A 57671-nucleotide genomic window follows, 5' to 3' on the forward strand; every position below is an offset into this window, starting at 1 on the left:
TTAATCTTAAATTTTATCCACAACTAATAATAGAAAAACCCTCTGTTTTTAAACAGGGGGTTTTTCAACAAACTGAATAAAAAGGCACATATGTGCCTTTTTATTTTAATAATTTTTAAAAAGATTTACCTTTAATTTTATCTTTTATTAAGTTTGGATTTTTTCAATGTAAAATATAATAAAGCTATTGATATTAATGTAAAAGTTAATCTTATATAGTTTTGCTCTATATTTATTAAATCATAGCTAACTAAAGCTTCTAAAGCTATAGATGGGATTTTCCCAAGAAATGTTGCAATATTAAAAGTAATTCCATTTACATTACTAACTGAGGCAGCTAATGTTACAAATCCTGATGGTATAAAAGGAATTAATCTACCTTCAAAAATTAAAAGACCAACTTTCTTTCCTTCTCCTTCTACTATTGCATTCAGTAGTCTATGTTTATTTTTAAGATTTTCTACACCTTTCTTAAATCCCAACCTATATACAATAAAAGTTATATATCCCCCAATAGTTTCACCTAATAAAGATATTGTAAACCCCAAAAACGGTCCAAAAAATGCTATGTTTGCACCTGTTACAAATATAGATGGTATTACTCCTAATAATGCAATTATAGTACTTATAAATAAAGATATTGGTATTGAATACATACTATATTCTTGAAATAAGTTAACTATATTATCTAAATTAAACATAATTTTTTTTATTTTTTCTCCTTTGTTTATTCATCTAAAAGGATTTTAAATCTACTTAATACCTTACTTACTAATTTTTCATCTAACTGTCTATAGTACTTTAATAATTCTGCTTCTTGCAATGCTGAGAACATTTTCTTGCTCATTTCCATCCAAAGTTCAGGCACATACACCCAAACAATTTCTTCATATTTGCAACTTAAAAGAAAATGCTCTATTCCCCAGAATAGATATTCATTAATTTTATGAATATTATTAAACTTTTCGTAATCTTCAATAACTCTATAATCAAATTTATATTCGTAAATATCTACATAAAAATAATCAAACTCTTCACCTTCTGCCTCAAAAGCATCTTTATTAATTATCTTTATCTTTTTATTTTCTTCAAAATTTGAATTATATAAATCTATAATATCCTTTTCTATTTCATAGACTATCACTTCATCTATATCTTTCTTTTTAGCTAGCTCTTGAACTACATATCCAAGTCCTAACCCTACTACACCAACTTTTCCTTTTGCATACTTAATAAACATGTATGAACTTTCTATTTCTATAGGAGAAATCCTCATCCAAATATTATTAGGGCCATGTAATTCCAAAACATTTAAGTTTATTCTATCTTTTTTTCTATACATATACCCATCTATATACTCACTATTATTATTCAATTTTTTTATTTCAAAATTTCCAACTCTACCTAAAGATATTAAATTATTATATTCATTTATTTTTTCATTTAAGTAATTCTTATCATACGGCTTCAAAATAAAAACATCCCTTCTAAATAAGTCTTTATCTGCTTATAATAACTATTATATTTATGATATAATCTAAAGACAATAACTATTTATTAAAATTTACTATATTTTGTACTAAAAAACTCTTGCTATTTAATCTTACTATGTTATACTAGTGATATAAATTATCATTTAGAAATAGAAGGTGTAAATATGGATAAAATTTTAATAAGCGAAGAAGCATATAAAGAATTTAAAGAATTCTTAGACGAGAATGAAGTTGATAACTATAGCATTAGAATCAATTTAGCTGGATTTGGTTGTAGCGGTCCTGCTTTTAATATATCTGTTGATGAAGCAAGAGATGGAGACGTTACTCAAAAGGTAAATGATTTAGTTTTCGTTGTAGAAGAAAAATTAATAGATGAATTCGGCGGATTTAAGTTACTTTCAACTGATGAAAATGAAGGAAGAGGATTATCTCTAAAACCTGTTATTGAAGTTGAAGGTGGATGTGGCTCTTGCGGTGGCGGATGTCACTAATTTCATAACATAAGATAAAAAACTCAAGCTTTTAGGCTTGAGTTTTTTTAATTAATTTAATATTACCAAGAAATAATTTCTGCTCCATCTTCTGTAACTAAAACTGTGTACTCCCATTGAGCAGAATATCCACCATCTTCAGTAAATACTGTCCAATCATCATCTTCATCTATAAATACTTCATAATCCCCTTGATTTAACATAGGTTCAATAGTAAATACCATTCCAGGCACTAAAATCATACCTTCTCCTCTTTCACCAACGTGAGCTACAAAGGGATCTTCATGAAATTTTATTCCAACACCATGGCCACCAAAAGCTCTAACTACTGAAAATCCATTTGCTTCTGCATGCTCTTGTATAGCAGCCCCAATATCACCTAAGAATCCCCATGGCTTTACTGCAGCAAATCCCTTATCTAAACATTCTTTTGCAACTCTAACTAGCTTTTCATCCTCTTCGCTTACATTGCCTATCATAAACATCCTAGAAGCATCTGAATAATATCCATTATAGATAGTGGATACATCAACATTAACTATATCACCATCCATTAAAATAGTCTCCTCACTTGGTATACCATGACAAACAACATCATTAATAGATACACAAACGCTTTTAGGAAATCCACCATAATTTAATGGTGCAGGTATAGCCCCACTATTAACAGTAAAATCATGAACTAATTTATTAATTTCCTCAGTATTCATTCCTAATTTAATTTTTTCTTGTACTAAATCTAATACTGCATTATTAATTTTAGCACTTGCCTTTATCCCTTCAATTTGTTCTTGATTTTTTATCATATCTCTAGTTGGTACTTCATATCCATTTGCTTTTAAATGCTCAATCTTTTCATCAAAATCTAAGTGGCATTTCTTATACTTTTTTCCACTATTACACCAACATAAATCATTTCTATTTAAATTCATTTCCTACCTCCTTAATACTATATTTAATCAATAATATTTTTTATATAGTATTATTTGTTATATTTATATAATTAATATATCACAAAATAAAGAAAAAAGGAGATTAAAAAACTATTTATTCTATAGTTTTTTAATCTCTCCTATTATTGTTTAACTGTAAATTCATAATTTACATATGAGTCCATTATAGAATTTATACCTTTTAGAATATCTACCCAATAGTGATTTTTAATATATGTAGTTTCCTTTTTGTCAATATCCACGCCCTTAAGATTTGTTTCATTGAATTCTTTATAATAATCATTTAACTCATTTGCCATATTATACATAGTCGTAAAGTTAGCTAAAACTTCTCCATCTAGAATGATCTTTTCATTATGATTTTTCATCTCTAAACTTAAGTATTCAAATAACAAACTCTCAATTCTTGTATATACCTCATTAGGTACTTCGTTAGATTTTTTAGATTTATTATTTAAAGATATAATTTCTTCTTTACCATAATTCATATAGTTTGACCACAAATTGATAAATTCTTCTGACATAGAACTATAATTCTTATACAATGATAATAATTCCTCATTACTAACACTTTTAGCTTTTATACATTGATCTAAGGTAGTCAAGGCACTCTCATTTCTATTTCTAATTTCTTCCACGCTCTTATAGGTTTCTTTTCCTATCAATACCTTATACCTTGAATTCATAATTGAAGTGTAAACGTTTATAAGTAAACTAACCAACAATACAAAAATTATTAAAATAACACTATTATTTTTACTTATTTTGTAAGATTTCATAAAACACCCCCACATAAATATCATTATATCATAATTTATTAATATATTCTAGTATTTATAGTATTAGGGCTTTTAGTAACTATTTCCTAATAAAAAAGATTAATTTTTATTTTGGGCTGTCGCACAAACAGCCCAAAACTAATAAATTAATAATTCATTATTCATTCTTAAATTTTCATTGCGCGACAGCTCCTAAAAGTATCTTCCATGTTCCTGCTGATATTCTTTTATCATATCTAACCCAGCAGTACCGCCTTCGCCTTTTTCAGCTTTAGTAGTAATTCTCTTAATCTCTCCATATGGATTTTCTAATGATAATTCCTCTTCTCCAGTTAATACCCAAATAGTATTCGGTTTAAAAGGCCTAACCTCTAATTCTCTTTCCCCTACTCCATCTGTAAAATATATAAGTATTGAATTTCTTAAATTATTTTCTTTTATATATCTAAACACTGGAGAAAACTTTGTAGCTCCATTTTTTGCTGATCTTCTTTTAATATCATTTTTAGATTTTATCTCATATATCCTTCTTATTTCATTATCACATTCAATTACAGTAATCTTGTTAGTTCTAGTCCTAGTTATTTCTAGAACTTCTATTAATATTTTATTAAATTCCTCTTCACTCATAGAAGCACTTATATCTAACGTAACTATTACTTCTGGTACATTATTAGGTAGTGTTCCTCTTAAATCTAATCTATCTGGCTGTCTTCTATTCCTTCTCATAATAGTTTTTCTTTCACCTGCTCTTAAAGAAGGAATAACTTTTTTTAAAGCATCTTGCCATGATATCTCTGCTTTTTCTGAATAAGCATTTATTATTCCAACTATATCTTTTGGTGCCTTACCATTATAGGAACTTATTGCAGTTTTCTTAGTCATATCTCTTATGGAATCCTGATTTAGATTACTTTCTTCCCATACATCATGAGCCTTTGATAGATCTATTATATCACCAATAGAATCATTTTTTTCATCCTTTATACTTTTGCTTAACTTTGATTTAATAGCCTTTTCTATTTGTTCAGCATATACTTCTATAGGTTTATCTTCTTGAAGGTTTGACCCATATTCTAAGTTAACCCTTTCAAGCTTATAACTATCCATAGGAAGATTTTTTATAAATTGATTTATAGATATATCTAAAGCTAAATTAACTGCTAATGTTGTATATTTATTTTTAAGTACTCTTTCTCTTTCATGATGCCCGTACATTATATGATAAATTTCATGTTTAAATAAGGCTTGCATTTCCCTTTTATCATAATAAAGGAAAAGTACTGGATTAAAATACATCTTAAATCCTTGCATTTTAGGAACAGTAGCTAATGGCCAAGTAATATTAAACCTAATGCTTCTTTCTATCCTTACTAAAAATTGTCCAAAAAAACTATCTTCTCCTTCAAGCATATCTATAATTATATCTTCAACTAAAGAAAAAAACTCTCTTTCAAAGTTACTATATACTTTTCCATTTTCTTTTATTTCTAAGGCTTGCTTTAATAAATTTTCTCTTTTTTCTTCAAATACCATAAGCATTCTTCCTATTCATAAATACTAAAGAAGGCGTCTAAGAACATATCCTCATTTAATAAATTCATGTAAACTTCTTCTTCTACATCGCCTTTTATTTCTTTCATAATTCCAAGTCTTAAATCTTTTGGATAGCAAGTTAGTAAGTCTGAAAATAGTTTTCTATTTACTTCACTATTATTTTCACTTAAATATCTTAGAGAGTTCTTAGCCAATATATAAAGTCTTGAATGACTTTCTCCTCTTACTTCTTCCTTTACTTCTATTGGTAATATCATATAAGAGAAAAGATCTTCAGGCTTAATTAACGGATTTTTTATATTCTTAATATAATTAATAAAATCAGTAGCTATGCTTATTCCGAGATTCCCCTTAACTACGTTATAAAATATATCCATTGAATATGCACCTGTATTTTTTAAATATACATTATAAGCCTTTGCCACTCTCTCCCAACTTCTTGGAGTGGCATTTATAGATTCATTTGAATTTGGTACATTTAAATACTCTGGAAAATTTGATAAAAATTCAATTATATGATCATGTACATCTACTTCTCCACTCATGGCCCACTTTATCCATTCTTTTATATCTGAAGTTAATTGAATCCAAACGAATCTATCTTCTTGGGCCTTATCCATATCTACAACTTGATAATCACTATCTTCAAAGCCATCATATTTATTTGATGGGTTCATTGCAGCTACTATTTTTACATTTTCATGCAATCTATATCCATTAATTTCTCTATTTAATATTAGGTTCATAAGTTCTTGTTGAACAGCATGCTCACACCTATTAAGTTCATCTATAAATAATAAAACACCATTATACTTATTATCTGATACTGCCTTTTCAATTTCTATAAGCTTGTAATGAGTTGCGTACTTAGTTCTTCCTCCTTCAACTATTGGAAGTCCTCCAATTTCACCTTCTTTTAAAAGATTAGCATCTATATTAACTAAATAATAGTTATCCTTATTACATATTCTTTTAACTAAGGAAGTCTTACCTATACCAGCTTCTCCTATTATTAATGGAACACATCTTGATTCTATAACTAATTCCACCGTATTTATTGCTTCTGAAAACTTCATATTGTCACCTCTTTTTATCTTGAAAGTTTATAATCAACTAATAAAACTTTAGACTTTTTACTTCCATATTCTTTAATAAAATTTATCTTATCCATTTCTAATATTTCAAGCTCTAAAAAATCCTTTATATATTTTTCATCAACTGACTCTTCTTTAACCTTTTCTATAACTACATTAACTACAAAATCAATATCAATAGAATCATATACATATTTAACAACCTTTATATTATCTCCAACTAAAACTCTTAATTCATCTAAATTAAAGTTAATGTAATTAATTGCTTCTTCATTTCCCTTTATTGCTTCTCTTCTTGCTTCTAAAGTTGGATTGTCTATAAACTTTATAGCAGCCCAATACTTCTTTATAGCAGCTAACTGAACTTCTTCTGATGGTTCTTTTATATATTTAATTGAATCATAATCCTTTGAAACTGCCTTTAATTGCATTTCCTCTGTAGGATTTTCTATAAATTGAATTGCCCATCCTTTTGCATTTACAGCTTCTAGCTTAACTTTATCTGTTGGATTTTTAATATACTTTAATGAATTCCAAAGTAATTTAACAGCTAATACTGCATTATCCTCTTCTAAATCATTGATATATTCAACTGATAAAGGATTATTTTTAATTGCAACTTCCTTCACTTCTTTTGTTTGGTTATTTATATATCTTATTGCTAAACCATTTTTCTTAACGGCTTCTAATATCAATTCATTACTTGGATTATCTATATATCTTATATACATAGGATTATCATATATCTTTTTTAAATCGTTACTTTCCATTTTTATTCCCTTCTTATCAATAAAACTTATCTATATTTTAATCATCATTCATTTTATTTAATTTTATTATACTATATTTAATCAATAATTACTATTACTATCATTTAATAATTATTCTTGATTATTTTCTATTAAAACAATTACATCTCTTATTATTTTAAACAAATCCTTAATTTGTATTTTTTTATAAATTAAAAAGGCAAAAGTATATCTAAATACTTTTGCCTTAAACACTATTGATATAACATACTATTTTTATTTATGCTCATGATTTCTTATATGGTTAATGCAATAACACTTTTTTCCTGAACATTTAGAGCAATATCTAAATTCCATTTTAGGATCATCTTTTTCAGTTATTCCACAAATTTCACATTTATGAAGTATTTCTCTTTGTCTTACTTGTGATTTAAACTTTTGTTGCCTTCTATAATTAACTGCTCCACTCTTTGTTCCAGTAAATATATCCTTTCCAAAGAATATGAAAAAATTAATTATTGGAATTAAAATCAATATTCTTTCAGCAAAAGAACCAGCAAATAAGAAGTTAAAGCTTATAATAACCCAGTTAAAAATAGCTAAATATTTAACTTTGATAGGTATTATATAGAACAATAAAATTTCGAAGTTAGGATAAATCCTAGCAAAAGCTAAAAATAGCGAAAGATTAATATATGTTCCTGTTGCTGTTCCACCTGTTATCATTGAAAGAATTATAGTTGCAAGCATTCCAATTAAGTAATATAAATTAAACTTAAACTCGCCCCATTCATGCTCTAATCCGGTTCCTGCTAAATAATAAAAATACATAGAAAACATAAATGATATTATACTACTACTTGTTGGAACAAATATAAAAGTTACAAGTCTCCACACTTCTCCTTCCATTACTCTTGATGGATCTAAGGTTATATTATTAATTAATGTGTCATCTCCACTTAAAAGGGTAAAACCATAAACAAGTGCAGTACCAAATATTATAATTAGCATTAAATTTCTTATATAAAATTTTCCTATTTTTCTCTCTAGCTTATTCAACCAATTCATAATACTAAAATTTCTCCTTTATAATTTATTTCCAACTATATATAATAAATCTTCTATAGAAAATTCAGTGTTTTTCATAGATATAGATATCATATTATTTATTAAAAATGAAGTTAACTTCCTAGTTTCTATATTCATAGTTATATCTTTAGTATCTTTATGTAAATCTATTATTTCATCAACTATTAAATATAACTCATCTAATACCTCATATTTAGTGCACGAATAAGATTTTTTATTTTCTATAGTTTTTTCTTCTTTTGTTAACTCAAAAAATACTTCTTTATGATATACTAAAAATTTCTCTAAACCTAAATAAATTAATTTTATTTTTTCTTCAAAGGATATGTCCTTATCTTTAACAGTTTTTAAATCGTCTATTATTTCATTCCACGTAGAGCTAAATATTTCTCCTACAATAGCCATTTTATTTTCGAAATAATTATAAACTGTTCCAAGGCCTATTTCGCATCTATTAGCTAATTCTCTCATACTAAAGTTTTTATATCCTTTTTCTTCTAATAATGCATATGCTTCCTTTAATATTGTTTCTCTTGGATTTTGTAAAATCTTAGGCATAGACCTTCCCCCTTTATTATAGTTTATATCAATATTTCTATATTATCAACTAATGATATTCCATTTATTATTATCCATTTATTTACAATCATTATTTCTCTTAGTATAATTATATTATGTAGAATATATATATAATAAGAGGAGTATGTTATGGAAAAGTCAAAATTTGATATTACACACAAAAGAAAACTCCTATATAAACGTAAAAGAAAAAGGCAATTAATATTTCGCTTATGTGTTATATTAAGTGGAATTTGCATATTATCACTCATTTTATTGATTAATAATAAAAATTACGTTAATAAAAAAATTGCATTTTCTTCTAATAATGAAGATAAGATTATAGTTTGTATAGACCCTGGCCATGGAGATTGGGATACAGGTGCTAAAGGATTATCAGGATCTCTTGAAAAAGACATAGTTTTAGATATTTCATTAAAGCTTGGAAAGATACTAGAAGAAAATGAAATTAAGGTAATTTATACAAGGACAAATGATTTACTTCCTTGGGTTGAAACTGCTAATGATAGCTTAAAGGAAAGAATAAGAATATCCGAAATATTTAAAGCAGACTTATTTATTTCTATTCACTGTAACAGTAATCTTGATGATAAGGATTCGAAGGGCGCTGAAACTTGGTATAAGAATAATGATGAAAATAGCAAAAAGCTAGCACAAACTATTCAAAATTCTTTAAAAGAATTAAATTATACTGAAGATAGAGGTTTAAAAACTTATGAAAGTAAAGATGATGCTTTAGCAGTTTTAGAATTAAATAAAAATATCCCCGTATTACTTGAATTAGGATTTTTAAGTAATTCATATGATGAAAAATATTTAAAATCTGATAGCGGCCAAGAATCTGTAGCAAAGGCTTTAAGTAAATCCATATTACAATACGTTGAAGAAAATAAAGATATTATATCAGAGCTAAGAAAAAAATAGGCTGTCTTAGTGAGGAGCACTGAAAAGCTTAAAATTTTCAGTGCTCTCATCAGTTGCATCCTATTTTTTTACTTTTACACTAAGGTAAGCTTATTTATTTCTTCTATCATAAAAGAGCTTTTATCTATATTTACTAGGGCTACTATATAATCACCACTTACTAATTTTACTGAGCCTCTTGGAATTATTTCTTTTTCTCCTCTTTTTATAGATACAAGCAAACAATCTTTTGGCCAATTAATTTCATTTATATACTTTCCCTCTACTAGACTTCCCATTTCAACAACAAATTCTAATATAGTTTTCTTATTTTTATTCTCTTCATTTTGTATTCCTACTTTTTTAAGTAATCTTTCTAATAATACTTCATAAATAGGCTCGTTTCTTAAAAGTTCTGATGTCATATATGAAATTATAACTACTACTGATAAAGATAATAAGTGACTAAAGGATCCAGTCATCTCCATAATTAAAACTATTCCTGTTATTGGCGCCTTAACTACAGCAGCAAAATATCCAGCCATTCCGAGAGCTATAAAATTAATAATAAATGTACTGCTAACACCTAATACTTCTGTAGAAAACACCCCAACAATATTTCCTAGTATAGAACCAAGTAATAACATAGGTAAAAAGATTCCACCTGGAACCCCTGATCCAAAACATATAAGCAATAAAACAAATTTTACTAAGTATAAAATAATTAAAAATAATATTGAATTATTACTTGTTGTTAATTCTAAAATTAACTCATGACCACCACCTAATAAAACTGGAAAACTTAGTCCTATTATTGCTGTAATGATAAATGGCAGGATAGTTTTAACTTCTTGAGGAACTTTTTTAAATCTTGAATATATATCTTGAAATAAGTATATCCCCCTAGAAAATATAACTCCCATAACTCCAGTTAAAATTCCTAACATTATTAATATCCAATAATATTTTAAAGGAATAGCAGTTATTTCACTAAAATTTAGTGACGGCTCCATACCCAAAAAATTCTTAGAGATAAAATCAGCTGTTATCGCAGCTGCCATAGCTGGCAATAAAACTAATGGAGAAAAATTTCTATGTATCTCTTCTAAGGCAAATATAATTCCAGATAATGGTGAGTTAAAAGCAGCAGATAATCCAGCTGATGCACCAGCTGTAATTAGAAATTCTTTTTTTACTGGATATTTTTTATAGTTTTTATCTGCAACTCCTTCACCAATAGAGGCTCCAATTTGCACAGATGGACCTTCTCTTCCCAAAGTAAGCCCAGCTCCTAAGGCTATAACTCCTCCTATGAATTTGTAAATTAATATTCTAAACCAATTCAATTTAAGCTTATTAATTACTCTTCCTTTAACTTGAGGAATACCACTCCCTGATATCATTCCTTCTCTTTTAACCATAAGTCCAACTAAAAATCCAAGTAAAGCTACTACTATAATTACTAATAGACTATTAATTATCTTTTTATTTCCCCAGGAGTAAAAAGATATAAATAATATATTTAACTTACTAATAATTATTCTATTTAATACTATTACAGCCCCTGTAATTAATCCTATAATTATACCTTGGATTATTAATCTAAACTTCATATAATTTCTCTGTATTAATATTTCTTTAATATTCTCTTCTTCCACCCCTAAATCACCTAATCTTCAAATATATTTTTTACCTCATCTATAATCTTAAAATTCGTAAAATCGAAATGTAATGGTGTTAATGTAACATAACCTTTTGATAAAAAATAAAGATCTGAATCCTCTTCGCATATATCATTTCTAGTTCCTTTAATTTCATAAACTCTATCATCTGAATCCTCTAATAATACATAACTATTTTTGTATGTAGACTTTCCAAGCTTACAAACTTTAATTCCTTTTATTTCGTCTTCATTTACATTAGGAACATTAACATTTAAAACAACATCATTTCTTAAATAGTTCTTTTCTGCTATATCTACTACTTTGCTTATCCATTTAGCAGCTTTTGTATAATCCTCATCATATCTATCCCAATCTACTTCCATAGAAATGGCAATAGATGGTACATTATAAATTGCTCCTTCTACTGCTGCTGATACAGTTCCTGAATATAATATATCTGTACCACAATTTAATCCCCTATTTATCCCTGATATAACTAAATCTATATCTTTGCACAATAATGATAATCCAGCTTGAGTACAATCAGCAGGAGTTCCAACTAAACTATATGACTTAAATCCTCCATCTAAACTCTCTTCCCTTATCCTTATTGGATTATGAATCGAGATAGAATGACTAGACGCACTTTTTTGCTCCCTAGGTGCTACAACTGTTACTTCATGTTTCTTTGAAATTTCTTTTGCTAAAGCTAATATTCCTCTTGCATTTATACCATCATCATTCGTAATTAAAACTTTCATATGAATCCTCCTTAAATAAAATACATTTATTACATATATAATACTACCATAAAAATTAATATTTATAAAAAAAGAAATAAATATGTTATATTAGTTGCTCCATCCAAAGATCCAAGTCACCTAACACAACATATTTACTTCTACAGACTAAAGGTAATAATTCGTTATTCTCTAAAGGCTTCAGCTATTAATTTATAAGACTTTATTTTATTTTCTAAATCTGTATTTAAATTTATTATCATAAATTCATTCGTATTATAAATTTCACTCATATTAGTAATTTGCTCCTTAACCTTATCTGGAGTTCCTATTATCATCCTTTTTCTATTTCTATTAACTATTTGCATTTCCGCATCTGAATATTTATATGCTAATGCTTTTTCTAAAGTTGGTACTCCTAATGATTTCCCCATCTCTACTAAAAGTAATGTTAAGTCCATAATTGCTGTCTGATTATTAATCTCTTCTTCTGTTTCCCCACAAATAACAAAACTACAAATTATAGTATTAGGACTTTCAGATACAATAGATTTTTTAAAATTATCCCTGTACCAATTAACAGAGCTAACTCCCATACCTCCAGTTATAAATTGAGCATAGGCATAGGACGCACCAATACCTGCTGCAAGTCCTGCACTTCCCCCACTAGAACCTAGTATATGAATTTCCGGATAAGTATTTACTAATGGAGTTGCTTTAAGTCCACTAAACTCATGTTCCTCTGGAACTATATCATAAATATACCTTACCAAATCTAATACCTTTTCCTCATAATTATCACTAAAAATGCTTCTTCCTTGCATTAATGCCTTAGTTGCTAATGGCATTCCACCAGGTGCTCTCCCTAATCCCAAATCAATTCTATTAGGATATAATGCTTCTAAAACTTTAAAATTTTCAGCAACCTTATAGGGACTATAATTAGGTAACATAACACCACCTGAACCAACTCTTATCTTGTTAGTTTTTGCTGCTATACTTGAGATAAGTACCTCTGGACTTGATCCTGCTAAACTCTTTGTATCATGATGTTCTGATACCCAAAATCTATAATATCCCAACTTTTCTAACTCTTGTGCAAGAATTATAGTGTTACTTAATGCTTCTGTAGCTGTTGAACCTTCTCTTATAGGCGATTGATCTAATGCACTTAATTTTATATTCATTTCAGTGCCTCCTCTAAAATGTTTATTTTATACTCTTATTATATAACTATAAACCTTTGAAAAATATTTTCAAGTCCATATTTAAAATGAAAAAAGGAGAACTTATAATGTTCTCCTATAATTTTAAATCATTAAATTATATTATTAATATTCTTCTTAGCTCCTAAATAAGTAGCGATAAAATATCCTCCATAAATTATTACTAGTACTAATAAAGCAATTAAGATATTTTTCATAATACTTATACTACCAAATAAAGTTATAATTCTTTTTGAAAATTCTAACCCTGCTATTGAATGTATTAACGCTAATGATAAAGGCATTAAGAAATATATTGCTATTTGAGTTAATAAAGACTTATTAATAATCTTTTCATCTACACCTATCTTCTTTAACAAGTTATACCTTGAAATGTTATCTGTAGATTCCGATAGCTGCTGCAGAGCTAATACTGCTGCTGAAACAATTAAAAATATTCCTCCTATATATATACCTAAGTAAGATATTATAGCCCCAGTACTAGTAGAACTTGCAATTAATTCTTCTTTTGTAATAGAGTATAATATATTATCCTTTCCCTTTATAGCCTCTTCTCTAATAATATTTAGTTTTTCATTAATAACAACTCCATTATCTTCATTGTAATTAAAGTTTAAAAATGATGTCCATGGCGTAAGTCCACTAACAATATCATCTTGTACTACTACAGTACAAAGATTACTTTTCATCATTTGGTTATAAGCTACTACTTCTATCGTCTTATTAATACCTGGTTTTAAAATATTGCCATTAATATTAATTTCTCTATTATCCTCTAACACATTATTTAGAGAATTTATTAAACTATCTATATCTGAGAATAAAGCATATTCTCCATCATTTAATGTTATGGGACTCTTATTAAGCATTTTCAATATTTCATTAAACTTTGTTAACGGAATAATTTGAACTTCAGCATCTGTTACAATAGGATATAAATCTTTTGAATTATTCATATCTTTTTCAGATAATAAATCACTATATTTAAGATTTCCCTTATAATTTATATAGCTAACATAGTTCTTTGAATAATCTCTAATATTAATATTTCTATTACTTAAATATTCTTCTATATTCTCTCCCTCAAAGTTCCAAATTGTCTCATCATATTGAGTTAGATCTTTTAAGTCAGCATTCATGGCACTATTAATTCCAAGCCCTCCTGCAAGCATGCATATTCCTATAAATAGTGATAAGCATATAAATGACATTGAAATAAATACAGTATTTATTTTGCTATTAATTTGTCTTAAAACAAACATATTTAATTCTTTTAAATAAAACTTCTTATTTGATTGAACTAACTTCAACAAAAATCCTGACAATGAAAAGAAAAATAAAAATGTACCAATAATTCCAAGCAAAATACTTTTTCCATTTACATTAATCCCAATGCTTGAAGTTCCTTTAGCTAGTACAATATGATAAGCTGATCCAATCATTATTAAACTTACTATAAATACAACTACAGAAATCCAAACATTTCTTACTTTTATATTTTCATTTTTCTTTGAAGAATTTAATAAATCTATTAATTGAATTTTTCTAATAGATATTGAATTAAACATAAGAACTAATATATATATAATTCCAAAAGATTTAAAAGTTTTTATCATTGCATTATATGAAAAAACAAACTTAAACTTAAGGAAGTTAACTTGAAACATCTTTGCAGTTAATACTGATAATCCTTGAGATAAAATAACACCTATTGCTAAACCAACTGCTAAAGACATTATCCCTACTAATAAGGTTTCAAAAAATATAATTGTAGATAAATTACCTTTATCCATACCTAATGTCATATATATCCCAAATTCTTTTTTTCTTCTCTTTATTAAATAATTATTTGCATAAATAATTAAAAAGGCTAATACAAAGGATACAAATATTGATGCATACCCCATTATTAAATCTACTTGTTCAAAAGCAGCAGCTTGAACTTCATTTAATTCAAGCATAATACTTTGAGATTGTATTGAGTTAAAGGTATAGAAAATACAAACACCAAAAACTAATGTTAAGAAATAAATTGCATAATCTTTAAAACTTCTTTTTAAATTTCTAAAAGCAAGCTTAGAATACATTATTTTGCTCACCTCCAAGAAGTGTAATAACTTCAATTATCTTATCGAAGAATTCCTTTCTTGAATCATTTCCTCTTACTAATTCATTAAATATCCTACCATCTTTTATAAATAAAATTCTTCTTGCATAACTAGCTGAAAATGCATCATGAGTAACCATCATAATAGTTGCATTTAAGTTTTCATTTAAGTCTTCCATACTTTCAAGTAACATTTTTGCTGCTTTAGAATCTAATGCCCCTGTTGGTTCATCTGCTAAAATTAATGAAGGTTTAGTTATAATTGCTCTTGCTGATGCAACTCTTTGTTTTTGTCCACCTGACATTTCATAAGGATATTTATTTAAAACCTCTTCTATATTTAGTTTTTTAGCTATATCCCTAACTCTTTTATCTATTTCCTTATGATTAACTCTCATTATAGTTAAAGCAAGGGCTATATTTTCGTAAGCTGTTAAGGTATCTAGTAAATTAAAATCTTGAAATATAAACCCTAACTCTTCCCTTCTAAATTTTGATATTTTTTTAGAATTTAATTTTGTAATATCCTTTCCAGAAATATAAATATGTCCACTACTTACTTTATCAATAGTTGATATACAGTTTAAAAGCGTTGTTTTACCACTTCCTGAAGCCCCCATTACTCCAACGAACTCTCCTTCTTCTACAGTGAAGCTTATATTGTCTATAGCCTTAGTTATATTTCCTTTTCTACCATAGTACTTTTCTATATTATCTACTCTTAATATTTCTTTTCCCATAATTAATCCTCCTATTTCTTACTATAGAACTATTGTATTATTATTCTTATCTTACATCCATTGAAGTATATAACATAAACCTTACAGTTTTGTAATATAAACAATATTATATAACATAAAATCACCTAATTTAATTAAAATATTAGACTAAAATATAATATTATTATAAAATTTAATTTAACAATTAATTCAATTTATAATAAGGGAGTGATTAGTTTATGAAAGTTGAAAATATATTATTAAAGACGTTAGTAGATTTATGCTGGTTTATTGGTGTTATAGTTATTATTGGGCTAGTCCTTGGTCTTTTAAGAAATACTTCTATGAATAACTACCAAAGAAAGTTTGGTAGAAAAGCTATTTATGTTACTGGTATCGTAGGTGTTCCTGTCCATGAGCTTAGCCACCTTATTGTTGCTAAGTTATTTGGACATAAAATTAAAGAAGTTAAATTCTTTCAAGCTAATAATGGAGATGGAACTTTAGGATATGTTAATCATTCATATAATCCTAAGAATATATATCATCAAATAGGTAACTTTTTTATAGGAATAGCACCTATTCTATGTGGAAGTTTACTTATTATTTTACTACTTAAAATATTTGTACCAGCTTCTTTAGAAGCTACAAATGATTTATTGAGTGCTAATGGTTTATTCATATTTTTAAAAAATATATTTTCATTAGAAAATTTTAAAAGACCTGAGTTCTATTTATTTTTATACTTAGTGTTTAGCATCTGTTCTCATATTTCTTTAAGTAAAGCAGATATTAAAGGAGCATTTATAGGTGTTATATTTATCTTCTTAATATTATTGATATTTAATATAATTAATTTTAACTTATTGTCTTATTTAAATATGGTTAAATATAATTTACTTTTAACTAATGTATTAATAATTTCAGTAATATTTTCCTCGATAAATCTATTAATTAGTTTTCTATTAAAGAAAATTTAACTTCCATTGACTAAATCTTTGATTTAGTCAATGGAAGTTACTTCTACGAAAAGATGTGAATAATTAGTTTTCTTTATAAATTAGTATTTATAAGACATTTTTATCTCTGACATCTTAGTATTAAATTCTTCAATATTTAAAAATCCTTTTACTTCTTCCCTAATGCTAACTAATTTACAGCATTGTTTAAATGAAAGATTATTAAAAGAATAGAAATCAACTTCTGTTGCCGCATTGATATCAAAATAATACTTTTCTTTTTTCTCACTCCCCAAGGAATAGGGGTAATTTCTTTATCTCCTTCAATCCAAATACTACTATATATTGCAGCATCTAATTCTGTTTCTCCCTTTAAAATACTAGCATTCAAATTATTCTTTATCATATTCAAGTTATTTAATTCTCCCTTTACTTCTTCTATATTTCCTCTGCGACCAACTCTATACATATGTCCAAATAATTCTTTTGCATCATAATCAACCGTAGAAAAATGTGTTACTTTTGTAAATATATTTATTACTTCTTCTCTTTCCTCCGGAAAACATTCTCCATATGCTTTCACAAAATCAGTCATTAAAGTTTCTTTTTTTAAATCTATTCTAGATATTACATATAATATTTTTATATATAATTTTATTAGTGAAGAAACTCCAGAAGACTCTATGCCAAAAGAGTTGTAAATTTGTTGACTTATAGTACTATTTTTAGAAATTTCTTTTTTATATAATTGATAAAAGAATGAAGCTATCACTCCTTCACAAGACATCATTTGTAACCCATTCTTTAATCTTTCGGGAGTAAATGCTGAGGATGTAATATGAGCCATATGTAAATGTTGATATGTATCGAAATCTTCTTCGTAAGGAACTGCTGTTTGATAAATGAATCTATTATTTTTTACAGCATGTATTCTTAACTGAGAGTCCCTAATACATAACCAAGCATCAACATCAAAAGCATGGTCCCATAAATCAATTTCCTGCATATTATTAACTTTCATTTCTTTAGTAACTATTTCAAGATGTTCGGCAAATCCTTCTGAAAATGCCAAGTATCTATCTGTGATAGCTATACACGTATGAAATTTATTGGACATTGTTAAAATTTATATAAATATAATACTTAATCAATGAACTTAAACTTTCCTTTTAAAAATTCTCGATATTCTGGATGTTCTATAGCATTTTTATACTCAATTTTAATTGTTCTTTCAATCCATCCTAACATATCTTCGCTATTTTCTTCATACTTTACAATTTTAATATTTCCAGATTTCACAGCATTCATAATCGCTTCATATGCATCCGGTATATATTCGCAATTAGATATTTTAACATCATCTTCACTTATAATTACATCAGGTATATCTATTAAACTATCAAATTTTTTAATAAATTCTGTTGAATAAATATATCCAGAAGCTCCTTTATATGTGTCATATGTTGCGTTTGGGTAATATTCTTCTAATCTTAAAATACCATCTTTAGTAAATCCATAACTTGCCCATTTATAGTAAGTACCATCATAATTTAAACCTATTTCTTTACAATATTTTTCTATAGCATTACTTAGGTATACAAGAGTGTTCTCTCTCTTTTTAGATAAATATACTAATGATTTATTGTGATTAGATTTATGTGGTTTTAAAATAGTTAAATTAGGCTTCTGAGAAGCATGATAATACATATTTTTTTCTCCTTATACGTTTGTCTTAACTCTATAATTTGTTTAATGAATATTATATACTATTACAAATCAATTATAACATATTTTTCCAAACAAAACTTTAATGTTTACATATCAAATTTTGTTATTATTCAGGAATAAGTAAATATTTTATAATTAATGAATAAAAAAATACCGCATATTCAGTTAATATTACGGTACTCTATTGATATTCATCTCTATTCTTTTTATTAATATATTCTAAGTAACAAAAACTTTACTCTTCTATAAATTTCATCAATTCTTCGTTAAATTTATCTCGTTGATCATAAAATGATGCATGACCACTGTACTCAAATGGTATAAGTTTTGAATTTTTAATACTTTTATTTTGTATCTCACCTAGCTCAAATGGAACAACTTTATCATGAATACCATGAATAATTAAAGTAGGCACATTTATTGTTCCTAGATCAGAAAACAACACTTCATCTATCCAAGTATTTGCAATAGCAGCAGTTGCCCATCCGGCTGCCTGTAATCCTAATTGAAAGAACCAATCAGAAAATGGATGTGTTATATTCTGAAAGAAAAATATATCACCAAAATCTCTTAGCATTTTAGGACGATCATTATTGGTTCCCTGAATAATATTAGTCACCACTTCTTTTTCTAGACCATATAGAAAATTTAGACGTTTAATAAGACTAGGCGCTGCTGCTGCAAAAAGAGCAAGTTTAGATACTCCGTGTCCCTTATGACGGCTCATATATCTAATAGCTATAGCTCCTCCAGTTGAATGCCCTGCTAGTGTAAAATCTTTTAATTTTAATGCGTCAACTACACTCCTAACATCGTCTGACAAACGATCATAGTCATAGCCTTCATAAGGCTTACTTGAATCACCAAAGCCTCTAGTATCGATTCCTATACACCTATATCCCATTTTGGGAAGCTGATCAAACTGATACTCAAATAATTTATGGCTTCCAGGCCAACCATGTAAAAATAATATTGTCTTATTTCCATATGGGTTAAGATCCTCTACATAAATTGATACATTAAGCTCTACTCTAACATAGTATCCCATATAAACACCTCCATTAATAAAACTTTTTATTAATAGATATTCTCCTATATATAAATATATGATTTTCACTTTCTTTAAATAATAATTTGAAACTCTCAACCTATAAGTAATTTCTTTCCTTAATATAAAAACAGGTTAATGTAATATTATTTCATCTTGGATACCATGACGGAAAAAATAATATTATATTAATCTCATAACTTATTCAAATATAAACATTTTATTTATAGGAAATACTATTCCTATTTTGGTTCCTTTCTTTATTTCTGACTCCAAATTAATTGCAAGTCCAAGCTTCTGAGTTAGCTTTTTAGATAGATATAATCCAATTCCTGTTGACTTTCCAAACCTACGTCCATTTTCACCTGTATATCCTTTTTCAAAAGCTTTAATTACATCTTTTTCATTCATTCCAATTCCATTATCTTCAATATAAAGAACTACATTTTCCCCAATATTTTTTGTATAGAATTTAACTTTATTTTCTAATTTATTTTTATCCACATACTTAATTGAATTAGATACTATTTGATTTATAATAAATTCTAACCACTTGATATCTGTATAAACTATTTTTTCTATATCTAATATTTCAATTTTAATTTTATTTTCAATTAACACCTTTGAGTTTCTTCTTATTACTTTATTGACTACTGTCTTTAAATCAAGTTCCTTAATAATATAGTCTTTTTCTAATGTATTACTTCTTGCATAAAATAGTACCTGCTCAATATACATTTCAATTTTGCTTATTTCTTCGTCTATACTTTTAGTTAATTCTGATTTATTATTTTCTATAAGAAGCTTGCTACTTGCGATTGGTGTCTTTACTTCATGGACCCAAAGCTCAATATACTCCCTATATTCTTTATTATTTATTCGTAAATCTGATATATCATCTTTCATTGATTTAGTTGTTTCATTAATTATATTGTATAAAATTTTGCTTTCTAAAAAACTTCCCTCATCTATTACATCAGAAATTAGGTATTTTTTATCTAAAGCATCTAAATTATTAAGTAGCTCATCATAATATTTTTTTCTATTAAAATAATCATATATATGATAAATTAAAATACCTATAAAATTTATTACAAATATAAATACAATTGCATAAAAATCTACTTTTAAAGTTAAAAGTAAAATTGAAGTAAATAATAGTATCATTAGGCTAATAATTATAAATAATATTCTTTCTTTAACAAAATCTATTATTTTCATATTAATATATAACCTTGACCTCTCTTAGTTTTTAAAAAGTCTACTGCACCTATTTCTTCTAACTTTTTTCTAAGTCTATTAATATTTACTGTTAATGTATTATCATCAACAAACTCATCAGATTCCCATAATGACTCTATAATTTCATTTCTAGATACAATTTTCTTTTTGTTTTTCATAAGTACATATAAAATTTTACTTTCATTTTTGCTTAATTCTATTTTATTTCCCTTATATTCCACCTCACTTGTAGATAAGTTATGTTGAAGATTATTATATTCTAGTATTTCTGACTCTTTATTACTATAAGTTCTTCTTAATAATGATGATATCCTTGCTAAGAGAATTTGTGTGTTATAAGGTTTTGTTATAAAATCATCAGCTCCTAAATTCATACTCATAAGCTCATCAACCTCACTATCTCTACTAGTTACAACTATTATAGGTACTGAACTTTTTTTTCTTATTTCTCTACAAATATAATATCCATCAAAATAAGGTAAGTTAATATCTAATAAAATTAAGTGATATTTCTCTCTTAAAACTTCATCTATAACATGTTCAAAATCTAATGAATATGTAGTTTCATAACCATATCTATTTAAAAAAGTACATAATTCACTTCTTATTTTCTCATCATCTTCAATAATAAAAATCTTATTTGCATCCATTTAATCACCTTCTAAAAATTTATTTAAATAAATTATATAATACTATTAAGAATAAAAAGTATCTCCTATAACTTAAATTGAGATTATAAATCTTAAGAATTTTTATTTATATAAATTTTCAAAGCTTTTATTGCAAGTATAAGTACATATATTCCTAAACCTAAAATTGTAACTAAAATTATAATATTTATTATTGACCACATAGATATAAATAACATTTTCATAAGCTTTCTCCTTTTTAATTATTTTTATAACTCTCTACAATACATAACCTCAATAGCATCACAGAACTTCTTAGTTTTATCACTTAAAATAAATCCATGTTTTTCATAGAATTTACGCGCTCTACTATTTTCTTTAAACACCCATAATATTACTTTATTAAACCCAGATTCTTTTATCTCTTTTAATATGTGCTCCATCATTGTTGAGCCATATCCTTTTCCCCAGTTAGATGATAAACTGTGTATGCAAATTATTTCTGCATAATCCTTATATTCCTCATCTCTTGATTTATCCCAGTACGCTATACAATGTGGCATATCATCAATTGATAAAATAAATCCATTCCCAATATTTTTACTAAGTAACATACTATACATTTCTCTTGCTTTATTAATATCTGAATATTTTTTCATATCTTCTTCTGATATAATCTTACTAAACGCTTCCTTCCAAGCTTCTGTTTGTATATGAGCTAGTATATTTTCATCTCCTATTTTAACTTTATCTATTTTACTATTATTTTTCATTTTTTCTCCTTGTTCTTAATTTTATATTCATTAATTATCTTATAACCTTTTTAAAAATATAGTATTTCCATATAGAATTTTTATCAAATACAATCTCATTTATAAATTTAAACTTTTTAAATGAATATAATTTCAATTCTTCAATTGTATGTAAATTAAAATCTCTATCGTACTTTTCCCCATCAATTTCTGTATAACTTGACCTTTCATTCTTACCAGTTCCTTCTTTAACAACAATAAATAGAAATCCATTATCATTTAATACATTATCAATTTTCTCAAAAGCATTAGAAAGTTTCTCATTAGGAATATGTACTAATCCTGCTATTACTACACAACCATCAAATTTACCAAGATAAGAATAATCATTTAACATATCTTCCACAACAAAGCTAATACCTAAATTTCTTTTATTTGCTATTTTTATACTTTCCTCACTAAAATCAAGTCCAACTACATCAGCTCCAAGCTTTTTCATTCTCATACTCTCATATCCTGCTCCACAACATAAATCTAAAATACGAGGCTTTTTAGGTAAATAATTAAAAAATTCCTTTATATAAGGAATTAATGATTCATCATCATACCATTTATCAGCCCATTCTGATGCTGTTTTATTATAAAAATCTTTAGTATTTTTCATCAAAACCCCTCTCCCTTAATCTGTAAATTCCAATTTAATATAATTATATCCTAATTATTTATTAGATACCATATTATAAAAAGTTAATTTATTTAAATACCTTAATATTTTTTTATAATTGGGTAAATCTAAATATTGATAACTATATCAAGGAGGATTATAAATGAAAACTAAAGGATCTAAAAATAATATAAATCCAAATTCACCAAAGTATAATGAGAAAATAAGAAATAAGGCTATAGAAAAAACTCCTACTGGAGAAGATGAACCTTCTCCAAATACTACATATAAATAAAATTAAAAGTATAAAATACCGTTTACAATAATAAACGGTATTTTATACTTTTATCCTAATAATCTACTTACCATTTCATTAGCTTCCTGTGCTATTGGTATTATATTTTTAACAAAAGAAATTGTAGTATTAATACTTGTAAGTAAACCTAAAACCTTTTTAATGTTTTCTTTAAATTTACTATTTTTAGAGACTTCTTCACAAACATTTTTATTAAGCATTATACTACCAAGTCCTTGTTCAATAGAAACCCTCAATCCATCTATACCATATATTTTATATTCATCTATCTTATTATACAAATCACTAAGTACATTACCTAGAAATACTTTAATCTCTTCATTTACTTCTAATTCCTTTAATTCTTCTATTAATATTTCTATTTTATCCTTAAATATAGTTAAATTATCTTCCTCAATATTTTTATATTGATTACTTACATCTAAAGCCAAAGCTAATCCATTAATTGATATTAATATTTCATTTGTAATTATAGTATCTAATTGGTGTATATCGTCATCTAATCCTATAGCCATAATCTTTTTTTCAAAATTAGTCAAAGATTTTATAAGTTCTTCTTTTGAATTGCTTTGAATTTTGCTAATTTGTTTTTTTATATTTTCTATTATCTCAACAACTTGAAGTATAGATTTAAATATTTTTTCATCATTATTAATATCTACATCAAAAATTTCAGAAATAACTGATGCTACAGATTTAAATCTCCTTTGTTTTTTAGTATTATTACTACAAAGCTCTTTTGATTCACTTAAAATTTCGTATAGTCTAACTGCCGGATTAGTTGATAATACCATACTATCCCCTCCATAATATTTGTTACAGTTATTATTTCTATACCATAAGCTTGTTCTCTCATTTTTTACCCTATAATAATTAATTTTATAACTTAATTATTATTCTATTATAATTTTTATTTAAACTATCTTTAGTATATATAATGCTTAAAATGTATAATATATGTGTATTTTTAAAATTTTAACAAATTTTATGCTAATATATGTATAAATAGTATTTTATTAATTAAAAAACTCTATCACCTTTTCTTATATTTAATGATATTATATAATACTATTATACTTAAACTATAGATGGAGGATGTTTCTATTGTTAAAAAATATTAATTCCAAAGGAGTTATTCATATGTGGGTTATCTACGCTTTATTATCTGCTTTATTTGCAGCACTAACTTCAATATTAGCTAAAATAGGAATTGAAAACATAAATTCAAATCTAGCTACTGCAATTCGTACGGTGGTTGTTTTAGTAATGGCATGGGGAATAGTACTAATAAATGGTAGTATAAATCAAATTAGTAACATAAGTCAAAAAAGCTGGCTATTCTTAATTTTATCTGGTATTGCAACAGGACTGTCTTGGTTATTCTATTATAAGGCTCTACAGATTGGGGAAGCTTCTAAAGTAGTTCCAATTGACAAGTTTAGTGTTGTAATAACTATGATTTTAGCCTTTGTAATATTAAAAGAAGCTGCTAGTTTTAAAACTATTTTAGGCGGTATATTTATTACTATTGGCACTTTCATTATGATACTATAGTAAAATTATTTATAATCAAAATTAAAAGAAGAAAAACTCAGCAATTTGCTGAGTTTTTCTTCTTTTAATTTTCTACCACATTTTTAATTATTTCTTTTATTTCACTTAAAGATAAGTCTAAAGTCTCAATTCCACCTATATCTCATTCAGCTGTATTCTTTATATTATTTAATATTCTTGCATATAGTTGTTTCTTACTGTCAAATTTTTCATTATCTTCAACTATATAGTTATAAAGATTTCTTGCCTCTTTCTCTATATATTCTCTATCTTTCATAGCCTCTCCTTTTACCTATTGCTATAAAGCCTTATAAATTTGCTTCTTCAAATTTATGTTCCATAAAATGTGTTAATTTATGAAATGGCTTCTTTAATACTGCAATAATAATAAAAATTAAACAATATATTAAAAGTGCCCTTACACTTGTAAAAACATTCTCCCAAACTGGTCCAGATATAGCTTCTCTAAAACTATTTATTGAATAAGTAAATGGCCAAAGTGGATATAACATACCAAATATCTCTGGATTTGTTTGTATTGGATATATTCCTCCAGCACCTGCTATTTGGAATACCATTATTATAACAGCTATAGCCTTTCCAACATTACCCAAAATAGAAACTAATGTAAATATTATTAATGTAAATGTAATTGATGTTAACATTGCTAATCCAAATAATAAAGGCACATTATAAACTGGAACCTTAAGTATTAGCCAGTCTCCTAAAATTACTATAAATGATTGAATTAAACTTATACTTAAAAACAATAGCATTTTTCCAAAATGTCTTTGAAGCATATTCGGTTGCTTTCCATCCTCAAAATCCTCACAATTTGTTGTTAATAATGCTCCTGTTAAAAGAGCACCTACCCAAATTGCTAAAACAGAATAAAATGGAGTAAGCCCTACACCAAATATTCCTTCCCCATAAACATCAACTTGAGTAACAGTTATTGGAGATGATATAAAATCTGCTATTTCACTAGAATCTTTTGTAAGTAACTCAATTATTTGATTTAAACTTTCATCATTTAAATTTTCTAACTTAGAATCTAAGTCTGAAACACTTTTTTGAATATCAGCTATTTTATTACTTAATTCCTCTGCATCTTCTATAGCTTCATTACTTGATGCTATTCCATAGTTTGCTAATGCATTTAATTGTGGAACTATTATCTTTGATGTTTCAAGTATAGAATTTAAATTATCTAAGTTATTAGTATACTCTTCTGAAATATTATTAATAATATTGCTATTATTTTTATAATAATTATTTGAAATAGTAACAATATCACTCATTACTTTATCATTAACTTTAATTATTGAATCTATTTTTTTATTTATATCTTCTTCTGCTGTCCCATTATTGACTAATGTTTTTAATTCATTAATAGAACTTTCTTGATCATTTAAAATATTATTAAGATTATTTAACTCATCTACTAATTTATTTAAATTTTCATTATTTATATTTTGGTTAACTTCATTTATCTCTTTAATTGATATATCAATTATATTTTTCATTTTTTCAATATAATCATTGACTTCATCTAATTTTTTATTTATTTCATCCTTAGTAGTAGAAGAAATATTTATACTATCTAACGAATTATCTATTTTTTTTGATAAGGTTTGAAGGTCTATAATACTATTATTTATATCATTATTTATTTTATTTAAATTATTTTTATTTTCATTTACTAAATTCTTACTTAATTCTGTAGCTTTTTGTAAATCATTAATTTGCTCAGTAATAATAGGTAAATCATTTTGCATACTATAAATATATTCTTTTAAATTCTCTGAATTTTCAGCAGAAGTATTTATATAATCTTGTATACTTGCTAAATCAACTATTGCTGTACTTACAGCATCTTTTATAGATAATACCTTTGAACGATTATTATCCAAAGTTAATCCTATATTATTTAAAGCATTAAAGGCTTCTGAATTTACTGTTTCCACAAAATTTGATTTTATTTCTTTTGTAAGTTTATCTTTTGCGACATTAGTTATTTTAGTTGCTATTGCATTTGCTTTTTCATTTGCTTTATATACTATATTGGGCTTTTTAGGATTATTTGTTGTTAAACTTACTAATCCACTTGAGAAATTTTCTGGTATCTCTATTACTGCATAATATGTTCCTTGATTTAAAGCATTATTTGCTTGCCATTCATCTATTATTTCCCATTTTATAGAATTATTTTCTTTTAAATTTTCTATAACCTGTTCTCCTACATTTATCTCCTTTGAATTCACCACTGCGCCCTCATCTTTGTTGACTACAGCAACTGGTAAATTGCTTGTATTAGCATATGGATCCCAACATGCATATATATTTATCCATGCATACAATGAAGGAATAATACAAAGACCTATAACTATAATTATTGCTGCATAGTTTCTTTTAATTTTAAGTAAGTCTCTTTTAAATATTCTAAATAACATCTTCATAATTTAACCTCACTATTCTCCTATTCCTGACTCATGGAATTTTAACTCAAATTTCTTAACTACACTTTTTAGTTTTGGCTTAAATACAAAACCTAATATTAAATAAAGTATTGAGAATAGTAATAAAATACTTATATCTAAAATTACACTACTTACAAGTGGTCCTGCAATAGCCTCTCTAAATCCACCTACTGCATAAGTAAATGGGAAGAATGGTTGAAGTATTCTAAATATAAGTGGATCTACTTGTATTGGATAACTTCCCCCACAGCCAGCTAATTGAACTATCATAAAAACAATATTTATGGCTTTTCCTACATTTCCAAATAAAGATACATTCGTAAAAATTATTATTGAAAATGTAATTGCTGAAACTACAGAAAAAATCACCATTAAAATAGGCGATACAGAGTATACTTTTAATAAAAATATATTTCCTAAAGCTATTATAAGTCCTTGTATTGCTGCTAATAATACAAATGTAGCCATTTTTCCAAAATATTTTTCTCTTATATTTGGTTCATTTCCCCAATCAACTTTAGGTGCTTCTGTTTTTAAAATTGAAGTTAATATTAATCCTCCAACCCATAGTGCTAAAACTGAATATATAGGAGCCATAGCTGATCCATAATTAGGTACAGAATATACACTTACTTCTTTAATATTAAATGGATCTGAAATAAAATTAGAAATCATATCTGGATTGCTTTGTAATATTGCAAGAATTCCATTTAAATCCTCATCATTTAACTTAGATAATTGCTCTCCTAAGCTTTTAATATCATCCCTATAATATTCTAATTGTTCTAAAAGATCTCCTGAAACCTTAGTTGCAAGTCCACTTCCTTGCTCTGCAGTATTTAATAAATTTGTTATACCATTAACAGATTTTTGCGAATCATCTAGAAGTTCATAAGCCTTTTTAGTTGCATCAACTAAACTATTATTTATCTCATTTAGAATTGGTACTGTTGTACTTTCAAAATTATTTTGAAAGCCTTCAATATTTTTAGAAATTTGTTTTAAGTTTTCCTTTAGTTGATTTATAGCTTCTTGATTTTCTTTATTTTCATTAGAATAACTATTCCATATTGATTCTAATAAAGTTTCTTGTTCACTAATATCACTTTGTAATAATTTCAAATCTGAAATATTTTGCGCTATAGTTTCATTCGGTTTTTCTTCATTTATAGCCTCTAAGTACTTTATATTAGAAGTTGTAGAATCATTTATTGAAGTAAATGTATTTTTTATATCTCCTAATTGGCTATTAACTTCTACTGTACTATCAGTACTTCCTATTGTATCTAATATAGATATTATCTTATCTATATAAACTTTATTTTGACTTAGATTTTGATTTAAGATAGAAACCGAATTAGTAAAACTATCTGTAGTTGTTTTTATTAAATTTTGTGCATTTTGAATTATAGATTCTCCTGTAGACATTCCACTTGTTAATAAAGGCAATGTTGATTTAACTTCCTTTAGATAGCTATTTAAATTTCCCGCATTTGAATTTACACCATCTAAAACATTTATAACAGAATCTATTCCTTTAGATGCAGTTATTATAAGGTCCTTAAGCTTTATTATATCAACCTTATTCTTATCAACTTTTTCTTCATAACCATCAATTTTTTCAAATGCTTTCTTATTTACTGTTTCAATAAAATTAGTTGTTATTTGATCAATTAATGTTTCTTCAGCTACTCCTGCTATTTTTCCTGCTACTGGATTAGCTTTTGTATCTAATTTATAAATTATTTCAGCCTTCTTAGTTTTATCACTTGTTATACTAACTAAATCTTCTGAAAAACTTTCTGGAATTTCTATAGATGCAAAGTAAGTTCCATCTACTACTCCAGAATCAGCATTTTCTTTACTAACAAATTTCCATCCTATATTATTATTATTTTTAAGTTCATCAATAACTTCTTGTCCAACATTTATTTCTTGTCCTAAAACCTCTGCACCTTTATCATTATTAACTACTGCTATAGGCATTGTACTTGTATTTCCATATGGATCCCAACATGCTTTTATATTTACCCAAGCATATAAAGCTGGTATAACACATACACCAGCTACAATTATTATAGCTACTGGATTTTTTATAATACTTTTTAAATCTCTTTTAAATACTTTTGCTATATTTTTCATACTGTATCTTTCCCCTTGTAAATAAATATCACAATTTGACTAACTAGTACAATTTTAATCCTACAGAATAAAAATATCAACATATTTATTAACTTATTTTAGCCCTTAAAATAAATTATTTTTATTTTAGCTATTAAATTCTATTATAAATGTAGTATCTTTACCAATATCACTTTCAGCATGTATTTTCCCATTATTGCCTTCTACTATAGATTTAGCTATAGATAATCCTAAGCCATATCCACCTGTTTCCCTAGCTCTTGAACTATCTACCCTATAAAACCTTTCAAATATTTTATTTATATCTTCTTTTTTTATTCCTTCTCCAGTATTTTTAACCTTAAGTCTTATTTTATTTTTATCCTGCTTTAATTCTACGTCTATTTTTCCACTTTTATTAGTATACTTAATTGCATTATCTAATAATATTATAACTACCTTTTTTATACTTTCCTTATCACCTTTTATAGATATACCCTCTTGAATATTAGACTCTAGTTGTATTCTATTTTCGAATATAACCGCTTCAAAAGTTAATAAAATACTATTTAATAATTTACTTAAATCAAAAACAACAAACTCATTAAGTCCCATATTTGTATCAAGTTTTGCTAATGATAACATTTCATCTAATAATTCTGACATTCTTTCTATTTGATTATTAATATAATTTAACCATTTGCTTTGACTTTCTACACTTAAATTTTTATTTGATAATACTAATGAAGTATTTGTTCTTATAATAGTAAGTGGTGTTTTAAGTTCATGCGATGCATTTGCTATAAATTGTTTTTGTTTTTCAAAGGTTTCTTTTATTGGTTTTATAGTTTTATTAGTCAAATAAATACTTATTAAAAGTAATAAAATAAGGCTTATACTTCCAATTGATATAAATACTTTTAATAGATTATTTAATACTTCAATTTGCTGTTCCCTACTCATTAAGACTATTGTTAAACCTTTATTAGAGTATTCCTTAAAATACCCATAACTACTTCCATCTATCTTTACTCTATCAAGCTTATTTTCATTTTTAATTATTGTATATATTGTATCTTCAAGCACAGCTTCATCTATTTCCATATAAGTATTGACAGTTGCAATATTATTGTCAGAATCTAACTCAATTATTATACTGCTACTCATCCTAGGAGAATTGGGTGTTGGTTTCCTTGGATTAGATGCTGTGTTCATTAATTCATGCTCTAAATCTTTTTCTATACTTATAGCGGTAGATATGTATATTGTTCCAAAAATTAATATAAATACTATTGTCAATAACGACATATTAATTAATATAAACTTCTTCTTTAACTTATCAAACAAAGTTAGTCCTCCATTCTATATCCAACGCCTCTTATTGTTACTATATTTACCTTGGATTTTAAATAAGATAATTTTTTTCTAATAAAAGAAATATATACCTCTATATTGTTATATTCTACTTCTGAATCAAATCCCCAAAGTTTAGTTATTAAATCATCTTTACTAACTACACATCTAGGTCTTTCCATAAAATATTTAATAATTTCAAATTCCTTTAAGGTTAATCTAATGCTTTCATCATTTACATCTAAATCATAAGTATTTATATTTAAGCTTATATCTCCATAAGCTAATATATTCTCATTAATAACAGTTCCCTTTCTTCTAGTTATAGATCTTATCCTAGCAAGCAATTCCTCCACTGCAAAAGGTTTAGTTAAATAATCATCTGCTCCTAAATCTAGTCCAACAACTCTATCCTCAATTTGACTTTTAGCTGTCAACATTATTACAGGAGTTAAAATACCTTCTTTTCTTATCTTTTTTAATAGACTTAATCCATTTAACTTAGGCAACATAATATCTAGAACTATTACATCATATATTCCTGTTAATGCATAATCTAATCCATCTTCTCCATCATATACTGCATCAACCATATATTTATTTTTTGTTAAAATTTGAAATAAAGCTTCAGATAACTCTTTTTCATCCTCAATCAAAAGTAATTTCATATAATTTAACCTCCTCGATAAATTAGTTTAACTGCTACAATAATGTTCTATTTTAAAAATATAAAATTATTTACTGTTATTATTAATTATAAATTCTATATTTTATACTATTTTGCATAACTAACTTATTTTTATATATTTATTTAATAAAATTTTATCATATAAATCTTAAAATAGAATTAAATTTAAAATTGAATTTAGAATTTAAGATTAAATTAAGCTTTCTATAATAATATCATTTTGACAGGAGGTGATATTTATGGTAAAGCCAAGACATGAAATTAAAGTATTCATTAATTACTCCGACTATATTTCTATAAGAAATAGAATAAAAACTTTTGCTAAACTTGATCGAAATGCTAGTGAAAATGGAATTTATTATATACGTAGTTTATACTTTGATAATTTTAATGATAAAGCTTTAATGGAAAAAATAAATGGATATAACAATAGAGAAAAATTTAGAATTAGATTCTATAATCATAATCATTCTTTTATTAGGCTTGAAAAGAAAAGTAAATCTAACGGCTTATGTTATAAATCTTCTGCTCCATTAACTAAAAATGAGTGTGAAAAAATATTAAATGGAGATATTGAATTTTTAAAAGATTCTAATAAAGATGTATTAAAAGAATTTTATTGTAAATTAAAATACCAATGCCTTAAACCTAAAACTATAGTTGATTACACTAGAGAAGCCTATATATATGATGCTGGAAATGTAAGAATAACAATTGATAGTAATATAAAGAGCGGTTTATACTCTACAAATATTTTTGATTCTACTCTTCCAACATTAGGCTTAGTAAATGATAATCCTATAATTTTAGAAATTAAATATGATAATTTTCTTCCCGATATTATAAGGGATTTAATTCAGACTAATACACGTAATCAGACTGCTGTATCAAAATATGCAGCTTGTAGATTATTTACAGTATAATTAATATTTTGGAGGTAAAAAAATGACTTTTAATGATATTTTTAAATCTAGCTTTTTAGAAAAAGCTTCTACTTTTAACATGCTTGATATGGTTATAGCTCTAGCCCTTGCTTTTGCTATAGGATTATTTATATTTTTAGTTTATAAAAAGACTTTTAGAGGCGTTATGTACTCTGAAAACTTTGGTGTATCACTACTTGCTATGACACTAGTAACAACACTTATAATCTTAGCTGTAACTTCAAACGTTGTATTATCACTTGGTATGGTTGGTGCTTTATCAATAGTAAGATTCAGATCTGCTGTTAAAGAACCTTTAGATATAGCTTTTGTTTTCTGGTCTGTAAGTGTTGGTATAGTTCTTGGTGCTGGACTTATTCCTCTAGCTATATTTGGATCTGTTTTTATCGGAATTATAATGCTTATATTTGTAAACAAAAAAAGTTCAGATAACCCTTACATATTAATAGTAAATTGTACTGATGATAATAGTGAAAACTTAGCAATGCAACATATTAATAAATCAGTAAAAAAACATGTTATTAAATCAAAAACTGTATCAGCTAGTAATGGTATAGAGCTTACTGTTGAAATAAGATTAAAAGAAATGTCAACTAAATTTGTAAATGAAATTAATAATTTAGAAGGAGTTAATAACGTTGTTTTAGTAAGCTACAATGGTGACTATATGAGTTAACCCTTAAGGTGGTGTTATAAAATGATTTCAAATAAATATATAAACGCTATTATAGCTACAATAACAACTATTGCTATATTTTTTACTACTTTAATTTATATAAATTCTAAAAATGTAACTACTACTGAAGCAACTAGTTCATCTAGTAACTTTACTTATCTTAGTACTGTTTTTAATAAAGAACAAATAACAGACATTGATATAGAAGTTGATGAAGACAATTGGAATTATCTTTTAGAAAATGCTACAGATGAAGAATATATAACTGCGAATATAACTGTTAACGGAACTAAATATTATAATGTTGGTATTAGAGCAAAAGGTAATTCAAGTCTTTCTACTGTTGCAAGTGATGATACCACTGATAGATATAGCTTTAAGGTAAAATTTGATGAATATGTAGCTGGACAAACACTAGATGGTTTAAGCAAAATTTCATTAAACAACATAATATCTGATGCAACATACATGAAAGAGTATCTTTCTTATGATTTACTAGATAGAATGGGTGTACCTACTCCTGCCTTTGCATTTACTAACATAACATTAAACGGTGAAGAATGGGGATTGTACTTTGCAGTTGAAGTAATTGAAGAAGAATTTATAGAGAGAAATTATGGCTCTTTATCAGGAAACCTATATAAACCTGAAGGTAGTGAAATGGACAATATAGGCAATATGGATGATAAAGAAAACATGGAAGGCTTTAATCCTCCTGATATGGATAACATAGAAATTCCTGAAGATTTCACTCCTACTACTGAAGATCAAGGAGAAGCTCCTGAAGGCTTCACGCCTCCTACTGGAGAACAAGAAGAAACTTCTGAAAGCATTACTCCCCCTACTATGAGTAATGGAGAAAATGTTACTCCTCCTGATATGAGTAATGATGGAAATGGTCAAAATGTGGTTCCTCCAACTATGGATAATTCTCAAAATGGAGAAAATAAAAAAACTCAAAATTTTAATAGTGATGAAAATAATAATACTCAATCAAATGAAAACTTTAAAGATAATGGCTTTAGAGGTGGAATGATGGGTGGTGGAGGAATAGGATCTTCTAATGGTGGAAGCCTAGTTTATACTGATGATAATAAAGATTCCTATTCCGATATATTTGATAATGAAGTATTTAAAACAACTACAGAATCTGATGAAGAAGAAGTTATTGAGATGATAAAAAATCTAAATGAAGGAACTAATTTAGAAGAATATCTTAATGTAGATGAAATACTTAGATATTTTGCAGTAAATACTTTCCTTGTAAATTTAGATAGCTATGCTTCTAATATGAAACATAATTATTATCTTTATGAAAGAGATGGCGTATTCGAAATACTTCCTTGGGACTATAATCTTTCTTTTGGAGCATTTAATATAGGAAATGCTAGTAGTGCTATAAATTTCCCTATTGATACTCCTGTTACAGATACTACTGGAAATAGTCCTTTAATAGAAAAATTACTAGAAGTTGATGAGTATAAAGAAACTTATCATAAATATCTTCAAGAAATAGTTGATTATGTTAATGATGGAACTTATGAAAATACAATTAATTCAGTAAATTCACTTATATCTGAATATGTAAAAAATGATGCTACAGCATTCTATACTTATGAAGAATATGAAGCTTCACTTCCTGAGTTAATAAACTTTGGAATAGATAGAGCGAAAAGTATATCTGCACAACTTGATGGAAGTCAGCCTTCAACTAGCTATGGAACCATTGAAACTACTGTTAATTTGACAACAATGGGTAGCCAAGGCGGTGGTAATAAGGACAAAGATATGAATATGCAAAAACCTAATGATATAAATAATGTAGATACTAGTATAGGAAACACTACAAATAATCAGGGAAAAATGCAAAGTCCTAATAATAATAATCAAGAAAATCCAATGCAAAAACCTGCTGCTAATAATAATAATAATGTAGATTCAACTACTAGTGCTAGTACAGAAAATTCTACAGATAATCAAGCTAGTTCACAGGATAAAATGCAGAGCCCAGATTCTAATAATGATATGAATACACAAGCTAATGATACTTTCGAAAATAGCTCTACTCAAGATGGGCAAAGGCAAAATCCTAATAATAATGATACTATGTTTATGAAGGGAAATATGCCAAATACTGAAGTTAATTCCTCCAATATTAAAAATAATATTATAATCTTAGGTGGATATCTATTATTTTTAATTGCAGGCATAATATTTGTAGCTATGTTTAAAAAAAGAAAAATTAAATATAAGAAAGGAAATTAATCACGTTATATTTTAAATAATTTTCATTCATCACACAAAAAATACTTATACTAATATATTGTAGTATAAGTATTTTTTATGGAGATTAATATGGTTATAACACCTGGAATTGAGGATTTAGATTATAAATATGAAGATGGAATTAAACATTTTACTTTAATTGCTGAAGAAGTTGACCTTGAACTTATCCCTGGACTTTTCGTAAAAGCATGGGGCTACAATGGTTCAGTACCAGGACCTACTATAAAAGTTAAACCAAATGATAAAGTTTGTATTAGAGTAATAAATAATTTACCTGAAGAAACTAGTGTTCATTGGCATGGGTTAGAGGTACCAAATGATATGGATGGTGTTCCTCCTGTTGAACCTTCACCTTATATTTATCCTGGAGAATATTTTGATTATCATTTTAAAATTAATAATCCACCTGGAACATATATGTACCATTCACATGTAAATGTTATGGTTCAAGATAATGCAGGATTACTTGGTGGCTTTATAGTAGAAGATCCAAAAGATGATAAAAGGAAAAATTTTAAGGATTATTTAATAGTTCTTCAGGAATGGGCAGCAGATAAATTGCCTTGGGGAGACGTAGCTAAAGGAACTTATGACTTAAACTTTAAAATGCCTGATTTTAACTTCTTTACGTTTAACGGAAAATGCTATCCTTTAACTAAACCATTACCTGTTTGCTACGGAGATACAGTACGTATACGATACTGTAATATACAAATGCATCATCATCCAATACATCTTCATGGCCACCAATTTAAAGTAGTTGGAGCAGATGGCTTCCCAATTAGAAAAGAAACTCAAATTTATAAAAATACTATGTTAGTGGCTTCTGGTGAAACTTGGGATGTAGAATTTATTGCTAAAAATCCTGGGATATGGCCTCTTCATTGTCATATGCCTCATCATGTAACTAATAATGGAGCACCAGGTATAGGTGGAATGTTTACTACTGTAAATTATATAAACTAATCTAAAAAGCTGTCGCAAAATTAAAAATTAATAATTAATAATTAATAATGATAAATTAATGAAAAAACTCCCGAAGGAGTTTTAAAAAGAAATTAATTTTAGTAATTCTGTAAGAATTACATCAATAATTCTTAATTTGTACTGCTTGTGCGACAGCTCCTTTTATTTATATAAAATGTTATTTATTAAATTTCAAAATTACTTTAAATAAATCTCCATCTATTTCAACATTAAATGTTCCCCCTTGAAGTTCTGTAAAACTTTTTGCTATTGCTAATCCAAGACCTGATCCTTCAGTATTTCTTGATTTATCCCCTCTAGAGAATCTTTCTACTATTTCATCGGCTGTAAAATCTACTTCATTTGCTGACATATTCTTTAATGTAACATATACGTATTTATCTTCATCAATAATATCAATATATACTCTTGAATTCGGCATTGAATATTTCACTATATTAATTAATAAATTTTCAAATATTCTAAAAGTCTTTTGACTATCTAAAGGAACAATTAGATTATTCTCTGGAAAATTCCATTTAAATTTTAATGAGGACTCTTCAATTTTATCACTTAACTCAAGCTGTGTTTGTTTCATTAAAGATACTATATCAATATTAACTATATTTAATTTAATATTTTTACTTGTAGCCTTACTTACTTCAAATAAATCTTCTATTAAATTTTTAAGTCTTTGAGATTTTCTATCAAGAGTATCTAAATATGATTTTCTATCTTCCTCACTTATATTTTCATCCTTTAACAAATCTATATAGGTAATTATTGAAGTTAAAGGAGTTTTTAAATCATGTGATACATTTGATATAAGCTCCGTTTTCATTCTTTGACTTTTCACTTCTTCTTCAACAGCCTTTTTAAAACCTTTTTGTATTTTTTGAAGTTCATTCTTTAATGGTTCAAATACACCAAGATTTTCTTCTATTTTTACCTCTAAATTACCTTCTGCTATTTTATTTGTTGATTCTAATAAGGTATTATATTTTTCCTTTATTTCAATCATATATTTTCTTAATATAAAAAATAATATTATTGAATAAACTATAGCTACAAATATTCCTCCTAGCCACAAAATGCTACAAAAAGCTACTATTACAAAATTAATACCTACTACTTTTAAAAGGTATTTATCATTATTTTCACTAAAATCAATCTTTGATAAATTCTCTATTATAACTTTTAATTTTCTAATTATTAATAACGTAAATCTACCAACTAAAGTATTCTCCTTAATATATTTTATTATTCCTTTTCCAAATACATATTTTATTAAAGTTACTCCTATAAATGCTGAAAACAACAACACCATCCAATATATTATATTAGCTAAATCTATTCCATACCCTGAAACACTTTCACTTATACCATAAATTTTAAGTTCATTTACAACTTCTGTATTATGTAAAGTTCCATATATAATTTGTGATGATAATCCAACAAAAGCTGTAATAATTGTTATTAATATTGATAATATTTCGAAAGGAATATCTAATAACTTTCCTATTATCCTATCTGCTTTAGATTTTTTATAAGGAATTATTAATGCTATTAAAACTACCATTGCATACATAACTAATACATAAGGTGTTATAACACTTCCATAAGTCCAATAACTTATATTTAAAGAATTATAATAAATATTATCATCAAAATATGTTAGAGTTTTAGGTATTCCATAAACTATAGTTACATCTTTTGGCCCATTTACTACTTCTTCAGCATTCAATCCTAAATAATTTTTTATTTCTATATTATCGTTATTATAATATACATTATAATTATATCCATATTGATTAGTATTTTTAATATTTGACTTTCCTTCACTATCAAATTGAATTACTATATAATAACTATAATAATTTAATACTTCTTGGCTTATTTCAGTTTGATTTGTAAGTAATGATAAATCTTGTTCTGTATTAGTTATTTTTTCATCATTTTTATTATCTATTATTAAATAATCTAAATTCTTCAAATTATTTCTTAGTTTTGTTTCAAAGTCTTTAAATTGAATTTCATACTGTTCTAATATATCTGGATCTTTTTTTTCATTACTAGTTAAATATAAATCATTATAACTTACTGTTTTCCCAGTTTCTTTTTCAATAAGTAATTTATTTAAAACAAAGTTACTTCTATATAAATCCTCTTGTATATAATCATATCTTATTACATTATTATTAATTTTAGCTATTTCATCTATTTTCCCATACAATGAACACATCACTATTGAAAGTATCATTGAAATTAAAATAGTTATTCCACTTATATAATATTTATTTTTAGAGTTTTTCAATTTTATATCCAACTCCCCACACCACCTTTAAATATTTTGGATTTTTTGAATCAAATTCTATTTTTTCTCTTATATTTCTTACATGAACCATTATTGTATCTGTATTTATTGCTTTTTCATTCCATACTCTTTCATATATCTCTTCTGAAGAAAAAACCCTTCCTGGATTTCTCATAAGTAAATGTAGAATTTTAAATTCAATAGGTGTTACTTTAATTACCTTTCCATCTACAGATAATTCAACTTTATCTATATTTAACTCTAATCCTCCAATAGAAAGTATTTCTTCTTTTTTATCTTCTTGTCTATTATTTTTTATTAAATTTAAATATATTGAATATCTTCTTATTTGCGAATTTACTCTTGCTATTAATTCTAATGGTGCAAAAGGCTTAGTTACATAATCATCTGCTCCAATATTTAAACCCATTATCTTATCAATCTCTTCTGATTTTGCTGATAGCATTATTACAGGAAAATCAAATCTTTCTCTAAGCTTTATTGTCATTTGTATTCCATCCATAACTGGCATCATAATATCAACAACAGCTAGATGTATAATCTCCCTATTTAATATTTCAAGGCCCTCTACTCCATTATGTCCAATGAAAATCCTATATCCTTGATTTTTTAAATATATTTCTAAAGCTTTTGCTATTTCAATATCATCTTCAACAACTAAAATATTATATGAATTCATAACTTATCTCCTTAATTTTTAATATAAATATTATATAACATTAGCTAACTTTTTTATATTTACATTATGATATTATTCTAATTCTTACTTCTAAAGAAAAAATATAATTAAATCTTAAGAATTTCTAAATATAATCTTAAAGGGAGGATTCAAATTTAATTTAAATCCTCCCTTTCTTCTCTGCTATTATTAAAAATTCTTTTGATATATTATCCCTTATTTTTTCAGTTGTGTATTTCTAATCATTTATTTGTTTTTTTTAGTAACTAGATATAAACCAACACTTAAACTAATCATAATATAAATATATTGTTTTAGTGATGAATCATCTCCCGTTGATGGAAGTAATGAGCCCTTACTATCTTCATTTGAATCATCCTTTTCTGAATTATTTTCTCCTGGATTTTCTGTTCCTGGAGTAGAACCTGGATTCATATTTGAATCTTCTATTTTTGCTAGTTTTCCTTTTGCCTCTTCTAATAATCTAATTGCACTTTCTACTTCAATTTCATCAGTATTAATATTTTCCAAAACAACTTTTGCAACTTGAATAGCATCTTTAAGTTCTTTTACAGATTCCTCTGTATATTTTGAAAGATCCATTTTCTCAATTTCAATAATTAATTCTTGTAACTCACTTTTATTAACTTTTTCAAAGTCTATTACATTTTTAATTGCAACTCTTAAAGTATTTGCTGCTTCATCAATTACTTGTTGTGTTGAATTTTTATCTTCGTTTACTTTAACTGCATTTTCTAAGGCATTATTAAATTCATCAACAATGCTTTCATTAACCCCTTCTAATAATCCTTTTTCTATTACTTCATTAGCAGATGTAATTAGTTGAATTATACTTTTTTTATCGCTATCTATAACAAAGGTAGCGCTAATCTCTAAGTCATCTAACACCGATTTATAAACAAGTGCTTTATCTTCGATTAAACTTGTTACATCCTTTCCATTTATAACTAATGATTCTATCTTATATCCATTTTCTTGAATTATATTAATTGTTAAATCTTTTCCTTTAATTATTTTATCATCTATTGCTGTCGTAGTAATTAATCCATGCTCTGGTTGATTTACTTTAATATTTACCATTTCTATTTTATCTTCTAAGATAATATCTACTTTAGAATCTTCAAATGGCATTATTAATTTAATAGTATAAACACCATCAACAGCATTAGAAACATTTACTTCTTCTCCATTAAATCTCACTGATGATAAAATCTTTCCTTCTTTTATATTTTTAATTGTCAATATTACTTCTTCATATCCTGTAGCTTCATTCTTGCTTAGCTCAACATCAGCTTCTCCGCCTTTAACTTCGGTTATAATTTTATGAGCTACTAATTCTCCAAATACAACAACAATCTTGGTATCAGATGTCAAATTATCTAATTTATATAATTTATTTATCTTATCAAAATTTACTGATATACCATTAATAAATACATATCTTACATCTCCATCAAAAGTTATTGTATACGGTCTACCTTCATATCCATTTTCTTTGATTATATTTCCTTCACCAATTTGAGTTATATCTACATCTATTTTATTTCCAAATCTGAAGTAATCAACATTAGATACGTATGCCTTATCTGTTTCATTCTTAAATACTAAATATACATCATGTAAGCCTGCTTCAATATTCTTTAACAAATCAACTTCTTTAAGAACGTAGGTACTCCAATCATCACCTGTTACTGGAACATCTATTTTTGCAAATACTTCACTATCTATACTATCTATATGAACTTCAATATATCCGCCTGCATCTTTTTGTTGTGCTGAATAGTAAAATTCTATAGAATCTTCATTTCCATCGAATACAATATCATTATATCTAGCCCAAGTATCCTTCTTAACTCCACCTATATTATTTCCATCATTTACAATACTTGAATGTGATGAATTAAAATTTTCTGCTTCTACTCGATCTTTAGCTATTTTTATGGAATTGATTCTTCTAATAGCACTACTTAATTCATTATACTGATTAACAATTTCATCATGAGTAGAATTTTCATTGTTAGCAACAGCTTCTGCATTTTTAATAGCATTATTTAATAAATCTTTAATAACTTGTATTAAATTGCTTTGATCTATTGTTTTTGCACTTATAATTAATTTATTTAATACATTTATATCGATTCCAGAAGTATCACCTTCTTGCCCTAATAATTCTACTTCTGATAAAGCTGTACCACCTACTAATTCTAATTTATATTTTATAAACGCAGATGTTTTTTCTTCTTGTAATTTAAATGGTCTTGTATATCGTCCCCATTCAAACTCTAAGTTACTTCTTTCATCAATAAGCTCCCATTCTTCCCCATCATAACTTCCACTTAATTTATATGCAATTGGAGCATCTCCATCTTTAGCTGATGTTAATGTAATCATACTTACTTTACTTGGCTTAGTGAAGTCATAAATAATTTCACTATTACCACTATTGTTTAATGTTACAAAAGTATTAGAATCATTATCAAAAAGCTTTGTGACATCTTCTATATTAGAATGAATACTATCAGAATGTACATTTTGAGATGGTTTTTCAATCTCCTGTACACTTTTTATAGTTAAATCTTCTAATGGATTTGGAATATCATCATTTTTAGTAATTGATGTAGGTAAAGAATCTTCACTAGACCCCCAATTTTTATTAGGAGTACTTCCCATAGTAAATTCAATTGTTGCACCATTCGCAATGTCTGAGTGTTTTAAATAATTTTTAGTATAATCTTCTCCATTTAGTTTCATTGATTGAATATAGATATTTTCATTACTATTATTATTAGCTTTTACTGTAATACTTTTACCATTGTCTAAGTGAACTGTCATTTCTTCAAATAATGGTGAACCAATTGCATATTCATCATTCCCCATTGATACTGGATAAAAACCAAGTGCTGAGAATATATACCATGCACTCATTTCACCATTATCCTCATCTCCAATATATCCTTGCCCAAAATCACTTCCAACATATGCACGATCTAATATATCTCTTACATATTTTTGAGTTTTCCATGGCTCTCCAGCATAATTATACATATATGGAATATGATGAGACGGTTGATTTGAGTGTCCATATTGTCCTAGTTTAATCTCTCTTGCTTCCTTTTGTTCATGAATACCACCTATACTTTCTGTAGCTCCATATCCCCAATAATCTCCATTAGTTTCGAATATTGTATCAAGCTTTTCAGCTAAGGCAGCTCTTCCTCCATATAAATTGGCTAAACCTTGACCATCTTGTGGTACAGAAACTGCCATATTGAATGCATTTGTTTCAGTGTAATCATCTCCCCAAAAGAATGGATTAAATTCATTATCTGAATATGACCACTCTCCATTTTCATCTTTTCCTCTCAACCATTTATCATTTACGCTATCTCCAGTAGAACTAAATAATTTAGAATAATTTAATGCTCTATTTAAATAATATTCAGCTTCATCTTCATTTCCTAATTTTTTAGCAAGTTGATATATTCCATAATCATTAATATATCCTTCAATTGACCATGAGAAGCCTTCATGTTGTAAATTATGTGCTGTATATCCTTCAAAAATTGATTTATTTAATTTAGCACGCCCACCATTTGTTAAGTTTTCAGAATCAACTGCAACAGCTGCATTTTTAATTGCTGATGCATAAGCACTTTCCCAATCAAATTCTATTCCTTTTGCAATGGCATCACCAAATATAACATCTGAACTTGTACCAACCATTGAATTAGTACCACCTGGTGCTATCCATCTTGGCACATAACCTTGATCAAGATAATGTTGAACTAAACCATTTAGTAGTTCAGTATCCTTTTCCGGTGTAAATAATGCATACGCTGCCCAAGCTGTTCTATAAGTATCCCAGAAACCATTATTATAATATAATGTTCCTTCTACTACCTCATGATCTCCATATGGTGAGCTATATTTCCAATTTGGATTATCATTAGTTCCAGTGTTTTCTGATAATAAATTAGGATAAGCATTTAATCTATATAAATTAGAATATAATGTTGTTAATTGATCTTTACTTGCACCTTTGACTTCTATCATATCTAATGTATCGTCCCAAGTATTTTGTGCCTTAGTAAAAATAGAATCAAAATCATCATTATTAGTAATTTCTAGCTCAAGATTTTTCTTTGCTTGTTCTATACTTATGAATGAAGTGGCAAGATTCATTTCAACAACTTCGCTATTAAAGCTTACTATTCCTTGTTTAGTATTTTGTGTACTTGTATAGTATGGTTCTTCGGAAAATTCACCATAAATATACATAGTTTGCATACCATTACTATTATGATTGCTTGATGCTTCAAATGTCCCATCATCATTAAACTTTAATGTTCCATCTGCTCTTGTAGAATCAAATATTATATTTCTATTTTTGGAGTCTTTATCAAATGTGAATCTTGAAACTGCTCCATGTTCAGTTGGAGTAACTTCTATTTTAGAATTGCTTGCATTTGATCCCTCATTAAATTTTACTGAATAATAATGTGCTTTTGCAGTTTCATTTTCATGAGTAAATTCTGCCTGACGTGCTGATGCATTTATTTTATCTCCATTAGTTACTTTTGTAGCATCAATTGAAGTATTTATCATAAATTGCCATGTTCCACGATCTCCGACCCAATAAGATGGTTCATGAGAAATAGTTATATGTTTTAGTGTATTACCCTCTAATTGATAATTATAAATTTTGTTATCATTTGAATTAGTTGCTGGTACAAAGAAATTAAAGCCATGCGGCATTGTTACTGCTGGTGCCGTTAATCCACGGGAAAAACTTGGAGAATCATTTGTACCACGTAATATATTAACGTAGTCAGATTTATGTGTAAAAGTAATTGATTCTTCATTATAAATTTTTAAGTCGTCGATATAAGTTATAAATTTTGCATTATCTTCTTTTGGATTATCTTTATTATCATATGCAATTAAAATATTCTTAATTATTTTTCCATTTGCAACACTACCTATATTGCTTGATATATAGTTCCATTGATTTGTTGTTAGTATTTTACTGTCTCCCTGTGCTTGAGGATTTAACTTAGTGTCATACTGATCTATTGCATTTAAATCACTTAAAAAAGATCCATCACTAAATTCTACATCAACTGCAATATGCATTTGAGTATAATCATAATCATAATCTCTTTCATCAATCATACTTGGAAAAATGGTATAGCTTAAGCTTGTATCTTCACTTACTTTAATATCTAAATCCTTATAAATTACATTATAGGAATAAGCTCTTTCATTTCCTTCATGAACTCCTGCCACTTCAACTGCTTTAGTTCCAGTCCACCCTTTTCCTGAAGCTTGATTCCATGTTCCTGAAGGTCCCTTAGTAATAGCAGTTGTCATTTTATTAACTGTTTCTACATCTTCTTTTATTCCTGTTCCTAAGTTTAACTCTGACCATTGAGCCATATTATTTCCACTTGATTTATATACTTCAGTAATTTCTAATTTAAAGTATTTATATTCTACAGCATTATTGATTCTATATTCTTTTCTTTCGAATCTTGTTGAAAAGCTTTGATTACTTTGCGAATCTAAAACTTCCCACTTTTCTCCATCATTTGACCCCAATAACTTCCATGTCTTCGGATCACGCTCCTGAGCATCGTTGGCTGCCACAATTTGATATCTATCAACTAATACTTTATCCTTAACCTCAAATGATACCCAAACAGGATTTGTACTATTTATACCGTTTGTATTATTAGCTAAAAATTTCGTATTAGTCGAATCATCAAATAAATTTTCTGCAATTTCATTATCATTATGTCTTGTACTTGATTTAATACTAGATAAAATTATTTTGTCATTAATACTTCCATCAATAACTACTTCTTTTGATATCCCTGATACATTATTACTTCCTTTTTTTTCGTCAATAGTAGAAACTAAAAACTCTTTATCTGTTTCATTTTCTTCAAAAGATGTTTCAAATAGTATCTGTTTTTCAGGTTTTGTATTTGCATTTGTAGTTAAATCTTTAGCAAATACTGATGAATATTTAATAGTAGTAACAGCTAAAGTCATAGCTAAAAGAGTAGCAAGCAATTTTTTCCCCTTAATTCTCATTTCTCTTTTCCTTTCTAGATTAACTTTATTAAAATTATTTTTTTATTTTATAATTTTCAATATATTCTCATTTAAAATGCATATCATTTCTAAAATATTTAAGAAAATAAGCAGTAGATATGCTCATCTGCTAAACCACCTACTGCCTAAAACTACATACTTATACTTCCCCCCCAATTTACTTATATACTAAATTACTCTTTAAATTTATCTATTATTTTCAATATTATTGCATCTGATCTTTTTATAACATCAGATACTCCCATCTTTATAACTTTTTTTCCTTTGAATCTATCTTCATCCTTAATTGAAATGTCATTTGTCAAGATTACACATACAGCTTCCTCTATATCTTTTAACTTTAACCTGTTTTCTATTCCAGCTCCCCCTTGAGTTTCAATAATTACTTCAACACCATATTTCTTTCCTGCTAAAACTAATGCTTCTGCTGCCATATAAGTATGTGCAACTCCCGAAGGACATGATGTAACTCCTACAACTTTCATATTTTATCTCTCCTTTTCTAATTATATTTCTTCAAACTCTAAATCAAAATCTTCTTCATTTACTTTAATTTCATTATCTGAATTTACTTTCTTTAATATATTAACCATTACTGCTGTTACTATAGATCCAGCAACTATTCCTAATATATAACCAGGTTTTCCTTCAACAATTGGTAAAACTATAAGTCCACCCCAAGGAGCATGATTTAAAACTCCAAGTAAAAACGGAATAATATTTCCAACTATAGCTCCTACTATTATTGATGGAATAACACGAATAGGATCATTAGCTGCAAAAGGAATTGCTCCTTCTGTAATACCTACACACCCCATTAATAAAGCACCTTTGCCAGCTTCTTTTTCTTCTGTGTTATATTTTTTAGGAGCTAATAACGTAGCTAATCCCATTCCTATTGGAGGTGTACAAATTGCAACACCAACTCCTCCCATTAAGTATGGTAATGTATCTACTTGCGTTTGAGCAAATAATGTAGCAACCTTATTTATTGGACCTCCCATATCAAAAGCAGTCATTCCCCCTAAAATAGTTGCTAATGGCACTTTACCAATATCACCTAATCCGGCTAACCAATCTGTTAAACCTGTCATAAGCGCTGCAATTGGAGTTCCTATTACCCAAATTATAATACCACCTGTGATTAAAGTACCAAATAAAGGATATAAGAATATTGATCCCAACGATTTTAATGAAGTAGGAAGCTTAATTTTCTTTAATTGCTTTACAACATAGCCAGCTATAAATCCAGCTGCCATCCCACCAAGGAATCCAGCTCCGACTTCCTTTGCTAAATATGCTCCTAACATACCTGGTGCTAATCCTGGTTTATCAGCAATAGAGTATGCAATATATCCACCTAAGACTGGTATAAATAGTGTTAATCCTGCCAAACCTATTTGTGCTAACCCTGCTAGCCAGCCATCTGTTGGAGTTGAAGGAACATCATTTAGCATTACTGATAGAGAAAATAATATTCCTCCTGCAACTATAAATGGAATCATATGCGATGTTCCTGTTAATACATGTTGCTTTAAAACTGATAAACTTTTTTTCCAATTCATATTATTCACCTAATCCTTCCCTTAACATATTAAAAATTTCTTCTCTATTACTAATTAATAACTTATCAATAAATTCCTTATGCATTAGTTTCCTGGCTAATCTTGATATTATTTTTATATGAGTATTTTCTTCATCATCCCCTGGGACAGCTATTAAAATTATTATATTGGCTTCTTCTTCTGTTTCATCATTCCAAATAATTTTATTTTTTAATCTGCCAAAGCAAATTGCTGGTTTTAAAACGTTTTCTGTCTTTCCATGTGGAAGTCCGATATCATTTCCAATTGAAGTTGGAGATAATTTTTCCCTTTGAAGAACATCCTCGTAAAATTTTTTAATATCAGTTATTACGCCTTGTTCTTTTAATTTCGTTACTAGTGTTAATATTACTTTATTTTTTTCCTTTTCTTCTATATCAAATATAATACATTCTTTTTTTATAATTGATTCCATTATAAAATTACCTCCAATTCTGACTTTCTAATCACTTCTTTGATTTCATTTAATGAATTTGCTTGTTCTAAATTTTTAATTAAATTTGTGCTTTTTATCATTTTCATCAACATTATAATTGCTGGAATATGTTCCTTATTGTCTTTGCTTGCTAAACAAAATATTATTCTTGCTTTTTTAGTTCCAAATTCTATAGCTTCCTTACTAACTATTAAACTCATACAGCTACACTTAACCCCTTCACCTCCCTTTCCATGTAATAATGCAAAATATTCATCAGTTACCGAATAAAACCCTATAGTTTCTATAGTACTAATAATGTCATTCTCATATCGCTTGTCTATAAATTTTTGATTTTCAAGTAATCTAGTAGCGTCACTAACAATTTCCCTCCATGATTTTTTTTCATAACTTATCTTTATACAATCAGCAATTAATAAATCGCTAAGTTTATTAATTACAGATTGCATTTCCATATTTTTGCATCCTAACTCATTTTTGATTATCTCTAATACTTTCCTTCTATCACTATCATTTAAAAAATCTAATTTTCTATTTATAGAATAATAATTCGCCGTTATTTTTTTCCTGTTAATTCCTAGCTTATCAATATTAATATAGTCTTTATCAGATAATAAGGGATTAACGACAACACAATCCTTTTCATTCGAAATATTTAACTTAGTTGTAGAAATAATACAATCAATTTTTTCCCAGTTATTATAATCAAGCAATTTATAAACTGGAATAGTATCTATTATATTTATTTGGTATTCATTTAATAAAGTTTCCTTCAATATAGTTGTTGTTCCATATCCATGCCCACAAACTAATAGAACTTTTTTATTTAAAACCTTAGTTAGACGCTTTATACTTGCAATAAAGTGTATTGATAAATACGTTATTTCATCATAATTTTCTATATCCTTCAATCCATCTATTTCTCTTATTACATCTTTTACTATCTTGAATACTTCCATATCCTTATCAGATAAAATTGAAAATACTTCATCACAAATATTTATTCTACTCGTAATTCTTTTTATTAAAGGAACAATGTGATTTAGTAATCCTTCAACAAGAATTGAATCTTTGCTAAAATCAATACTCATCTCTTCTGACATAGTTGTAATTAAATTTGCTACAATAGTCTCAATAAAAATTAAATCTATGTCTCCATCTAAGCCTGCATTTTTATTAATGTAATTTAATAATCTAATAAGAACTTTTTGTTTCTTTCTATCTATTTTTATATTAATTATTTCTTCAAGTTTCTTTATATATTCATCATACTTATGTGAGTTATACATACTTATAGTTGACTCTAAAGGATTTTCTTTTCCTTTTAATACAAACCAAATAACTACAAATATATTAGATACATACCATTTATATGAATCCTCTGTTAATATACAATTCATTTCTTCAAGTAATTCATCGATCCATTTGATTAAATCTTTCATTTCTATTCCTAAAAAAGCTTTCTCAATGATATCAATTGCATAAACCTCAAAAGCATTTAATGTAATAACATCCTCCTTTAATAAATATATATACTTTTTAAATTCGTTATTTAATAATGCTACTCTCTTACTTTTGATACCATCTAAGAAAAAATGATCTGTATAATTAATTTTTATATTATTTTTGCTTAAGTTTTCTTCTAATAAAGTCATATCATTTTTAATAGTTGATCTCGATACTTGAAAGTCTAAACTTAATTTGTTTATTTTCAATCTCTTATTATCTATTAATAAAATTAATAGAATTAACGAGGTTCTTTCTTCTTGAGAGTATATAAAATTTTTTTCTTTAGCAAAGCTTGATATATCACTATTTTTAGGAAATATTATTACTCCTTTTGAATGCTTTTCAATTAAAGGCATCTTATTGAATTCTAATAAACTATTTATTCTATCTATATCGTATCGTATATATCTCTCTTTAATTTGTAACTCATTCGATATTTCTTTATAAGTTGTTTTATAATTATTTTGCAAAAAATCAATCAACTTTAACATGCGCCCACTTAGCATTTTCTTCCCCCTAATTCGCTTCCCCCTATATATTAATAATATCTAAATATTACCAAAATGTAAGTTAGAAGTTTTGTAAGTTTTTTTTCACATTTTGTTATAGTAATTAATTGTTATATTTGTATTAATTATACACTTTTTTGTAGTTATTTTTAAATTCATATAATAATTAAATTGTAAAATAAATTTTTATTGATTATTTTCTAATTTAATGTTATTCTATTTAAGCAGTTGGTACGTAAGTGCTAATTATTCGAGGAGCTTGGGTTGTCTTTCGCCGGATACCAAGCTCCTCTCTATTTATAGTTTTTTATAGAAAGGATATATATGAATTTTATAGATTTAAAAATAAATACAAAATTAATTGACTTATTAAAGAATAATGGAATAATAAGTCCTACTAAAGTACAAGAAAAGGTTATTCCTAAAATTATTAACAAGAATGATTTAATAGTAAAATCTAAAACTGGTTCTGGTAAAACTTTATCTTTTTTATTACCTATTCTTCAAAAGATAAGCAATAATTCTAAAAATACAGAGGTTCTAATTTTATCTCCTACAAGAGAATTAGCTATTCAAATTACTGAGGAAGCTAATAAGTTTAACGTAAACAATCTAAGTATATTAGCTGCTTATGGTGGCAAAGATGTTGGATCTCAATTAAAAAAGCTTAATAATGGTATTCATATTATTATTGCTACTCCCGGAAGATTAATAGATCATTTAGAGAGAAAAAGCATAAATCTAAGCAAGTTAAATACAATTGTTATAGATGAAGCAGATCAAATGCTTTTAATGGGCTTTAGAAATGAAATAGAAAAAATAATGTCTTATGCTCCAAAAAAAGTTCAAACTCTTTGTTTCTCTGCAACAATGGATTCTAAAGTAAAAAAACTTGCTTATAGATATATGGATAATCCAGAAATTATAGATATTACAGAAAATGAAAAATCTGAAATTCCTAATATTAAACAAGAAGTAGTTAAAACTACTGACAGATGGAAGGTTGACGCCCTATGTAAAATCATAGAAGAAGATAATCCATTTATGGCTATAATTTTCTGTAGAACTAAGAGACGTGCTGATGAATTAGAAATTAAACTTTCAGCTAAAGGTATCAACGCTTCAAAAATACATAGTGATGTACCTCAGAATAAAAGAGAAAAAATTATGAAAGCTTTTAGAAATTGTGACATACAATTTTTAATAGCAACAGATGTTGCTTCAAGAGGTATTGATGTTACTGGGGTTACTCATATATATAATTATGATGCTCCTGAAAGTGTTGAAAGCTATATTCATAGAATAGGCAGAACAGCTCGTGCTGGAGATAGTGGATATACTTGTCTAATTACAGATCCTAAAAATTATAATCTTTTAGAAGAAATCGAAGAATACTTACAATTTAATATTCCTGAACGTGAAGTTAACTTCAGATAAAAATACAAGTATTTTTATAATGGATAATTGATAATGCATAATGCATAATTAAGGATATAAATCCCTAGGGATTTTTTTGAATAAAGAGTGCTTTGCACCTATTAAATTCAAAGTTTTACGTAGTAAAACATCCTCAATTATCCATTATAAATTATGCATTATCAATTTAAAAGATTGCTTACCAATCTTTTAATTAAGTTTCCATATATCCTTATTATATTCTTCTATAGTTCTATCTGAAGAGAAAAATCCAGCTTTACTAATATTAGCTAAAGCCTTTTTATTCCAAGACTTTCTATCTTCATAATCCTTAAAGACTTTTTCTTTAGTCTTTATATAATCTTCTAAATCTAATAATGTCATAAACCAGTCTTTATTAATTAATTCCCTTTGAAGTCTAGATAGATTTTCCTTATCTCCAACAGATAGCATTTCATCACTTACTATAAAGTCAACTAGCTCTTTAATTTCTGGTCTTTCATAATATTTTTTTGAAATATAATCTGATTTCTTATAGTGCTCTATAACTTCTTCACTTGATTCCCCAAAAATATAAATATTATCATCTCCTACTAATTCATGAATTTCAACATTTGCTCCATCTTCTGTTCCTAAAGTTACTGCACCATTTAACATAAACTTCATATTTCCAGTTCCTGAAGCTTCCTTAGATGCTAGTGAAATTTGCTCTGAAACATCGCAAGCTGGTATTAATTTAGATGCATTTGTTACATTATAATTTTCAATCATTACAACCTTTAAATATTTATTTGTTTCTGTATCCTTATTAATTATTTCTTGTAAACATAATATAGTATGAATTATGTCTTGAGCTATTACATAAGCTGGTGCTGCTTTTGCTCCAAATATCATTGTAATTGGGCTTTTAGGAATATTACCTTTCTTAATATCTAAATATTTATGGATTATATAAAGTACATTCATTTGTTGTCTCTTATATTCATGAAGTCTCTTAATTTGTATATCAAATATAGAATTCTCATCAATATCTATATCTTGAGTTTCCTTTAAATATCTCTTTAATGCTATCTTATTATTTCTTTTAATCTTCTCTAAATTTCTTAAGACTTCATCATTCTCTATATATTTTAATAAATCTTCTAACTTTGTTGCATCAGTTTTAAATTCATTACCTATTAATTCACTAATATAATTTGAAAGTTCATTATTGCAATGAATTAACCATCTTCTAAAGGTTATACCATTAGTTTTATTATTAAACTTTTCTGGATAAATATCATAAAATGACTTAAGTTCTTCTCGTTTTAAAATTTCAGTATGAAGAGCAGCAACTCCATTTACACTAAATCCATAGTGAATATCCATATGAGCCATATGAACTCTACAGTCTTTATCAATTATTTGTACTTTTTCATCAGAATATTTAGCCTTTACCCTATTATCTAATTCTCTTATTATTGGCATTAATTGAGGAACAACTTTATCTAAATATTCCATTGGCCATTTTTCTAAAGCTTCTGCTAAAATAGTATGATTTGTATACGCACATGTTTTAGAAACTATATCAATTGCTTCATCCATCTCTATTCCTTTTTCACCTAGAAGTCTTATTAATTCAGGAATAATCATTGATGGATGTGTATCATTAATTTGTATTACAACATGGTCATATAACTTATGAATATCATATCCCTTTTCTTCAAATTCTAATAATATAAGCTGAGCTGCATTACTTACCATAAAGTATTGTTGATAAATTCTTAATAAATTTCCAGCCTTATCACTATCATCAGGATATAAGAATAAAGTCAAGTTCTTTTTTATTTCTTCTTTATTAAAGTTAATACCTTTTTGTACTAATGATTCATCTATAGTATCTATATCAAATAAATGAAGTTTATTACAAGATTTATTGTATCCAGTAACATCTATATCATAAAGAGTTGATGATACCTTAAATCCTCCAAATAACACTTCAAATTTTATATCTGTCTTATTTAACCAACTCTCACTAGTTATCCATGGATTCTTAACAGCCTTTTGTTTATTATCTTCAAACACTTGTTTAAATAGACCAAAATGATAATTTAGTCCAATTCCATCTCCACTTAATCCTAATGTTGCAATTGAATCTAAGAAACAAGCTGCAAGTCTTCCAAGACCTCCATTACCTAGAGATGGCTCTAATTCTATTTCTTCAATTTCTGTAAGATTCTTTCCATTTTCTAATAATACATTTTTAACCTTATCGTATAGTCCTAAATTAATTAAGTTATTAGATAATAACTTTCCAATTAAAAATTCAGCAGAAATATAATAAAGTTTTTTATTTCCTTTTGTATTACCTTTTTCTTTAATGGAATCTTTTGTTAACTCTAATAAAGCTAAATAGATTTCTTCATTACCTGCTTCTTTTATTGTCTTTTCAAATCTCTCATATAGAATTTTTGATAAATTTTCTTGTACCATCTTTCTATCCCACCCTTAAATAAATTCATTCCTTATTAATATTATTATTTATTATTGCTATAAGTTACTGACTTAATTAAATCCTTTTCAATTATAATAATACCAAGTCTAAGCACTAAAATTTGCAAGTTAATTATTTTATTTGTATATTTATTATATTAAATTATAAAATAAAACATATATTATCTTATTTGCTCCGTCGCTTTGCTCCAAGTCACCATAAAATAATATATGTTTTATAATACTAAATGTAATAATTGTCAAAATATAAACTTCTTAATTTATATCAACCTTACTATTTTTAACCCAACTAACTACATATTTATATTTACTTTTTATATTAGGATCTATAAACTTAAATTCTCCCTTTATATCTTTTTCCTTCATATATAAATCAATATGAGAAAGTGCAATACCTATATCAATTTTATTCATTTTCTTTTTTCCATTACAATATATATGAAGACTTTCTTCACTTTTGACTATTCTCCATGGCTGACTATTTAGTGACGATGGAGCTAATCTTACCATTTCTAAAGCTTCACTATACTCATCCTCTTCCTTATTAAGAGGGGTATCAAAATCTTTATTATAAAATAAATCTGAAAAATTTCTTCTTTTATTTCTATTTTCTTTAATAAAAGAAGAAATTAAAGATTTTTTACCTCCTTCGTATCCAATTGGCGATACCACTGGCAATATCTCATTGTCTCTAAGATTAATAGTTTTTTCAAAATCCCCCTTGCTAAATGTTCCCCCAAGCCATACTGTAGCAAGACCTAATGATGTACAATATAAAATAGCCTTTTCAAAAGTATATCCAAGTGCTTCTAAAGCAAAATCTTTATTTTCACATGCTGCTACTAGATAGTATTTTGCTCCATTGATAACTCCATAAGTACCTAAACTTACTACACCATCATATTTTTCTTTTTTTATAAATCTAATTCTTACGTTTACATTAAAAGGATTATCTAGATTACTTATGTATTCTTCTATATTTTCTATAATTTCTTCAGATAGAAAATCTCCATTATAACTTCTTACAGAATATCTTTTAACTATAACATCAGTTATTGACTTAACACCTAATTTATTCACCCTTATTATCTCTCCCCCTATAGCTCTCAATTAATTACAATAATTCTCATTTAATTATAACATTTACAATTTAAAACATCCATTGTATATAGGTTAAAAGATTTTAACAATATATTGTGTAATTTATAGATTTACAGTAATTTCTTTTCTAAAACATAATTCATTCTTAATTATAATGGAGCTATCATTGCGATAGCTCCATTATTTGTAATATTTAATTTTTAGTACTTTAAGTAGTTTGTGTTTTCTGGTACTCCTGATACATTTTCATTTTTATTTAAAGAGTCTATTTTTAACATATCCTCTTTAGATATTTCAAAATCAAATACATTAAAGTTTTCTTTAATTCTACCTTCATTTGATGACTTTGGTATAGGAATAATTCCATTTTGTATATGCCATCTTAAAGTTATTTGAGGAATTGTTTTATTATATTTCTTTGATAATTCAATCATTATAGGCTCAGTTAAAATTTTTCCTCTCATAATAGGACTCCATGCTACTAATTGAATATTATTTTCTTTACAATACTCTATCATGTCTTTTTGGGTACATCCTGGATGTATTTCTATTTGGTTTGTCATTGGCATTATTTTAGCTGTTTTCTTTAATTCTTCTAAATGACCTATTTTAAAATTACATACACCAATAGCTTTAACCTTTCCTTCAGTGTAAAGATCTTCTAATGCTCTCCATGTATCAGCATTTAATTCATTTGGCCAGTGTATCAAATATAAATCTAAATAATCTACTCCCATTTTTTTAGTAGATTCTTTAAAAGCATTCATAGCATTTTCATAACCATGACAATCATTCCATAACTTAGTTGCTAAAAATATATCTTCTCTTTTCACATTACTTTCTTTAATAGCCATTCCTACAGCCTCTTCAGTTCCATAAAATGCTGCTGTATCTATATGTCTATATCCTACTTCTAAAGCATGTTTTAAAGTGTTTACTGCTTTTTCATTTTCTCCAAGCTTATAAGTACCAAAACCTATTGATGGTATTTTTACTCCATTTGCTAATAAATTAAACTCTTTTTTCATATTTTTCACTCCCATTTATAATTATTTTTTTATTTCTCGTATTCCATTTTCACTAACTACTAATGCTTTTGTAGCTATATTATAAAATAAAGATGTATCTATAACTCCTGATATTTCATTAAGAACTTTATCTAATTTCTCAATACTTTCCACTTTATTTTTATCAAAAATTACATCCATTAAGAACATCCCATGATCACTTAAAGCTAATCCATCCTTTGAATTACTACTTCTCATTGATATATCTCCACCTAAAGACCCTACTACTTTTTTAACATAACTCATACTTTCAGGTATTACCTCTAATACTATTGGATATTTAAAATCTATTTTTTCTACTACCTTACTTTCATCTACAAGCAAAATATATTCATTAGCCATCTTAGCTATAATTTTTTCTTTAGTATGAATTCCTCCACCACTTTTTAAAGCATTTAAATCATAATCAACTTCATCACAACCATCAAATGCAATATCTATAGAACTTACAGACCAAGTTGGAATAACTTCTATCCCATTCTTTATACAAATATTTTCAGTACTGAAGGATGGGGTCACTACCTTAACTTTTATATGCTCTTCTTTTATATAATTTACTAGATGAGAAATAGTACTTCCACCACCTAATCCTATAATACTATTGTCTTTTATATATTTTAAAGCTTCTTTTGCACATCTTTTTTTCATAATATCCATCCCTTCTATATCTTATCATCTGCTATTGATTGTTCATGTCTACTTAAATTTTTATATGTATGCTCTTTTCCTAATGTTAAGAAAAGAAATAATACTTCTATAACAGTCATAGCAGATATCCTTGAAAAGTAATACTCATCTAAAAATAGCTTTTCTCTGGTTGCAGTTTTAATATGATATTTACATACTTTTGCTAAAGGTGAATTTTCACTATTTGTTATTGCTATAGTTGTTGCTGATCTTTCATTTGCTATTTCTGCTATAGTAATAAGCCTTTTAGATGCTCCAGAATTAGATATTATTATAACCACATCTTCATCTGAAATATTATATGTATACGCAATCTGTGTTTCCCAAATTATATTAGCAACAGATGCAATACCTATTTGATTAAATTTATATGTTCCATCCATAGCTACAGGTATTGTATTACCAACTGCAGAAAATTGCACAGTTCTTGCATTACTTAATAAACTTAATATTTCTTTCAATTCTTTTTCATTAATTCCAGAAATAGTTTGTTTTAATTCATCAATTTTATTTAATAATATATTTTGAAGAGACTGCTTTATATTATTTTCACCTATCTCTCCTGAAAGTGATAAAATTTCTTTTTGTGATTCTACTAATTCCTTTGCAAGAGTAATTTTGAAGTGATGAAAGCCTTTCATATTGCACCTTTTACAGAATCTAGATACAGTTGCTTCGCTTGTTCCAGCCTTTTCTGCCAATTCTGAAATTGTCATTTCAACTACCTTCTTAGGATTATTTAAAATGTAATTAGCAATTTTCTTCTCAGCCTCAAAGAAACTTTCATATTCAGCAAAAATCCCATCAATAACTGATTTATTATTTTTCATAAACTTTTACTCCTTGCAATGATATTTATTCTTAATATAAGTATATCAATATAATATAAAATTGTAAAATAAAATTTCTTATAATTAATTTACAAGAAATTTTTTTTCTTATTGTTCAGAAAAGTATACTATGGTTACTCTGTCATAACCTTTTATAATTTCCTTCCTTTATTTCTGAAGTTTTTCTATTAATTTTGAAATGATTTATAGCTTACAACTAAATAAGCAAAATTGTGTATAATCCCTTTTTTAATAGATATAAAAAAAGCTATGACTTAATAAAATATCATAGCTTTAAATTTATTAAAAAGCACT

At 26.6% G+C, this 57671-nt stretch carries 50 protein-coding genes; 10 read left to right on the top strand and 40 right to left on the bottom strand.

The features are described from left to right. Positions 1 to 137: 137 nt before the first annotated feature. Together ACQPVP_RS06065 and ACQPVP_RS06070 are read right to left on the bottom strand one after the other, a co-directional pair. The gene (locus ACQPVP_RS06065; RefSeq protein ID WP_430848149.1) at positions 138 to 701 is read right to left on the bottom strand and encodes a TVP38/TMEM64 family protein; all 564 of its coding nucleotides are present in this window, start codon (positions 699 to 701) and stop codon (positions 138 to 140) included. 26 nt (positions 702 to 727) lie between these two features. Next, positions 728 to 1471, bottom strand: coding sequence for a hypothetical protein (locus ACQPVP_RS06070; RefSeq protein WP_430848151.1), 744 nt, complete (start codon positions 1469 to 1471; stop codon positions 728 to 730). Between the two features lie 186 nt (positions 1472 to 1657). Here ACQPVP_RS06070 and ACQPVP_RS06075 point away from each other — a divergent pair, with 186 nt between their 5' ends. Next, positions 1658 to 1987 (top strand): HesB-like protein, encoded by a 330-nt coding sequence (locus tag ACQPVP_RS06075; protein WP_430839317.1) that lies wholly within the window; start codon positions 1658 to 1660, stop codon positions 1985 to 1987. Between the two features lie 62 nt (positions 1988 to 2049). Here the strand turns inward: ACQPVP_RS06075 and ACQPVP_RS06080 are convergent, their stop codons facing one another. The 7 genes from ACQPVP_RS06080 to ACQPVP_RS06110 all read right to left on the bottom strand — a co-directional run bounded on the left by ACQPVP_RS06080 (position 2050) and on the right by ACQPVP_RS06110 (position 8766). Further along, a complete protein-coding gene (locus tag ACQPVP_RS06080; protein ID WP_430848153.1) occupies positions 2050 to 2919 on the bottom strand; it encodes a methionyl aminopeptidase in 870 nt (289 codons plus the stop codon). 143 nt (positions 2920 to 3062) lie between these two features. Next, entirely contained in the window at positions 3063 to 3719 is a 657-nt protein-coding gene (locus ACQPVP_RS06085; protein WP_430848155.1) for a hypothetical protein, read from the bottom strand. Positions 3720 to 3911: 192 nt separating this feature from the next. Then, positions 3912 to 5255, bottom strand: a complete 1344-nt coding sequence (locus ACQPVP_RS06090) for a vWA domain-containing protein (RefSeq protein ID WP_430848156.1) — start codon at positions 5253 to 5255, stop codon at positions 3912 to 3914. Positions 5256 to 5266: 11 nt separating this feature from the next. Then, positions 5267 to 6352, bottom strand: a complete 1086-nt coding sequence (locus ACQPVP_RS06095) for an AAA family ATPase (protein WP_430848159.1) — start codon at positions 6350 to 6352, stop codon at positions 5267 to 5269. Positions 6353 to 6366: 14 nt separating this feature from the next. Then, positions 6367 to 7140, bottom strand: a complete 774-nt coding sequence (locus tag ACQPVP_RS06100; RefSeq protein WP_430848161.1) for a DUF4116 domain-containing protein — start codon at positions 7138 to 7140, stop codon at positions 6367 to 6369. Between the two features lie 255 nt (positions 7141 to 7395). Beyond that, the gene (locus tag ACQPVP_RS06105; RefSeq protein WP_430848163.1) at positions 7396 to 8187 is read right to left on the bottom strand and encodes a rhomboid family intramembrane serine protease; all 792 of its coding nucleotides are present in this window, start codon (positions 8185 to 8187) and stop codon (positions 7396 to 7398) included. A gap of 18 nt (positions 8188 to 8205) precedes the next feature. Continuing rightward, complete coding sequence (locus ACQPVP_RS06110; RefSeq protein ID WP_430848165.1) at positions 8206 to 8766, bottom strand: TetR/AcrR family transcriptional regulator; 561 nt, start codon at positions 8764 to 8766, stop codon at positions 8206 to 8208. Between the two features lie 150 nt (positions 8767 to 8916). On the opposite strand from ACQPVP_RS06110, the gene ACQPVP_RS06115 reads away from it, so the two are divergent. Next, the gene (locus tag ACQPVP_RS06115; RefSeq protein WP_430848167.1) at positions 8917 to 9711 is read left to right on the top strand and encodes an N-acetylmuramoyl-L-alanine amidase family protein; all 795 of its coding nucleotides are present in this window, start codon (positions 8917 to 8919) and stop codon (positions 9709 to 9711) included. Between the two features lie 74 nt (positions 9712 to 9785). Here ACQPVP_RS06115 and ACQPVP_RS06120 read toward each other — a convergent pair whose 3' ends face one another. The 5 genes from ACQPVP_RS06120 to ACQPVP_RS06140 form a co-directional block, all read right to left on the bottom strand. Continuing rightward, complete coding sequence (locus ACQPVP_RS06120) at positions 9786 to 11348, bottom strand: chloride channel protein (protein WP_430848169.1); 1563 nt, start codon at positions 11346 to 11348, stop codon at positions 9786 to 9788. Between the two features lie 11 nt (positions 11349 to 11359). Further along, entirely contained in the window at positions 11360 to 12115 is a 756-nt protein-coding gene (gene surE, locus ACQPVP_RS06125) for a 5'/3'-nucleotidase SurE (RefSeq protein ID WP_430848171.1), read from the bottom strand. Positions 12116 to 12279: 164 nt separating this feature from the next. Continuing rightward, the gene (locus ACQPVP_RS06130; RefSeq protein WP_430848173.1) at positions 12280 to 13281 is read right to left on the bottom strand and encodes an LLM class flavin-dependent oxidoreductase; all 1002 of its coding nucleotides are present in this window, start codon (positions 13279 to 13281) and stop codon (positions 12280 to 12282) included. A 131-nt stretch (positions 13282 to 13412) separates the two neighbouring features. Next, positions 13413 to 15407 carry an ABC transporter permease gene (locus tag ACQPVP_RS06135; protein ID WP_430848175.1) on the bottom strand — a complete coding sequence of 665 codons (1995 nt, stop codon included), beginning with the start codon at positions 15405 to 15407 and terminating at the stop codon, positions 13413 to 13415. Further along, the gene (locus tag ACQPVP_RS06140; protein ID WP_430848177.1) at positions 15397 to 16167 is read right to left on the bottom strand and encodes an ABC transporter ATP-binding protein; all 771 of its coding nucleotides are present in this window, start codon (positions 16165 to 16167) and stop codon (positions 15397 to 15399) included. Before ACQPVP_RS06140 ends, ACQPVP_RS06135 begins: the two co-directional genes overlap by 11 nt. A 218-nt stretch (positions 16168 to 16385) precedes the next feature. Between ACQPVP_RS06140 and ACQPVP_RS06145 the strand changes: the two genes are divergently transcribed. Further along, entirely contained in the window at positions 16386 to 17126 is a 741-nt protein-coding gene (locus ACQPVP_RS06145; protein WP_430848179.1) for a metalloprotease family protein, read from the top strand. 169 nt (positions 17127 to 17295) lie between these two features. Here the strand turns inward: ACQPVP_RS06145 and ACQPVP_RS06150 are convergent, their stop codons facing one another. From ACQPVP_RS06150 to ACQPVP_RS06185, 8 genes are all read right to left on the bottom strand, one after another. Then, the gene (locus ACQPVP_RS06150; protein ID WP_430848181.1) at positions 17296 to 18177 is read right to left on the bottom strand and encodes a hypothetical protein; all 882 of its coding nucleotides are present in this window, start codon (positions 18175 to 18177) and stop codon (positions 17296 to 17298) included. 71 nt (positions 18178 to 18248) lie between these two features. Then, entirely contained in the window at positions 18249 to 18812 is a 564-nt protein-coding gene (locus ACQPVP_RS06155) for a hypothetical protein (protein WP_430848183.1), read from the bottom strand. A 256-nt stretch (positions 18813 to 19068) separates the two neighbouring features. After that, positions 19069 to 19881, bottom strand: a complete 813-nt coding sequence (locus ACQPVP_RS06160) for an alpha/beta fold hydrolase (RefSeq protein WP_430848466.1) — start codon at positions 19879 to 19881, stop codon at positions 19069 to 19071. A 201-nt stretch (positions 19882 to 20082) separates the two neighbouring features. Beyond that, positions 20083 to 21102, bottom strand: a complete 1020-nt coding sequence (locus tag ACQPVP_RS06165) for a sensor histidine kinase (protein WP_430848185.1) — start codon at positions 21100 to 21102, stop codon at positions 20083 to 20085. Beyond that, positions 21099 to 21773, bottom strand: coding sequence for a response regulator transcription factor (locus ACQPVP_RS06170; RefSeq protein ID WP_430848187.1), 675 nt, complete (start codon positions 21771 to 21773; stop codon positions 21099 to 21101). Before ACQPVP_RS06170 ends, ACQPVP_RS06165 begins: the two co-directional genes overlap by 4 nt. Before the next feature lie 92 nt (positions 21774 to 21865). Continuing rightward, positions 21866 to 21997 (bottom strand): hypothetical protein, encoded by a 132-nt coding sequence (locus tag ACQPVP_RS06175; RefSeq protein WP_430848189.1) that lies wholly within the window; start codon positions 21995 to 21997, stop codon positions 21866 to 21868. 24 nt (positions 21998 to 22021) lie between these two features. Then, positions 22022 to 22525 carry a GNAT family N-acetyltransferase gene (locus ACQPVP_RS06180; protein ID WP_430848191.1) on the bottom strand — a complete coding sequence of 168 codons (504 nt, stop codon included), beginning with the start codon at positions 22523 to 22525 and terminating at the stop codon, positions 22022 to 22024. A 34-nt stretch (positions 22526 to 22559) separates the two neighbouring features. Next, on the bottom strand, positions 22560 to 23168 hold the full coding sequence (locus ACQPVP_RS06185) for a class I SAM-dependent methyltransferase (protein WP_430848193.1): 609 nt from the start codon (positions 23166 to 23168) through the stop codon (positions 22560 to 22562). Between the two features lie 163 nt (positions 23169 to 23331). Here ACQPVP_RS06185 and ACQPVP_RS06190 point away from each other — a divergent pair, with 163 nt between their 5' ends. After that, positions 23332 to 23463, top strand: a complete 132-nt coding sequence (locus ACQPVP_RS06190; RefSeq protein ID WP_430848195.1) for a hypothetical protein — start codon at positions 23332 to 23334, stop codon at positions 23461 to 23463. A gap of 50 nt (positions 23464 to 23513) precedes the next feature. Here ACQPVP_RS06190 and ACQPVP_RS06195 read toward each other — a convergent pair whose 3' ends face one another. Then, positions 23514 to 24278 (bottom strand): hypothetical protein, encoded by a 765-nt coding sequence (locus tag ACQPVP_RS06195; RefSeq protein WP_430848197.1) that lies wholly within the window; start codon positions 24276 to 24278, stop codon positions 23514 to 23516. A gap of 346 nt (positions 24279 to 24624) precedes the next feature. Between ACQPVP_RS06195 and ACQPVP_RS06200 the strand changes: the two genes are divergently transcribed. After that, on the top strand, positions 24625 to 25038 hold the full coding sequence (locus tag ACQPVP_RS06200) for an EamA family transporter (RefSeq protein WP_430848199.1): 414 nt from the start codon (positions 24625 to 24627) through the stop codon (positions 25036 to 25038). 142 nt (positions 25039 to 25180) lie between these two features. Here the strand turns inward: ACQPVP_RS06200 and ACQPVP_RS06205 are convergent, their stop codons facing one another. The 5 genes from ACQPVP_RS06205 to ACQPVP_RS06225 all read right to left on the bottom strand — a co-directional run bounded on the left by ACQPVP_RS06205 (position 25181) and on the right by ACQPVP_RS06225 (position 31660). Further along, positions 25181 to 25315 (bottom strand): hypothetical protein, encoded by a 135-nt coding sequence (locus ACQPVP_RS06205; RefSeq protein WP_430848201.1) that lies wholly within the window; start codon positions 25313 to 25315, stop codon positions 25181 to 25183. 31 nt (positions 25316 to 25346) lie between these two features. After that, complete coding sequence (locus ACQPVP_RS06210) at positions 25347 to 27497, bottom strand: YhgE/Pip domain-containing protein (protein ID WP_430848203.1); 2151 nt, start codon at positions 27495 to 27497, stop codon at positions 25347 to 25349. 12 nt (positions 27498 to 27509) lie between these two features. Continuing rightward, positions 27510 to 29660 (bottom strand): YhgE/Pip family protein, encoded by a 2151-nt coding sequence (locus tag ACQPVP_RS06215; protein ID WP_430848205.1) that lies wholly within the window; start codon positions 29658 to 29660, stop codon positions 27510 to 27512. A 126-nt stretch (positions 29661 to 29786) separates the two neighbouring features. Further along, complete coding sequence (locus tag ACQPVP_RS06220; protein ID WP_430848206.1) at positions 29787 to 30986, bottom strand: sensor histidine kinase; 1200 nt, start codon at positions 30984 to 30986, stop codon at positions 29787 to 29789. A gap of 2 nt (positions 30987 to 30988) precedes the next feature. Beyond that, positions 30989 to 31660 (bottom strand): response regulator transcription factor, encoded by a 672-nt coding sequence (locus tag ACQPVP_RS06225; protein WP_430848208.1) that lies wholly within the window; start codon positions 31658 to 31660, stop codon positions 30989 to 30991. A 259-nt stretch (positions 31661 to 31919) separates the two neighbouring features. On the opposite strand from ACQPVP_RS06225, the gene ACQPVP_RS06230 reads away from it, so the two are divergent. The 4 genes from ACQPVP_RS06230 to ACQPVP_RS06245 all read left to right on the top strand — a co-directional run bounded on the left by ACQPVP_RS06230 (position 31920) and on the right by ACQPVP_RS06245 (position 36552). Beyond that, positions 31920 to 32603, top strand: a complete 684-nt coding sequence (locus ACQPVP_RS06230) for a polyphosphate polymerase domain-containing protein (protein ID WP_430848210.1) — start codon at positions 31920 to 31922, stop codon at positions 32601 to 32603. A gap of 22 nt (positions 32604 to 32625) precedes the next feature. Next, positions 32626 to 33300 carry a DUF4956 domain-containing protein gene (locus ACQPVP_RS06235; RefSeq protein WP_430848212.1) on the top strand — a complete coding sequence of 225 codons (675 nt, stop codon included), beginning with the start codon at positions 32626 to 32628 and terminating at the stop codon, positions 33298 to 33300. Between the two features lie 21 nt (positions 33301 to 33321). Continuing rightward, positions 33322 to 35565, top strand: a complete 2244-nt coding sequence (locus ACQPVP_RS06240; RefSeq protein ID WP_430848214.1) for a CotH kinase family protein — start codon at positions 33322 to 33324, stop codon at positions 35563 to 35565. 90 nt (positions 35566 to 35655) lie between these two features. Beyond that, positions 35656 to 36552, top strand: a complete 897-nt coding sequence (locus ACQPVP_RS06245; protein WP_430848216.1) for a multicopper oxidase domain-containing protein — start codon at positions 35656 to 35658, stop codon at positions 36550 to 36552. Between the two features lie 178 nt (positions 36553 to 36730). Here ACQPVP_RS06245 and ACQPVP_RS06250 read toward each other — a convergent pair whose 3' ends face one another. The 7 genes from ACQPVP_RS06250 to ACQPVP_RS06280 form a co-directional block, all read right to left on the bottom strand. Further along, positions 36731 to 38878: a sensor histidine kinase gene (locus ACQPVP_RS06250; RefSeq protein WP_430848218.1), complete on the bottom strand. Its 2148-nt coding sequence runs from the start codon at positions 38876 to 38878 to the stop codon at positions 36731 to 36733. Continuing rightward, positions 38853 to 39566 carry a response regulator transcription factor gene (locus tag ACQPVP_RS06255; RefSeq protein WP_430848220.1) on the bottom strand — a complete coding sequence of 238 codons (714 nt, stop codon included), beginning with the start codon at positions 39564 to 39566 and terminating at the stop codon, positions 38853 to 38855. The genes ACQPVP_RS06250 and ACQPVP_RS06255 overlap by 26 nt, the downstream gene beginning before the upstream one ends. A gap of 246 nt (positions 39567 to 39812) precedes the next feature. Then, positions 39813 to 45683 carry a GH92 family glycosyl hydrolase gene (locus tag ACQPVP_RS06260; protein WP_430848221.1) on the bottom strand — a complete coding sequence of 1957 codons (5871 nt, stop codon included), beginning with the start codon at positions 45681 to 45683 and terminating at the stop codon, positions 39813 to 39815. A 194-nt stretch (positions 45684 to 45877) separates the two neighbouring features. After that, positions 45878 to 46189, bottom strand: a complete 312-nt coding sequence (locus tag ACQPVP_RS06265; RefSeq protein ID WP_430848222.1) for a PTS fructose-like transporter subunit IIB — start codon at positions 46187 to 46189, stop codon at positions 45878 to 45880. Between the two features lie 21 nt (positions 46190 to 46210). Next, positions 46211 to 47269 (bottom strand): PTS fructose transporter subunit EIIC, encoded by a 1059-nt coding sequence (locus ACQPVP_RS06270; protein ID WP_430848224.1) that lies wholly within the window; start codon positions 47267 to 47269, stop codon positions 46211 to 46213. 1 nt (position 47270) lies between these two features. Next, the gene (locus tag ACQPVP_RS06275) at positions 47271 to 47723 is read right to left on the bottom strand and encodes a PTS sugar transporter subunit IIA (protein ID WP_430848226.1); all 453 of its coding nucleotides are present in this window, start codon (positions 47721 to 47723) and stop codon (positions 47271 to 47273) included. Then, positions 47723 to 49759, bottom strand: coding sequence for a BglG family transcription antiterminator (locus tag ACQPVP_RS06280; protein WP_430848228.1), 2037 nt, complete (start codon positions 49757 to 49759; stop codon positions 47723 to 47725). The genes ACQPVP_RS06275 and ACQPVP_RS06280 overlap by 1 nt, the downstream gene beginning before the upstream one ends. Before the next feature lie 327 nt (positions 49760 to 50086). Between ACQPVP_RS06280 and ACQPVP_RS06285 the strand changes: the two genes are divergently transcribed. Continuing rightward, positions 50087 to 51199 (top strand): DEAD/DEAH box helicase, encoded by a 1113-nt coding sequence (locus ACQPVP_RS06285; protein WP_430839355.1) that lies wholly within the window; start codon positions 50087 to 50089, stop codon positions 51197 to 51199. Positions 51200 to 51388: 189 nt separating this feature from the next. Here the strand turns inward: ACQPVP_RS06285 and ACQPVP_RS06290 are convergent, their stop codons facing one another. From ACQPVP_RS06290 to ACQPVP_RS06310, 5 genes are all read right to left on the bottom strand, one after another. Next, the gene (locus ACQPVP_RS06290) at positions 51389 to 53650 is read right to left on the bottom strand and encodes a glycogen/starch/alpha-glucan phosphorylase (RefSeq protein ID WP_430848229.1); all 2262 of its coding nucleotides are present in this window, start codon (positions 53648 to 53650) and stop codon (positions 51389 to 51391) included. A gap of 276 nt (positions 53651 to 53926) precedes the next feature. Beyond that, positions 53927 to 54751: a nitroreductase family protein gene (locus ACQPVP_RS06295; protein WP_430848231.1), complete on the bottom strand. Its 825-nt coding sequence runs from the start codon at positions 54749 to 54751 to the stop codon at positions 53927 to 53929. Between the two features lie 221 nt (positions 54752 to 54972). Next, on the bottom strand, positions 54973 to 55800 hold the full coding sequence (locus tag ACQPVP_RS06300) for an aldo/keto reductase (RefSeq protein ID WP_430848233.1): 828 nt from the start codon (positions 55798 to 55800) through the stop codon (positions 54973 to 54975). 21 nt (positions 55801 to 55821) lie between these two features. Further along, on the bottom strand, positions 55822 to 56496 hold the full coding sequence (gene rpiA, locus ACQPVP_RS06305) for a ribose 5-phosphate isomerase A (RefSeq protein ID WP_430848235.1): 675 nt from the start codon (positions 56494 to 56496) through the stop codon (positions 55822 to 55824). Positions 56497 to 56501: 5 nt separating this feature from the next. Next, positions 56502 to 57356, bottom strand: a complete 855-nt coding sequence (locus ACQPVP_RS06310) for a MurR/RpiR family transcriptional regulator (protein ID WP_430848237.1) — start codon at positions 57354 to 57356, stop codon at positions 56502 to 56504. Positions 57357 to 57671: the final 315 nt, after the last annotated feature.

The sequence above is a fragment of the Clostridium nigeriense genome (assembly GCF_050585265.1).
In the GTDB taxonomy this organism is placed as follows: Bacteria; Bacillota; Clostridia; order Clostridiales; family Clostridiaceae; genus Clostridium; species Clostridium nigeriense_B.

What these genes read in the sequence shown, in the direction of transcription:
- ACQPVP_RS06285 (WP_430839355.1), top strand. Translation starts at nt 50,087, where the DNA reads ATGAATTTTATAGATTTAAAAATAAATACAAAATTAATTGACTTATTA.
- ACQPVP_RS06245 (WP_430848216.1), top strand. Translation starts at nt 35,656, where the DNA reads ATGGTTATAACACCTGGAATTGAGGATTTAGATTATAAATATGAAGAT.
- ACQPVP_RS06310 (WP_430848237.1), bottom strand. Translation starts at nt 57,356, where the DNA reads ATGAAAAATAATAAATCAGTTATTGATGGGATTTTTGCTGAATATGAA.
- ACQPVP_RS06170 (WP_430848187.1), bottom strand. Translation starts at nt 21,773, where the DNA reads ATGGATGCAAATAAGATTTTTATTATTGAAGATGATGAGAAAATAAGA.
- ACQPVP_RS06265 (WP_430848222.1), bottom strand. Translation starts at nt 46,189, where the DNA reads ATGAAAGTTGTAGGAGTTACATCATGTCCTTCGGGAGTTGCACATACT.
- ACQPVP_RS06155 (WP_430848183.1), bottom strand. Translation starts at nt 18,812, where the DNA reads ATGTATTATCATGCTTCTCAGAAGCCTAATTTAACTATTTTAAAACCA.
- ACQPVP_RS06160 (WP_430848466.1), bottom strand. Translation starts at nt 19,881, where the DNA reads ATGGGATACTATGTTAGAGTAGAGCTTAATGTATCAATTTATGTAGAG.
- ACQPVP_RS06100 (WP_430848161.1), bottom strand. Translation starts at nt 7,140, where the DNA reads ATGGAAAGTAACGATTTAAAAAAGATATATGATAATCCTATGTATATA.
- ACQPVP_RS06215 (WP_430848205.1), bottom strand. Translation starts at nt 29,660, where the DNA reads ATGAAAAATATAGCAAAAGTATTTAAAAGAGATTTAAAAAGTATTATA.
- ACQPVP_RS06205 (WP_430848201.1), bottom strand. Translation starts at nt 25,315, where the DNA reads ATGAAAGATAGAGAATATATAGAGAAAGAGGCAAGAAATCTTTATAAC.
- ACQPVP_RS06075 (WP_430839317.1), top strand. Translation starts at nt 1,658, where the DNA reads ATGGATAAAATTTTAATAAGCGAAGAAGCATATAAAGAATTTAAAGAA.
- ACQPVP_RS06090 (WP_430848156.1), bottom strand. Translation starts at nt 5,255, where the DNA reads ATGGTATTTGAAGAAAAAAGAGAAAATTTATTAAAGCAAGCCTTAGAA.
- rpiA (WP_430848235.1), bottom strand. Translation starts at nt 56,496, where the DNA reads ATGGATATTATGAAAAAAAGATGTGCAAAAGAAGCTTTAAAATATATA.
- surE (WP_430848171.1), bottom strand. Translation starts at nt 12,115, where the DNA reads ATGAAAGTTTTAATTACGAATGATGATGGTATAAATGCAAGAGGAATA.
- ACQPVP_RS06145 (WP_430848179.1), top strand. Translation starts at nt 16,386, where the DNA reads ATGAAAGTTGAAAATATATTATTAAAGACGTTAGTAGATTTATGCTGG.
- ACQPVP_RS06135 (WP_430848175.1), bottom strand. Translation starts at nt 15,407, where the DNA reads ATGTATTCTAAGCTTGCTTTTAGAAATTTAAAAAGAAGTTTTAAAGAT.
- ACQPVP_RS06065 (WP_430848149.1), bottom strand. Translation starts at nt 701, where the DNA reads ATGTTTAATTTAGATAATATAGTTAACTTATTTCAAGAATATAGTATG.
- ACQPVP_RS06165 (WP_430848185.1), bottom strand. Translation starts at nt 21,102, where the DNA reads ATGAAAATAATAGATTTTGTTAAAGAAAGAATATTATTTATAATTATT.
- ACQPVP_RS06300 (WP_430848233.1), bottom strand. Translation starts at nt 55,800, where the DNA reads ATGAAAAAAGAGTTTAATTTATTAGCAAATGGAGTAAAAATACCATCA.
- ACQPVP_RS06235 (WP_430848212.1), top strand. Translation starts at nt 32,626, where the DNA reads ATGACTTTTAATGATATTTTTAAATCTAGCTTTTTAGAAAAAGCTTCT.
- ACQPVP_RS06210 (WP_430848203.1), bottom strand. Translation starts at nt 27,497, where the DNA reads ATGAAGATGTTATTTAGAATATTTAAAAGAGACTTACTTAAAATTAAA.
- ACQPVP_RS06095 (WP_430848159.1), bottom strand. Translation starts at nt 6,352, where the DNA reads ATGAAGTTTTCAGAAGCAATAAATACGGTGGAATTAGTTATAGAATCA.
- ACQPVP_RS06230 (WP_430848210.1), top strand. Translation starts at nt 31,920, where the DNA reads ATGGTAAAGCCAAGACATGAAATTAAAGTATTCATTAATTACTCCGAC.
- ACQPVP_RS06225 (WP_430848208.1), bottom strand. Translation starts at nt 31,660, where the DNA reads ATGAAATTACTTTTGATTGAGGATGAAAAAGAGTTATCTGAAGCTTTA.
- ACQPVP_RS06180 (WP_430848191.1), bottom strand. Translation starts at nt 22,525, where the DNA reads ATGAAAAATAATAGTAAAATAGATAAAGTTAAAATAGGAGATGAAAAT.
- ACQPVP_RS06200 (WP_430848199.1), top strand. Translation starts at nt 24,625, where the DNA reads ATGTGGGTTATCTACGCTTTATTATCTGCTTTATTTGCAGCACTAACT.
- ACQPVP_RS06130 (WP_430848173.1), bottom strand. Translation starts at nt 13,281, where the DNA reads ATGAATATAAAATTAAGTGCATTAGATCAATCGCCTATAAGAGAAGGT.
- ACQPVP_RS06175 (WP_430848189.1), bottom strand. Translation starts at nt 21,997, where the DNA reads ATGAAAATGTTATTTATATCTATGTGGTCAATAATAAATATTATAATT.
- ACQPVP_RS06110 (WP_430848165.1), bottom strand. Translation starts at nt 8,766, where the DNA reads ATGCCTAAGATTTTACAAAATCCAAGAGAAACAATATTAAAGGAAGCA.
- ACQPVP_RS06105 (WP_430848163.1), bottom strand. Translation starts at nt 8,187, where the DNA reads ATGAATTGGTTGAATAAGCTAGAGAGAAAAATAGGAAAATTTTATATA.
- ACQPVP_RS06190 (WP_430848195.1), top strand. Translation starts at nt 23,332, where the DNA reads ATGAAAACTAAAGGATCTAAAAATAATATAAATCCAAATTCACCAAAG.
- ACQPVP_RS06185 (WP_430848193.1), bottom strand. Translation starts at nt 23,168, where the DNA reads ATGAAAAATACTAAAGATTTTTATAATAAAACAGCATCAGAATGGGCT.
- ACQPVP_RS06275 (WP_430848226.1), bottom strand. Translation starts at nt 47,723, where the DNA reads ATGGAATCAATTATAAAAAAAGAATGTATTATATTTGATATAGAAGAA.
- ACQPVP_RS06080 (WP_430848153.1), bottom strand. Translation starts at nt 2,919, where the DNA reads ATGAATTTAAATAGAAATGATTTATGTTGGTGTAATAGTGGAAAAAAG.
- ACQPVP_RS06115 (WP_430848167.1), top strand. Translation starts at nt 8,917, where the DNA reads ATGGAAAAGTCAAAATTTGATATTACACACAAAAGAAAACTCCTATAT.
- ACQPVP_RS06085 (WP_430848155.1), bottom strand. Translation starts at nt 3,719, where the DNA reads ATGAAATCTTACAAAATAAGTAAAAATAATAGTGTTATTTTAATAATT.
- ACQPVP_RS06270 (WP_430848224.1), bottom strand. Translation starts at nt 47,269, where the DNA reads ATGAATTGGAAAAAAAGTTTATCAGTTTTAAAGCAACATGTATTAACA.
- ACQPVP_RS06240 (WP_430848214.1), top strand. Translation starts at nt 33,322, where the DNA reads ATGATTTCAAATAAATATATAAACGCTATTATAGCTACAATAACAACT.
- ACQPVP_RS06290 (WP_430848229.1), bottom strand. Translation starts at nt 53,650, where the DNA reads ATGGTACAAGAAAATTTATCAAAAATTCTATATGAGAGATTTGAAAAG.
- ACQPVP_RS06255 (WP_430848220.1), bottom strand. Translation starts at nt 39,566, where the DNA reads ATGAATTCATATAATATTTTAGTTGTTGAAGATGATATTGAAATAGCA.
- ACQPVP_RS06260 (WP_430848221.1), bottom strand. Translation starts at nt 45,683, where the DNA reads ATGAGAATTAAGGGGAAAAAATTGCTTGCTACTCTTTTAGCTATGACT.
- ACQPVP_RS06140 (WP_430848177.1), bottom strand. Translation starts at nt 16,167, where the DNA reads ATGGGAAAAGAAATATTAAGAGTAGATAATATAGAAAAGTACTATGGT.
- ACQPVP_RS06195 (WP_430848197.1), bottom strand. Translation starts at nt 24,278, where the DNA reads ATGGTATTATCAACTAATCCGGCAGTTAGACTATACGAAATTTTAAGT.
- ACQPVP_RS06280 (WP_430848228.1), bottom strand. Translation starts at nt 49,759, where the DNA reads ATGCTAAGTGGGCGCATGTTAAAGTTGATTGATTTTTTGCAAAATAAT.